We start from the raw sequence: 56979 nt of genomic DNA on the forward strand, positions 1-56979 counted from the left end.
TCGCCGACGCTGAAGCCGGGGCCAACGCCAACGGTGATGCCGGCAAGATGGCGGATATCCGGCACGACGGCGCGATCCTGCATGCGGGCGTCGACAAGGAGATGCACGGTCGCCATGGGAATAAGATCGAGCAAGCCAAGCCGCGTGACGGCCACGCAATCGCCGCTGCCCAGCAGCATCGCGGTTGCAAGCGTCGTTTCAGCGTATTTGGCTTTGACGCCATCGAGTTCGGCGCAATCTCCAAACAGGGCGTCGTGAAAGGCCATCTGCCGCCTGATCACGGGCGGGTGCGAATCGTGAGAAAGGACGGCGCTCCAGCCTGCGCGATAAAGATCGACGGCGATGGCCGAGGCGATCTCGTTCGTACCGAGGATCACCGCGAAGGCCGAGCGGAAGCTGCGGGGCGATTGAGGGGGACGCGGCATTATGGTCATGATGGACCCCATGGCAGGGACCGGAGACGCAGCCTTCTCGGCCACGCTCTCCGGCGCACCTCTATGCCGCTTGTTAGACCGGACGGTGCTCGTACTTGTTGCGGACCGGCAGCATGATGCCGAGCCCTTCCTCGTATGTGATCTCCGGGTAGCTCTCGTCGAAGGAGGCGGCGGCGTCGGCGATCGAATCGAGCTTGCCGGCGGTGTCCTTCTTCTTCAGCGTCTGCTTGTCGAGATAGAGCAGGTCGAGGATCTCGGCGTAAACGCCCGCTTCGTCGATCGGCAGGATGTAGAACGTGATGCCGTTATAAGACGCGCGGAACTTTTTCGAGATGTCGATATTGTTGCAGTACAGGAAGTACTTGCCCGAGGGCGTGAACGCATCGCCCAGCGCGTCGGCGACGTCCTTCAGATACTCGAAAGAATGCAGGTATGTGGTGAAGAACGAGAGGGTCGTTTCGCCTTCCTGCGAGACAGCCATCACCTGATCGATCTTCAGCTCCGGCGGACGTGCTTCGTCGGCGAGCTTCGGCGCAAACTTCAGCGCGATGTCGCCGCGAAAACCGAAGCGGCCAGCCTTGTGGGTCGGCGCCTTCAGAATCGGGTTCATCAAACGCCCTTCGGCTTCAAGCTTCGCGAATCCCGTGTTGGTGATGTCCGTCATTCTTATTTTTCCTCGTCGTTGCGGAGATGATCCGCGAGTTGATAAAGCCGTTCTTCCAGTTCCGAGCGGATCTGTTCGTCAGTCACCACCGCGTGCAAGGCTTCCCGCATGCACTGCATCCAGGCGTCGCGCTCGGTCGCGCCGATGGGCATGGTGGCGTGGCGCGAAGCCAGGCCGGACTGCCCGAGCGGTGTTGCGATTCCCGCAGGCCGGTTGAGCCACTCGCTGAAGTAGCGTTTCATGACGCCCTTCGTTTGCGCGAGGTCTTCCCGATGCAGGTCGCGAACCGCGCGTGCCTCTGGCAACGCGTCCATCCGCTTGAAAAACTCTTCGATGATACGGTCAACGGTTTGAGAACCGCCGATCTTGTTCAAATAAGTCATAGTCAGGCCCGTCTATGTGTGGCGGAGGATAAGCAACCTTCATACCAAATCAATTTGGCAGGAGCATGGGTCACTTTTCAATGACTTATGTCACTTGCCATGGAGACATGTCGCAAGAACGACAGCGCGTGTCAGACTTCACACACCGGAACCAGTCCTTGGTATGCGCGGAAAGAGCTGCACCTTCGGCTTCGTGCTGAGGCGGCCGAGCAGGATGTCGGTCTGTCGCCGGACGGCCTCGATGGTCAGCGGATGAGCAATGATCGCGTGCGCTCCCGCACCCACCCAGGTTTTGGCGTCGCCGCTGTCCTTCTCTTCCACGACTATGGCGACTTTGGCGCCGGGCAAGCGATAGGCGATATCCTGAAGAACGGACAGCCCCTGCGCCTTCACAAGAGCGGCATCGACGAGCAGCAGATCCGGCTTCCATTCCGCACCCTTCTCGAAGGCCGCCTCGATGTCGCGCAACTCGTGCGTCTCGTTCCCGTCGGTCAGCATGAATGTCAGGATCGCACTCGTCACCTCGTCGCCCGATACGACGAAGACGCGCTTGTTATCCGTTCGCGATGTGTCGACGCCGATACGCATCGTGTCTTCTCCCTGCTGATGGCCGATGACGATAATCTATCGCAATCCTGCAATTTCCGCGCCCGTTCGCTTTCGGTGCCTGTCCGTTTTCATACACGCAGGCGCGGCGTGTCGGCTTTGAAACACGTCCGCGGAGCCGCCTTTTGCGACATTCTAACGTTAAGTCCTTTTTAGAACGGTTCTTTCGGGATTGGCACGCCGCTTGCTCTTAATGGGCTGCGGGCGAGGAACTGCCAGATGCTCCGCCCTTTCGAGGAGCAAAAGCCCCGCACCTGAGCTGTTGGCGACGGCGCTCGTTGGGCGTTTCGATCACTGGCGATGAATACGCTTCCGGCCGACTGGCCGGTTGCGACACGTACGGACTGAAGGAGACTTGCAATGGCATTGCGCCAAATCGCATTCTACGGAAAGGGCGGTATCGGTAAATCGACTACCTCCCAAAACACGCTGGCGGCGCTCGCCGAGATGGGGAACAAGATCCTCATCGTCGGTTGCGATCCGAAAGCTGACTCGACCCGCCTCATCCTTCACGCAAAGGCCCAGGACACCATCCTGAGCCTTGCGGCTGAGCACGGCTCTGTCGAGGATCTCGAACTCGAAGACGTGATGAAGATCGGCTATCTCGGCATCAAGTGCACCGAGTCGGGCGGTCCGGAGCCAGGAGTTGGCTGCGCCGGTCGTGGCGTTATCACCGCCATCAACTTCCTTGAAGAGAACGGCGCATACGAAGACGTTGACTACGTCTCCTATGACGTGCTCGGCGACGTGGTGTGCGGCGGCTTCGCGATGCCAATTCGCGAAAACAAGGCGCAGGAAATTTACATCGTCATGTCGGGCGAGATGATGGCCATGTACGCGGCCAACAACATCTCGAAGGGCATTCTGAAGTACGCCAATGCTGGCGGCGTGCGGTTAGGCGGCCTCGTTTGCAACGAACGCAAGACCGACAAGGAATACGAGCTTGCGGAATCCCTCGCGGCAAAGCTCGGCACCAAGCTCATCCACTTCGTGCCGCGCGACAACATCGTGCAGCACGCCGAGCTGCGCCGCATGACCGTGATCGAATATGCCCCGGATTCGGGTCAGGCCGGTCACTATCGCACCCTCGCGAACAAGGTCCATGCAAACGCGGGCAACGGTGCTATCCCGACCCCGATCACCATGGACGAGCTTGAAGACCTGCTCATGGAACACGGCATCCTGGAACAGGTCGACGAGTCGATCGTCGGCAAGACGGCCGCCGAACTCGCGGCGTAACCCTCGGGCCGCAAGGCCCATTCGCTAAGCGTCCCCGTCAGCCCCTGCCAGAGGGCTGACGGTAGGAACGCAAAACCCAGTTTGAAAGGCTAGCGGCATGAGCCTGGGACTCGCAGAATCAGAAGATCTGAAGGCTAAGAACAAGGCACTTGTTGAAGAAGTGCTGAAGGTTTATCCGGACAAGACGGCAAAGCGTCGTGCGAAGCATCTTGGTGTTTACCAGAACGGCAAACCCGACTGCGGCGTGAAGTCCAACATCAAGTCGATCCCCGGCGTCATGACAATCCGCGGCTGCGCTTACGCAGGCTCGAAGGGCGTGGTGTGGGGTCCGATCAAGGACATGATTCATATCAGCCACGGCCCGGTGGGCTGCGGTCAGTATTCCTGGGGTTCGCGCCGCAACTATTACGTCGGCACGACGGGCATCGACAGCTTCGGCACGATGCAGTTTACTTCGGACTTCCAGGAAAATGACATCGTCTTCGGCGGCGACAAGAAGCTCTCCAAGCTGATGGACGAAGTTCAGGAGCTTTTCCCGCTCAATAAGGGCCTTTCGGTGCAGTCCGAATGTCCGATCGGTCTTATCGGCGACGACATCGAAGCTGTCTCGAAGAAGAAGTCGAAGGAATATGGCGGCAAGCCGATCGTTCCGGTCCGCTGCGAAGGATTCCGCGGCGTGTCTCAGTCGCTCGGTCACCATATCGCGAACGACGCGGTTCGGGACTGGGTCTTCGACAAGGCTGAAGGCAAGCCCGCGCGCTTCGAAGCCACGGAATACGACATCGCCATCCTCGCCGACTACAACATCGGCGGCGACGCCTGGGCCTCGCGCATTCTGCTCGAAGAAATGGGCCTCCGCGTTGTTGCGCAGTGGTCGGGCGACGGCACGATTGCCGAGCTTGAAGCCACGCCCCGCGCGAAGCTGAACGTGCTGCACTGCTACCGTTCGATGAACTATGTGGCGCGCCACATGGAAGAAAAGTACGGGGTGCCGTGGGTTGAGTACAACTTCTTTGGTCCGACGAAGATCCTTGAGTCGCTGCGCAAGATCGCCGCTCAGTTCGACGACAAGATCAAGGAAAACGCCGAGAAGGTCATCGCGAAGTACCAGCCGCTTATGGATGCGGTCGTCGCGAAGTATCGCCCGCGCCTCGAAGGCAAGAAGGTGATGCTGTACGTCGGCGGCCTGCGTCCTCGTCACGTCATCGGCGCTTACGAAGATCTCGGCATGGAAGTGGTCGGCACGGGCTACGAGTTCGCGCACAACGACGACTACCAGCGCACGACGCACTATATCAAGGACGGCACGCTCGTTTACGACGACGTCACTGCCTACGAGCTTGAGAAGTTCGTCGAAGCGATCAAGCCGGACCTCGTCGGCTCGGGCATCAAGGAAAAGTATGTCTTCCAGAAGATGGGCATTCCCTTCCGCCAGATGCACTCGTGGGACTACTCGGGTCCGTATCACGGCTACGACGGCTTCGCGATCTTCGCTCGCGACATGGATATGGCGATCAACTCGCCGGTCTGGAACCTGACAAAGGCGCCGTTCTAAGCCGGAACGAACGATTCACACGCGAAAGCGGTCCGCCCTCGCTGAGGGCGGAGACCGCGAACCGGAGCGGCTTGCCCGCGAGCTGAGAGATTCAAGGATCACACAATGGTTCAGAATGCAGAAAACGTCGTTGACCATTTCCAACTATTCCGTGGACCGGAATACCGGGAAATGTTCAAGAACAAGCGCGACAACTTCGAAAACGGCACTCCCGATGAGGAAGTGAATCGCGTTGCCGAATGGACGAAGACGGTTGAATACCAGGAGAAGAACTTCGCTCGCGAAGCTCTGACGATCAACCCGGCGAAGGCCTGCCAGCCTCTCGGCGCGGTGTTCGCGGCGGTCGGCTTCGAGGGCACGCTGCCCTTCGTCCACGGTTCGCAGGGCTGCGTGGCGTACTATCGCTCGCACTTCTCCCGCCACTTCAAGGAGCCGACCTCTGCGGTTTCCTCGTCGATGACGGAAGACGCGGCGGTGTTCGGCGGTCTTACCAACATGGTGGACGGCCTTTCCAACGCCTACAACATGTACAAGCCGAAGATGATCGCGGTTTCCACCACCTGCATGGCGGAAGTCATCGGCGACGACCTGAACGCCTTCATCAAGACGTCGCGCGAAAAAGGGTCCATCCCGATGGACTACGACGTGACGTTCGCTCATACGCCTGCGTTCGTCGGCAGCCACATCACCGGCTACGACAACACCATGAAGGGCGTGGTCGAATATTTCTGGGGCGGCAAGGCCGGTCTCGCGCCGAAGCTTGAGCGCACCCCGAACGAGTCGATCAACTTCTTCGGCGGCTTCGACGGCTACACGGTCGGAAACCTCCGCGAAGTGAAGCGCATCTTCGACCTGATCGGCGCCGATTACACCATCATCGGCGATAACAGCGATGTGTGGGATACGCCGGCTGATGGCGAATACCGCATGTATGACGGCGGCACGAAGCTTGAAGACGTCGCCAACGCGGTGAACGCCAAGGCCACGATCTCCATGCAGCAATACTGCACGGAAAAGACGCTCGACTACATCAAGACGTGGGGCCAGGAAACCGTTGCGCTCAATCATCCGATTGGCGTGGCTGGCACCGACAAGTTCCTGATGGAAGTTTCGCGCCTCACCGGCAAGCCGATCCCGGATGCGCTGAAGAAGGAGCGCGGCCGCCTCGTCGACGCGATCGCCGACTCGCACAACCACATCCACGGCAAGAAGTTCGCGATTTACGGCGATCCGGATCTCTGCCTTGGCGTCGCTGCGTTCCTGCTCGAACTCGGTGCGGAGCCGACCACGATCCTGTCCACCAACGGCGGCAAGTCGTGGGAAAAGAAGGTTCGCGAACTCCTCGCCTCCTCGCCCTACGGCAAGGATTGCGAAGTGTATGCGGGCAAGGATCTCTGGCACATGCGCTCGCTGCTCTTCACGCGCCCGGTCGATTTCCTCATCGGAAACACCTATGGCAAGTACCTTGAGCGCGACACCGGCACGCCGCTGATCCGTCTCGGCTTCCCGATCTTCGATCGCCACCATCTGCACCGCTACCCGGTGTGGGGCTATCAGGGCGCGCTGAACGTCCTCGTCTGGATCCTCGACAAGGTCTTCAGCGAGATGGACGCTCACTCGAACGTGGCCGGCAAGACCGACATCAGCTTCGACATCATCCGCTAAGCGATATGCGATGGCCCGCTTCCCGCGGGCCATCGCCGGAATACGCGGTTTCGGCCGCAAGCCTTCGGAGATTTGCATGAGCACGGTGGCGAACAAGATCCAGGACGTTTTCAACGAACCCGGCTGCGACATCAATCAGGGCAAATCCCAGAAGGAGCGCAAGAAGGGTTGCTCGAAAGCGTTGCAGCCCGGCGGAGCCGCTGGCGGATGCGCGTTTGACGGCGCAAAGATCGCGCTTCAGCCCATCACCGACGTCGCCCACCTCGTGCACGGCCCCATCGCCTGCGAGGGCAATTCCTGGGACAACAGACATTCCTCTTCATCGGGCTCGCAGCTCTACCGCATGAGCTTCACCACCGACATGAGCGAGCAGGATGTGATTTTCGGCGGCGAAAAGCGTCTCTGGAAATCCATCAAGGAAATCGTCGAGAAATACGCACCCCCTGCCGTCTTCGTGTACCAGACCTGCGTGCCCGCCATGATTGGCGACGACATCGACGCGGTCTGCAAGAAGGCGAGCGAGAAATTCGGCACGCCGTGCATTCCGGTGCAGGCCCCCGGCTTCGTCGGCTCGAAGAGCCTCGGCAACAAGCTCGGCGGCGAAGCGCTTCTCGATCACGTCATCGGCACGCAGGAGCCGGACTACACGACGCCCTACGACATCAACATCATCGGCGAATACAATCTCGTCGGCGAATTGTGGCAGGTGAAGCCGCTCCTCGACGAACTCGGCATCCGCATCCTCGCCTCCATCTCCGGCGACGCGAAATATCATGAAGTCGCCCGCTCGCACCGCGCCAAGGCCGCGATGATGGTGTGCAGCCGCGCCATGATCAACGTCGCGCGCAAGATGGAAGAGCGCTACGGCATTCCGTTCTTCGAGGGATCGTTCTACGGCATCGGCGACATGAGCGACACGCTCCGCCAGATGGCCGCGCTTCTCGTGAAGCAGGGCGCACCCGACGACATCCTCGCCCGCACCGAAGCGGTGATCGAGCGCGAGGAAAAGAAGGCCTGGGCCAGCATCGCGACCTTCCGTGAGCGGCTTCTCGGCAAGCGCGTTCTCCTCATCACGGGCGGCGTGAAAAGCTGGTCGATGGTCGCCGCACTTCAGGAAGGCGGCATGGAGATCGCTGGCACCAGCGTGAAGAAGTCCACGAAAGAGGACAAGGAAAAGATCAAGGAGATCATGGGCCAGGACGCGCACATGATCGAAGACATGAAGCCGCGCGAGATGTACGCGATGCTGAAGGAAGCGAAGGCCGACATCATGCTGTCGGGCGGCCGCTCCCAGTTCGTCGCGCTGAAGGCGAAGATGCCGTGGCTCGACATCAATCAGGAGCGCCACTACGCCTATGCGGGCTATGTCGGCATGGTGGAACTCGTCCGCCAGATCGACAAGGCGCTGTCCAATCCCGTCTGGCAGCAGGTCCGCACAGCCGCGCCGTGGGATGAGGTGAGTTGGGAGACGCGCGCCGATGAGGCGAACGCCGCCGAAGCCGCCGCGCTTGCGGCCAACGCCGAGGCGAAGGCCAAGGCGGACCGCGCGAAGATCCTCTGCAACTGCAACGGCGTCGAAACCGGCTTCGTCGAAGACATCATCCGCGCGAACAAGCTGACGCGCGCCGAGGATGTCGCCGCCTATGTGAAGATCGGCACCGGCTGCAAATCCTGCGCCCCGCATCTCGACGCGCTTCTCAAACGCATCAACGACACGGACGTCGTCCCCGCCAACACCAACAAGGCTGCGTGAGGACACAATGGCGCGCATTGAACTCTCGAAGAAAGCCTGCTCTGTCAATCCGCTGAAGATGAGCCAGCCCGTTGGCGGTGCGCTTGCCTTCCTCGGCCTCAACAAATGCATGCCGCTTCTGCACGGTAGCCAGGGCTGCACGTCATTCGGGCTTGTGCTGTTCGTGCGCCATTTCCGCGAGGCGATCCCGATGCAGACGACCGCCATGAGCGAGGTTTCGACCGTGCTCGGCGGCTTCGAGAACGTCGAACAGGCCATCGTCACCATCGCGACCCGCACGAAGCCGGAGGTCATCGGCATCTGCTCGACGGGCGTTACCGAGATCAAGGGCGACGACGTCGACGGCTTCCTGAAGCTCGTGCGGCAGAACCATCCCGAACTCGACCACGTCAAGCTCGTCTACGTCTCCACGCCCGACTTCGAGGGCGCGTTTGAGGACGGCTGGCGTAAGGCCGTCACGCGCATGGTGGAGCAGCTTGTCGATACGCCGCCGCCGGGCGTCGCGCGCGAGGCGAACCGCGTGAACATCCTGCCCGGCTCGCATCTGACGCCGGGCGACCTCGACGAACTGCGCGACATCTGCGAGGCTTTCGGCCTCGAACCGACCTTCCTGCCGGACCTGTCCGGCTCGCTCGACGGCCATATGCCCGAGGAATTCTCTCCGACCACCATCGGCGGCGCGAGCGTAAACGACATCGCACGCATGGGCCGCGCGGCCTTCACCATCGCCGTCGGTGAGCAGATGCGCGACGCCGCCGTTGCGCTCGAAGCGAAGACGGGCGTGCCGTTCCGCGTGTTCGACCGCCTGACCGGGCTCGCACCGAACGACGCGCTCATGGCGCTGCTGATGAAGATCAGCGGCCGCCCCGCGCCGAACAAGATCAAGCGCCAGCGCTCGCAGCTTCTCGACGCCATGCTCGACGGGCATTTCTCCTTCGGCGGCAAGACCGTCGCGGTTGGCGCGGAGCCGGACCTGCTCTTCAGCATCGCGAGCTTCCTAACCGAGATGGGCGCGACCGTGGGCGCGGCAGTCACTTCGACGCAATCGCCGATCCTTCACAAGGTGCCGGCTGAGGAAGTGCTCGTCGGAGACCTTGAGGATTTCGAGCACCGCGCGAAGGGCATGGACCTTCTCGTAACGCACAGCCACGGGCGACAGGCCTCGGAGCGCTTGCGTATACCGCTGTTCCGCTACGGCCTGCCGACCTTCGACCGGCTCGGCGCGGCGCATCGCGTCTCCGTCGGCTATCGCGGCACGCGTTCGCTGATCTTCGATATCGGGAACGTCTTCATGAGTGAAATTCACGAAGCGACGCCCGACACCTGGGCTGATAAGTTGGCATCGCACGGCGAGGGTAGCCATGATGATACGCAGACTGCGGCTCATTGATCCCGATGCCAGCGAAGAAAAGACGATCAAGGAAAGGCCGGGCGCTATGAAAGTAGCTTTTGCAACCCAAGACTTGAAGCGCGTGGATTCACATTTCGGGTGGTCGCCGAACATAGCGGTGTATGAGATTTCCGCCGAGGACTCGAAGCTCGCGGAAGTGTTCGTGTTCGAGCCGACCGGGCAGGACGGCAACGACGACAAGCTCGCGCCGAAGATCGAGGCGATCAAGGATTGCGCGATCCTCTACGTCACGTCGATCGGCGGCTCAGGCGCTGCGCGCGCGGTACAGGCGGGCCTGCATCCGATCAAGCTCCAGCAGCCGGAAGCCATCGAAGACCTCATCGCCAAGCTTCAGACCGTTCTGAAGGGCAACCCGCCCCCGTGGCTGCGCAAGGCGCTGCTCAAGGGCAAGGAACGCAAGCTCGATTTCGAAGACGAGGAGGAAGCGATTCATGGCTGACGCAGCGACGGTCGAAAAGGATCTCACGAAATCGGTGTTCTTCACCGAACTGGTGAAGCAGTGGCGCGCGCAGGACTCCTACGGCGCGTGGGACAAGAAGACTGATCTCGAATTGCTTGAGCCGTACATTCTCGACAAGGAGAAGCGCAAGCAGGTTCCGATCATGGGCGACCCCGATCCGGAGACGATCTGGCGGCTCGAAATCTTCTATAACGCCGTGGGCCTTTCGATCGAACGCGCGACCGGCATCATGGTCTCGCCCATCATGAAGATGCATCACGAGGGCTTCGGCCGCATGGTGCTGACCGCGGGCCGCCTTGTCGTCGTCAACAAGCATCTGCGCGACGTGCATCGCTTCGGCTTCGACAACTACGAGAAGCTCGTTTCGGACGGCGAGAAGCTCGTCGCGTCCGCCGTCGAGATGATCGAGAAGTTTCCCGAAGTGGCGAAGTACTGAGGAGACACGCGGCATGAGCACTATCGAAGAGTTGAAGGCGGAGCTGAAGAAGCTTTCGGCCAAGGCCACGCAGTCAAAGATGGACCTGCATGACCTTTCGGAAGAATTGCCGATCAACTGGCAGCAGATCATGGACGTGGCGCAGAAGGCTCATGACGCTTATGCGATCCTCGAAAAGAAGCGCGCGGAGCTGAAGCAGCTCGAAGCCGCGTAAGCAACAATACCGAAGCGGGCGCGCGTTACGCCCGCTTCAAAGCCGAAAGGCAAACAATCGCGGACAGGTTCGCAAGGCCGGCAGAAAGGCCGGTCCTGCGATTTGCCATGTCCAAATTCAAATTTAGAGCGCCTCTAATTCCAGTTCCAAGGCGCTCGGCGAAACTCTCTAGACTGAAGGAAAAGCGCACATGGCAAACTTGACACGCGACGGCCGCGAGTGGGACCCGCAATTTCTTATCGAAATCAATCCAGAAACCTGTATCGGCTGCGGCCGCTGCTTCAAGGTGTGCGACCGCAGTGTCATGACGCTGAAGGGCGTCACGGACGAAGGCGAACTCGTCACCCTCAACGGCGATGACGACGAGGATTGCGACGACGAATTCGAGCGCAAGATCATGGTCCTGTCGGACGCCGGCAACTGCATCGGTTGCAGCGCATGCCATCGCGTCTGCCCGCGCGCCTGCCAGACGTTCTCGACGACCCCGCCGGCGCTTTGATCCATGACCGGGCGGCGGCAGCGTCTTGACCGTCCGGCACATTCCTCACGATCAGGCATGCTCCTTGCATTGTAATATGCGAACCGGGCCGCGTCGTCTTCGCGACAACACGCCGGAAAGCGATGCGAGGAGTGCCCGCAAGACGCGGGTAAATCGACGATGTCAGTGCAGAATCCCTCCGAGAGCTTCACCGTTTCTTCCGCGCGGGACGTCTATTCCATGCTGATGGAGGCGAAAGCTCCGGCCGCCGATGCCTTCGATGCGCATGTGATTGCCTGTATTCTCGCGCTGTCCTTTGCGGAGGCGAAAGCCGAGCACATCCCGCTGCCGGACGCCGTCGGCCTCGATGGAGACGATCTGCTCGATCTTGTCGGTTCGAGCTTCCCGGATGCGCTCGCGTGGCTCGGGCGCGACATCGGCCACCGCGCCATCGTGCGCAGCCCCGATGAAATCTGCCTCCTCGATCTCCTGAAGAGCGGCGCCACGGGGCAAACCCCCTTCGCGCACCGGCTCGCCGCTCTCGTGGCGCGCCGCGCGCAGCGCCCGAATCACCTCTGGCAGGATCTCGGCCTTCGCCATCGCGGCGACCTTTCCGAGTTGATGAAGCGCCATTTCGCGCCGCTCGCCCGCCGCAACAAGCACGACATGAAGTGGAAGAAATTCCTCTATCGCATGATCTGCGCCGACGCCGCCTTTTCGCTTTGCACCGCGCCAAGTTGCGCGGAATGCGACGACTTCGAAACATGCTTCGGGGACGAGACGGGCGAGTCGCTCCTTGCGCGCGGCCGCCGCGCCGCCGATCTGCATGGCAGCCGTTCCGCCGCTTGATTTGGACGAGGGCGCTTACGACTTTAGTCTAAGTTGCGTCATACTCCCGATAAGGTCCGCGTGGAGAGTGTGTTCGACGCACATTGGCGTGGCGACAACCTCGAACGGGACGGAATATTAATGAGAATTGCCTTCTTCAGCGAACATGCCTTCCAGACGCCATTCCTGATCGAAGCGAACCGCGAGTACGGGCACGAACTTGTGTTCTTCAAGGAGCAGCTCTCGCGGCGCACCGCACAGCTCGCCGCAGGTTTCGTCGCAGTCTGCCCCTTCGTCACCGACAAGCTCGATGCCGAAACGCTTCGAATCCTGGCGGACGGCGGCACAAAGCTCATCGCGCTACGTTCAGCGGGCTTCAACAATCTAGACCTCGCCGCCGCCGAGAGGCTTGGGCTTTGCGTGATGCGTGTTCCGGCCTACGCGCCGACCGCCATCGCGGAGCATGCCGTGGCGCTGATGCTCGCGCTCAACCGGCGCATCAATCACGCCTATAACCGCGTGCGAGAGGGCAATTTCTCGCTCGACCACCTGGTAGGCTTCAATATGGAGGGCCGCACGGTCGGCATCGTCGGCACCGGCAAGATCGGCGAGTCACTCGCCCGCATCATGCACGGTTTCGGCTGCCACATCCTCGGCTACGACATCTATCAGAACCCGGCCTGCATCGCGCTTGGCATGAAATATGTCGACCTTCCGACATTGCTCTCGGAATCCGACATCGTCTCTCTGCATTGCCCGCTGACGCCCGAGACGAAGCATCTCATCAACGAGGAGACGCTGAAGCTCATGAAGCCGGGCTCGATGCTCATCAACACGGCGCGCGGCGGCCTCGTGAACGCGGAAGCCGTGATCGAAGCGCTGAAGCGCAAGGACGGCCTCGCCTATGTCGGCATGGACGTCTACGAGCGCGAGGAGGGGCTGTTCTTCTCGGATCACTCCTCGTCCATCATTCAGGACGACGTGTTCGAATTGCTCACCACCATGCGCAATGTGATCGTCACTGGGCATCAGGCGTTCCTCACGCGCGAGGCGCTGGCGGAAATCGCGCATACGACGCTCGGCAACGTGGCCGATTACGAGCTCGGCACGCCGAACCCGAAAAACGTGCTGAGCGCGGGTGTCGAAGGCCCCGGCGGCCCGCTGCATCAAAGCCCGCGCGAATAGTTTGCCGGGGCGGCCGGTTCACACCACCCGGATTCGGCCGCCCTGCCTTACCCGCCGATGCGCGGCTGCGTGCGATTGCGGAAGAACAACGTCAGCGCCATGCCGACGAAAAACCCGCCGATATGCGCCATGTAGGCGACGCCGCCCTGCTCGCCAGACTTGCCGAGTTCGCCCGCGAAGCTCAGAAGCTGCAGCCCGATCCAGAAGCCGATAGCGATGATCGACGGCACAAGGATGATGCCCGCCTGCGTCAGAAGCCGCACGCGCCCGCCCGGAAACATCACCACATACGCGCCGAGGACGCCGGCTATCGCGCCCGACGCGCCGAGGTTCGGCACGCTTGAGCCGGGGATCAGGAACGCCTGCGCCGCCATCGCCGCTATACCGGACAGCAGGTAGAAGATGATGAACGGCACATGGCCGAAATTGTCTTCCACATTGTCGCCGAAGGTCCAGAGATAGACCATGTTGCCGATGAGATGCATCCAGCCCCCATGCATGAACATGGAGGTCAGTATCGTCGCGGCCTCGGAGACCGGCGCGGCGAAGAATTCCTTTGGCGTGAACGCCCACTGCTTGATGAAAGGCTCACCCTGGCTCAGTTCGAGGCCGAAAACCGCGATGTTTATCAGGATCAGCGCATAGGTCACGAAAGGCGTGGAGGCATCGCCGGTTTCGTCGTCGCCGATGGGAAAAACCATGATGCGCGTCCTCTTCGCTCGCGGCAGATGCACGCTGATGCTCTGCCGTTCGATCAGTAAACGCACGAACGTGGCGCGAAGCTATCCGCGCGCCGATCAATTCGCGGCGAGGTTTTCGAGAGGGCCGAGTCGCATCAGTACGCTTCGGGGGGCGAAGCCACGGCGCGTGCTTTTTTGCCAAGCAGATAGACCCGAATGGCGGCCGAAAGGCCCGCCGGTCCGCGGGCCGCGTCGATCTCCGCGACGAGCGCTGCGACGGTGCGACCCTGCTCCTCGGCCGTTGCCTTGAGTTCCCGCCAGAACGCGTCCTCCAGCGTGATCGACGTGCGATGTCCGGCAATGGCGAGCGAGCGCTTTTTTGGCAACGCAAGCGCCGGGTCGAAAGCCGCATCCCCGGAGCCGGTTTCCGGGCCGCCGCCGGGGGCCGGCCCTGCGCCGCCGGTCCTTCTGCTATGCGCGATCACTTTCCGCATCGGCCCACCGGCTCAAGATCTGGCGGGCTCCGCCGCCTTATCGGACTTTCCTGCCGGACTATAACAAGAAGGCCGGGGAAATCCCGGCCTCCATACAGTCGCCGCTCGTCACACGCCCGGCTTGATCATCAGTTCCGGCTTCATCAGCGCGTTGAAGTCTTCCTCGGAGACATAGCCGAGCGCCAGCGCTTCCTCGCGCAGCGTTGTGCCATGCTTGTGCGCCGTCTTCGCGATCTTGGCGGCCTTGTCGTAGCCGATCTTCGGCGCGAGCGCGGTCACGAGCATGAGCGAGCGCTCAAGCAGGTCTTCGATGCGCGCGCGGTTCGCCACGATGCCAACGACGCAATGGTCGGTGAAGCTCACCGCCGCGTCGGAGATGAGCCGGATCGACTGCAACAGGTTGTAGATGATGACGGGCTTGTAGACGTTCAGCTCGAAGTGGCCCTGGCTGCCCGCAACCGTGATCGCGACGTTGTTGCCCATCACCTGCGCGCAAACCATCGTCAGCGCTTCGCACTGCGTCGGGTTCACCTTGCCCGGCATGATGGACGAGCCGGGTTCGTTCTCGGGAAGCGAGATTTCCGCGATGCCGGAGCGCGGGCCGGAACCCATCAGGCGGATGTCGTTCGCGATCTTGAACAGGCTCGTCGCGAGCACGTTAAGCGCGCCGGAAAGCTCCACCTCGGCGTCGTTCGACGCCAGCGCCTCGAACTTGTTCGGCGCGGTGACGAATGGCAGGCCCGTTTCCTTCTCCACTTCGTCGGCAAACTTCTCCGCGAAGCCGATGGGCGTGTTGAGGCCGGTGCCGACAGCGGTGCCGCCCTGCGCCAGCAGATAGAGGCGCGGCAGCGTAGCCTTCACGCGTTCGATGCCGAAGCGCAACTGCGCGGCGTAACCGGAGAATTCCTGCCCGAGCGTAACCGGCGTCGCGTCCTGAAGATGCGTGCGGCCGATCTTGATGATGTCCTTGAACTCCTCCGCCTTCGCCTCGATGGCGCTGGCCAGATGGTCGAGCGCGGGCAGCAGCGCCTTGTTAACCTCGACGGCGGCGGCGATACGCATCGCGGTCGGGAAGGTGTCGTTCGACGACTGCGAGCGGTTCACATGATCGTTCGGATGAACGGGCTTCTTCGAGCCTTTCTCGCCGCCGAGCATTTCAATCGCGCGGTTCGAGATCACCTCGTTCGCGTTCATGTTCGACTGCGTGCCGGAGCCGGTCTGCCAGACGACGAGCGGGAATTCCGCATCGAGCTTGCCCGCGATCACCTCTTCCGCCGCCGCGACGATCGCGTCATGCAGGGGCTGCTCCAGATTGCCGAGCGCGAGGTTCGTCTTCGCCGCCGCCTTCTTCACGATGCCGAGCGCGTGCACCAGCGGAATGGGCATGCGCTCGCCGCCGATCTTGAAATTGCCGAGGCTGCGCTGTGTCTGCGCGCCCCAATAGTGGTTGGCGGGCACATCGATGGGGCCGAAAGTGTCGGTTTCGGTGCGCGTGGCGGACGGGGAGACGTCTTCTGTCATGGCCGGTCTCTGCTGATTTGCGTGGAAAGGTTGAGGTTGATGGTTGGTCTATCATGCCCGCGCATCTTGCGCCAACCCGCGCCGTCTGTCGCAAAAACGCACGCTTGCGTTACAGCGGGAAGCGGCCCGACGCGACGAGCGGGCGGGAGGCGACCTTTCCCGCGTAGGGGTAAACCCACACCGCCAGCGCGCCGCCGCGATGAAGCCGCACCTCGATCGCTGTGCGATAGAACAGGTCGGGCTTGGTGCCGACGCCGCCGCAGCCCTCATAGGCGTCGAGTGCCGCAAGCACCGCCGGGCCGTTCAGCTGGAACACCTCGCCGAAAACGCGGGTCCGCGCCGCCTCGTCGAACACCGCGCCCGGAAACCGCCCGAGATTATAAAGCCGGCCCCGCGCGCATGCTTCGCCGACGAAACGCGCGCGCGTTTCGAGCAGCCGTGCATAGGGGCTGCGGCTCGCGCGCATCAACGTGCCGTAGACGAAGATATGCTTCGGCTCGGTATCCGGGCGGCTCGCCTCGCCCGCCCTGCGATCTCTGTCTTCTTTCAATGGCCCGTCCCTCACGGCTTGACGACGATCTTGCCCTTGATCGTCCGCGCATCCAGCGACTTGATTGCGTCCTTCGTCTCATCGAGGCTGAACATGCGGTCGATATGCGGGCGGATTTTGCCCTCCGCACACCAGTCGAGCAGCTTGGTCATCTGTGCCCGGAACGCGGCCGGGTCGGTGTCCACGTGGCGGCCGAAGAACACGCCGCAAATATCGCATCCCTTAAGCAGCACGAGGTTGAGCGGAATTTTCGGGATATCGCCCGCCGCGAAGCCGATCACCAGATAGCGCCCGCCCCACGCGATGCCGCGCAGCGCCGGCTCGGCATATGGCCCGCCGATGCAGTCATAGATGACGTCCGGCCCCTTGCCGCCGCGAATGGCTCGCACGGCTTCTTTCACGTCAGCGCCGGTGAGGTTCAGGAGATGCGCCGCGCCGCGATCCGCGCACAGCTTGAGCTTTTCGTCCGACGTGCCCGCCGCGATTACCTCCGCGCCGAGCGCCGCCGCCACCTCCACCGCCGCAAGCCCCGCGCCCCCCGTCGCGCCGAGCACGAGCACTGCGTCACCCGCCCGCACGTGTCCGCGATCTTCGAGGCCGTAAAGCGCCGTGCCGTATGCGATGGGAATGGACGCCGCCGCCTCGTCCGCGATGCCGTCCGGCACGACCACCGTGCGCTCGGCCGGTGCAATGGCCTGCTCGCGACAACCGCCATAGCCGATATAGGCGAGCACGCGCTGGCCTTGCGCGAAATCCTCGACGCCCGCACCCGTCGCGATCACGCGCCCCACCACCTCCCCGCCGGGCGAGAACGGCAGCGTCGGCTTCGTCTGATATTTTCCACGCGTGATCAGCGTATCGAAAAAATTAAGCGCAACCGTTGTAACTTGAATTGCGACCTCGCCCGGACCCGGTATCGCGTCGGGCAGGTCTGCCATCTCAAGTGCGTCCGGTCCTTCGAGAGACTTGCACAGCACAGCCTTCATCGCCTACCTCATCGCATGCCATTCCCCGAACGAAGCTATAGCATGCGCGGATATTTCGCTATCGGAGCCGAACGGATCTCGAAGCCGATGAACCTCGGCGCGTTGATGCGATCCGCCCATGGGCGCTAATTGAGAGAGTTTGCCCCGCCGTCGGTAAGAGGTCGATGGACGCACTTTCTGATGAAGAGGCTGCCCAAGGTCGCCGCCGAAATGGCGTTGCATCTGCTCGCCTACAATTTCACGCGGGTCATAATATCATCGGCATCAAACCGCTGATGGCGATCGCCGCCTGACTGGGGCGCAGTCACCGCTTTTTGCTGCCAGGAGGCAGGTAAAATCCTCCGATGTGGCATCAGGCTTGCCCAAAGCCCGCCCACGAAAAAAAATGCGCTCGAAACCGCCATTCTAATGAGTTCGCCACGACAAGATCCGTCCAAGACTCCTACCGAACGTTTTCACGCGGCCTGGAAGCCGAAGCTATTATTGCGACCGATTCATGGAGCGAGCCAAGAGTCACATGTCCCCTTGCTCGTATCACCGGAGGTTGGACAAGCGCCGAGATTTTTCATGCGATCGACAAATGGGCGAAGGGTGATGTCGAAGGAGTTACGGAAAACGAGGCGATTTTTACCCTCGCTGTTACCCCGACGCTTTACCTTGCCGGGGATCGAGGGAGTAACCTCTTGATTTAAATGGTGAGCCCAGATGGATTCGAACCATCGACCCTCTGATTAAAAGTCAGATGCTCTACCGGCTGAGCTATGGGCTCACTTAAGACAAGACGGCCGTGCGGAAAACGTCCGCGCGCGCCTTAGGACCATAGGTGCGCGGGCGCTCCCGGTCAATAGCAGATCGCCCGTTCCCCTCGGCAAATGCGGTGCGCGAGGCGGCTCTATTCGCCGTCACTGGCTCCCCGTTTTCTGCGCGCGCTCTCAACGGCGCTACTTCCCACCGAAAGCCGCAAGCGCCGCCTTCAACTCCGCATGCTCCGCCGCCGCACTCGCCACGGGCACGCCCGCAGAGATTGCATCCCAAGCCTGACGCAGGCTAGCCGCCCCGCCCTGCGGCCCCATCGGGTGGCCGAACACGCCGCGCCCCGGTACGAAGCCGAAATCCACGGTGCCGAGCTTGCGATACACGCCTTCGAGCGTCGCCGCGCTGTCGCTGCCGCCGGGCACGGGAAGCGCGGGCTTGATCGACCCCATCGGTTCGAGGCAGGCGCGCACGCAGTCGAGCACCTCGCTTTCGGGCATCATCATGCGCGCGCCGAAACCTGGCATGATGACCACGTCGAAGCCCGCGAGCCGTTGCAAGCGCGTGAACACGCGACTGTGCACGCCGTATTGCGGCAGGCGCGCGAAGGCGGCGATGAACGGGAAATGCGCGATTAGCGGCACGCGCGCGTGCTTGCGCAGCATGCGGACGCCGGAGAGGCCGACCGGCAGGGCGTTCACGAGCAGCGTGTTCGCGCCGCGCGCAACTGCGAGGTCGTGCAGATCCACGAGCCGGTCCACCTCGTCGGTGATGTTGGCGAGATACATCTTGGGCACGCCGGTCTCTCGCTCGGCCTTCTCGCGCGCCGCACCAAGCAGCGCTGCCCGGTCGGCGAGCGGACACCAGTCCACATCAGCCAGCATCTCGTCGTCTTTTGCGATGTCGAGGCCGCCAAGCCACGCCTGATAGGCGAGTTCCGCGAATGGCTCGGGCGGTAGCCCGATGTTCGGCTTGATGACGCCGAAGAAGATCGGGCGCCCGAACGCCTGCAATTTCTCGCGCAGCCCCGCGATGCCGAATTGCGGCCCCTGAAACGCCGCGAGATAGCTCGCCGGAAAGCGGATGTCTTCAAGCCGGATCAGCGGAATGCCGGGCGAGAAGAACACGCCCTCGCCGAGCACGGCGGAGATGAGGTTCGGGATCTTCGGGCCGAAATTGCCGTGCGGATGCGCGATGGTGGCGCGGCAGGCGAAAACGTCGCCCTTCGGTGCGTGCTCGATCTGGACGGAAAAGCCGCTGGGGCGCGGCGTCGCGTCAAGCTCGAGCACCTTCGCGGCGAAGCGCGGGCGGAAGTCCTCGTCCACCCCGACGCGCCGCCATTGCGCGGTCGATTGCTCGGAGCACAGATGCGCCGCCGCCTCGCGCGGGTCGCCCGCACATTCGAAGGTGAAGTCGAGTTCGATATAGGCTTCCGCGTCAAGCTCGCCGCGACGCGCGTAAAAGCCCTGAATGTCGTCCGGCGTCACGCCGCATCTCCCATGAATTGCAGGTGGATCGTGCGCTTCTCGCGCGGGCCGTCGAGTTCGACGAAGAAGATCGACTGCCACTGCCCGAAGACGAGCGCGCCGTCAGCCACCGGCACCGTTTCCGTCTCGGTCATGAACAGGCCGAGGAGATGCGAATGCGCGTTGTCGCGGCCGTCGACAGCGACATCGTTGTGGCGGTAGTTGCCGTCGCGCGCCACGAACCGCTTGAGGAACGTAATCATGTCGAGCTGAAGCTGCGGCTCGCTCTCGTTCACGTTCACGCGCGCGGTCGTGTGCAACGAGGTGATCGAGACGATGCCGCTCCTTGCGCCGATGGCAGCGACCCATTTGCGGATCTCGTCGGTGATGTCGATAAACTCGATCGGGTCGATCGTTGAGAGTTCGATCCGGTGCGTCAGGATTTTCATGAAGCCTCGCGGGACGGGTGCGCGCGGATGTTAGCTCGCGCGCACGTGCGAGGCAACGTGCCAAGGAAGCGCGACGGAACACATCGGGGTGTGCGGGATTCTCAATCGAGGCGGCAGAACCGGTGACCGCCAGCACGAGAGGGTGTCATGCACAGAGCGATCCTGTTGGCGGCGTTTGGCCTGGGCGCGGTGGCGGTCGCGGCCGTTGTCGCCGGCCCGGCCATGAGCCGCGTGGAGCAGCCCGACTTTCGCATCGAAAAGCAGGACGGCGACGTCGAAGTGCGCGCCTACGGCCCGTTGATCGCAGCGGAAGCGGAGGTCAAAGGCCAGCGCCGGGAAGCCATAAACGAAGGTTTCCGGCTGATCGCGGCTTACATTTTCGGCGCCAACCAGCCCAAGGCGAAGATCGAAATGACGGCCCCGGTTGAGCAGCAGAAGCAGAAGATTGCCATGACCGCGCCGGTTACGCAGCAAGGCGGCGGCGCGCGCGGCGAGGGGGGGGAGAGCTGGACCGTGCGCTTCATCATGCCGAAAGCATGGACGATGGAGACGCTGCCCACGCCGTCCGATTCGCGCGTGCGGCTGGAGCCGATCCCGCCGCGACGTTTTCTCGCGATCCGGTTTTCGGGCTTCGCGGGTGACGACGCCATCCGGGAGAGGACCGACGAACTTCGCCGCTATGCGGAGACGCATGGCCTCGCGATCAAGGGCGAGCCGGTGCTGGCGTTTTACGATCCGCCGTGGACGCTGCCCTTCATGCGCCGCAACGAGGTGATGTTCGAACTTGCTGATGGGACGACCGGGTAGACGAGGAAGCTTCTCCGCGCCCGCCCTGGGCGATAGGGGTTGGCCGGGCCGAGGGTCGATGTGCGAGATCCTCAAGGGATCAATGAAGGGCTCGTCACGCGTGCGCCGATTAGGGCGAGCCGGGAGTTAGCCGAGTGGTAAGGCACTGCGGGCTGCCGCGCTTGGGCGGACAGGGTTGAAGAGCGGATCGAGGAGTTGGAAAGCGACTTGGCCCGCCACGCGTGCGCCGACCAGGGGCCTCCCCGATTGGCGGCGTCGGATTTGCAAGACAATTGTCCGCCACCATGAAGGCGCGCCGCATTCCAAACGCCAAATCGAAAAAAGGGCGGTTACCCGACCCTTGTTCATTTGAAGTGGTGTGATGCGATGGACGACCGTGGCAACGCGTCAAATCTCAATCCGATCCGATCTTGAAGCTGTCCACCACCGATCGGATCGCGATGGAATCCGATCGGAACTGGGCCGCTAAGCCCGCTCGTCCACGATGATCGCCGAGGACGTGCCGAGCGCCGCAACGACCGCGCCCACGATGCCGCTGGCATTCAGTCCCGCTGCCTCGTACATCGCTTCCGGCTTGCCGTGGTCGATATACGTGTCGGGAAGGGTCAGTGGGCGCACCTTGAGGCCATGATCGAGCAGGCCGTCGCGCGCGAGGAATTCCAGCACCTGCGAGCCGAACCCGCCGCATGAGCCTTCCTCGACGGTGACGAGCACCTCGTGGTGGCGCGCAAGCTGGCGGATGAGATCGAGGTCGAGCGGCTTTGCGAAGCGCGCATCGGCGACCGTGGTCGACAGACCCATCGCGGCGAGCTTGTCCGCAGCCTTCAGGCTTTCGTGCAGGCGTGTGCCGAGCGAGAGGATCGCAACCGTCGAGCCTTCGCGCACCACGCGGCCCTTGCCGAGCGGCAACACCGAGCCTTGCGCCGGCATTTCGACGCCGTAGCCTTCGCCGCGCGGATAGCGGATCGCGCTCGGACGGTCGTTTATGGCGACGGAGGTCGTGACCATGTGCTTGAGTTCCGCCTCGTCCGACGGCGCCATGACCACGAAGTCGGGCAGGCAGCAGAGGAAGGCGAGGTCGAACGTGCCCGCATGCGTCGCGCCATCGGCGCCGACGAGGCCCGCGCGGTCGAGCGCGAAGCGCACAGGCAGATGCTGCACGGAAACGTCGTGGATAAGCTGGTCGTAGCCGCGCTGAAGGAAGGTGGAGTAGATCGCGCAGAACGGCTTCATCCCTTCGGTCGCCATGCCCGCCGCGAAAGTCACGGCGTGCTGTTCGGCGATGCCTACGTCGAACGTGCGCTCGGGGAACTCGCTCTCGAACAGGTCGAGGCCGGTGCCGCCCGGCATGGCGGCGGAGATCGCCACGATGGTATCGTCCTTGCGCGCCTCATCGAGCAGGCTCTGGGCGAAAACCTTCGTGTAGCTCGGCGCGCTCGCCTTCACCTTGTCCTGAGCGCCGGTGATGACGTTGAACTTCGTCACGCCGTGATACTTGTCTGGCGCCTTCTCGGCTGGCTCGTAGCCCTTGCCCTTCTGCGTCACACAATGGATCAGCACGGGCCCCTTATGCGCGGAGTCGCGGACGTTGCGCAGTACAGGCAGCAGAATGTCGAGGTCGTGGCCGTCGATCGGGCCGACATAATAGATGCCGAGTTCCTCGAACAGCGAGCCGCCCGTGAACAGGTGGCGCGTGAATTCCTCGGCACGGGCCGCGCGGCGCTCCCAGATCTTCGGCAGGCGCTGGGCCATGTTCTTGGCGATGTCGCGCACCTTGAGGAAGGTTTCGGACGAGTGCATCCGCGCGAGGTAGTTCGACAGCGCGCCGACCGGCGGCGCAATCGACATGTCGTTGTCGTTCAGGATGATGATGAGCCGCGCGTCCATCGCGCCCGCGTTGTTCATGGCTTCATAGGCCATGCCCGCGCTCATGGAGCCGTCGCCGATGACGGCGATGACGTTGCGGCCGCCATCTTCGCCCTTCAGGTCGCTCGCAACCGCCATGCCGAGACCGGCCGAGATGGAGGTGGAGGAATGCCCGGCGCCGAAGGGATCGTATTCGCTTTCGGAGCGCTTGGTGAAGCCCGAGAGGCCGCCCGGCTGGCGAAGCGTGCGGATGCGGTCGCGGCGGCCGGTCAGGATCTTGTGCGGATAGGCTTGATGACCGACGTCCCAGATGACGCGATCATGCGGCGTATCGAATAGATAATGAATAGCAACCGTAAGCTCGACAACACCAAGTCCAGCGCCCAGATGTCCGCCCGTCACGGAAACAGCGTCAATCAACTCAGTGCGGAGTTCGTCTGCGACCTGCTGAAGTTGATCGGCTTCCAGTTGACGAAGGTCTTGGGGAAACTTGATCTTGTCAAGGAGCGGGGTACGGTTGCTGATTGTCACTTAAACACTTCCTTCAGAGTCCTCGGCGGGTAACGTATGCCGTTTGGGACGTAAAGCCACGCAATTTTTCGTCGCAATCATGGAAGCTGGCGCCACATTTGCTCCGATGCAACACGGCAACGGAATTGCGCATCCATTATGCCGGGGTGCATTTTGCTCATTTCTTTAAATGAGGGCAGCTCACGCGAAAAATTTGCCAGCTGAGGCCAACCATAGCGAAAAGCTGTTTTCAGACCAGCCTAATGTCTCTGCGGCATTAAACCTCGGAATCCAAAGGCGTCGTGCCGGTGGGCTGGCCCTGCGCGCCAAGCGTGATGCGCTCCACCTTCATCTCGGCGCGTCTCAGAAGCTGGTCGCAGTGAGCGCGCAACGCCTCACCTCGTTCGTAGATGTCGATCGATTGCTCGAGTTCGACATCGCCGCGCTCAAGACGGGTCACGATCTGTTCAAGTTCCTTCAAGGCCGCCTCGAAGCTCATCGCCTTGATGTCTGCGAAGGCGGGGCGGGGTGCCGCTGTCTGAGCCGAAGCCGGATCACCTGGCATTGCTATTCCTCAAAACGATTCCAGCAGTATCTTGACATGCGCCGCCGCCGACTGGCCGAGCGCCGAGAGATCGTATCCCCCTTCCAGAACCGAAACGACCCGTCCGCCGCACCGTTCCCGCGCCACATCCACAAGTTTGCGCGTTACCCAGGCGTAATCGGGCTCCGAGAGGTTCAGGTTCGCGAGCGGATCGCTTCGATGCGCGTCGAAGCCCGCCGAAATGATGACGAGGTCGGGAGAGAACCGGCGCAGCGACGGCAACACGACGGACTCGAACGCCTCGCGGAATTCATCGCTGCCGTCGCCGGCGCGAAGCGGCGCGTTGCAGATATTTTCCGCCTCGCCGCGCTCGGTGATGCCGCCCGTACCCGGAAACAGCGGCATCTGGTGCGTCGAGGCATAGAACATGTCGGCATGGTTCCAGAAGATCGCCTGCGTGCCATTGCCGTGATGGACGTCGAAATCGACCACCGCGACGCGCTCGGCCCCATGCACGGCCTTCGCATGGAAAGCCGCCACCGCCGCGTTGTTGAAAAGGCAGAACCCCATCGCCTTGGCAATTTCGGCGTGATGGCCAGGCGGTCGTGCGAGGCAAAACGCGTTCGTGGCGCGCTTCTGCATCACCTCGTCCACCGCATACACTGCCGCGCCCGCCGAGCGAAGCGCCGCCTCCCAGCTTCCCGGCGAAAGCATCGTGTCGCCGTCATCGAGCGGCACGAGTTCCGTTTTCGGCTGATGCGTTTCGAGGAAATCGAAATAGGCGCGCGGATGGCAACGCACGATCTGCTCGGGCGTGGCAAGCGGTGCCTCGACCGTCAAGAGATCCTGAAAGGAGGGATGCGAAAGCGCGCGCTCGATGGCGCGGATGCGATCGGGTCGCTCCGGGTGCCACTCCCCCGTGTCGTGATGGAGGAACGAGCTATGCGTGACGAGAAGAGTGGACATGGGCTTCGGCTTAACCGGGTTTCTTGCCGACCAGCGCCTTCAGCGAGACAGGTGGCACGCTGTCTTCGGGGATAAAGAAGTCTGGCGCAAGGTCTTCGCTTGGGTCGATACGATAATGATCGAATTCTCGCCTGCCGTTCTCCCACAACAGTGTGTCATCGATGCAGAATTTTCCGGTGAACTCGCGTGAGGGCTTCGTCAGCATGAGATAGGCAGCATCGGCGAGAATGTCAGCCTTGCGGCTGGCGCGGATGAGGCTATCCCCGCCGAGAAGATTGGCCACGGCGGCGGTGGCGATGGTGGTTCGCGGCCATAGCGCGTTGACGGCGATCCCATCGCGCTTCAGTTCCTCGGCAAGACCCAGCACGTAAAGGCTCATGTTGTACTTGGCGACGGTGTAGGCCACGTGGCCGCCGAACCAGCGCGGGTTCAGGTCGAGCGGCGGCGACAGCATCAGGATGTGCGGGTTCTCGGCCTGCTTCAGATAGGGAAGGGCGGTCTTCGAGACGAGAAACGTCCCGCGCCCGTTGATCTGATGCATGAGGTCGTAGCGCTTCATGTCCGTCTGCTCGGTGGGCGTCAGGCTGATGGCGCTTGCGTTGTTGATGACGATGTCGATGCCGCCGAAATGTTGCGCGGCCTGATCGATGGCGGCCTGCACCTGATCTTCATGACGGATGTCGCACTGGATCGGCAGCGCCTTGCCGCCCGCCTGCTCGATCTCGGCGGCGGCGGTGAAGATCGTGCCGGGCAGCTTCGGATGCGGATCGGAGGTCTTGGCCGCGATGGCGATGTTCGCGCCGTCCTTCGCCGCGCGAAGCGCAATCGCGAGGCCGATGCCGCGGCTGCCTCCGGTGATGAAGAGGGTTTTCCTGGTGAGCGTTCCCATAACCACTGCCCCTGCTTAGCGTTCTTGTATCATCTTTTTTATTGGTCCGCCCCGTTTAGGCGGTCTTCGCGAAGACAATTATCTGGCCTTCCGGCCCGGTCACCGTGCGCTTTTCTGTAGAAACGCCATAAACGCCTGTCTGGCCTCGTCCGATCGCACGCGCTCAAGAAAAAGCGCACCTTCCTCCTGCATGCGTGCCTTGAGCGGAGCTGGATCGCCGCGAAGCAGGCGCTTTGCCATGCGCACGGCCTCGCGCGGCTTCTTCGCGATTGCTTCGGCGGATGCGCGCACGGCGGCTTCAAGCTCTTCCGATGCGACGATGTGATTGACGATGCCCGCCTCTTTCGCTCGCTCCGCGCCGAACGGCGCGCTTGCGACGAGCAGTTCAAAAGCGCGCGCGTGTCCCATGGTGCGCGGACCGAGCAGGCTCGACCCCGCCTCGGGAAGAAGGCCGAGATCGGTGAACGGTGTGTGGAATGTTGCCCGCTCGCTCGCAAAGACGAGATCGCAATGGAACATCAGCGTCGTGCCGATGCCGATGGCGGGGCCGTCCACGGCTGCGAGGAGCGGCTTGTCGTGTTCGGCGAGCGCTTCGATCAGCGAGTAGGCGGCGAGCATGCCGCCGCCCTGCGATGCGGCGAGGAAATCGGCCATGTCGTTGCCCGCGCAGAAGATGCCGGGGTGGCCGAGCACGAGTGTCGCGCCGATGTCCGCGTCCTCGCGCGCCGCCTTGAGCGCGTCGCCGAGTGCGGCATACATCGCTGCCGTGAGCGCATTTTTCTTTTCCGGGCGGTTCAAGCGGACGATCTGCACCGCGCCTTCGCGTGCGACAGTCACATGCTCTGCCATCGGACTAGTGCTCTGGCGCATACGTTTGATCCACCTTGCTGCATCCTCTCAGGCAAACGTATGCGCCTCAAGAGCACTATCAAGACATTGAACCTTAGTGCAGTTTATGACAGCAGGCACGTTATTGGGTGCATGCAGCAACGTTTATCAAGTGTCTGCTGTCACTACACTAGCGCTCCCCAAGCACTGCGCCGCCGCGCTCTACCGTTTCGTGTGCGTGGGTGACAGCATGTTTCAATCCACTTGTTTCGCCCATCAGACTTTCGGCGAAGTGCCGCGCTTCGAGGACGACAGCCTCCGCGTTGCGGCCATAGCTCTCGCCGCCCCGCGTTGCAGCAAGCGCGCCCTTGGCGAGTAGCGCGCCACCCGCCGCGAAGCCGAACAGTCGCTGGAACGGCGTCGCGCCGGCAAGCGCGGCGGCCCGGTTCTCCGCGAGTTGCCGCGTCAGCCAGCCGCCCGTTTCTTCGAGCGCGGTGATGCTCTCCCAGAGACATTCGCCCGTGTGGCCCAGCCCGTCGTCGTTAGATGAGGCAACCTCGCGCGCGGTTTCTTTCAATCCGGCGAGGAATTCGCGGAAGGTTTCGCCCCCCGCGAGCGGCAGTTTGCGCGTGACGAGGTCGATGGCCTGAATGCCGTTCGTGCCTTCGTAGATCGGCGCGATGCGGGCGTCGCGGTAGTGCTGCGCCGCGCCGGTCTCCTCGATGAAGCCCATGCCGCCATGCACCTGAATGCCTTCTGACGCCGTTTCGACGCCGAAATCCGTGGAAACGGCTTTCGCGATGGGCGTCAGCAGCGCCGCTTCGTTCGCCGCGCGCTTCCTCTCGCTCGCGTCCGCCGCACGGTGGCTGATGTCGATGGCAACCGAGGTCGTGTAGGCGATGGCGCGGGCTGCGGAGGTCTTCGACTTCATGTTGAGCAGCATGCGCACGACGTCCGGGTGCTCGATGATGGCGACGGACGCATCCGCCGCGCCGCCGCTCTCGGGCGCGCCCTGCCTGCGGTCGCGCGCATAGTCGAGCGCCTGCTGGAACGCGCGCTCGCCGATGCCGACACCCTGGATGCCGACGCCGAGCCGGGCCTCGTTCATCATCGTGAACATGGCTTTCAGGCCGCCATTCGGCTCACCGACGAGCCAGCCCGTAGCGCCGCCCCGATCGCCGAAATTCATGACGCAGGTGGGGCTGCCGTGGATGCCGAGCTTGTGTTCGAGTTTCGCGGCCATGACATCGTTGCGCTCGCCAAGCGATCCGTCCGCGTTCGGGATGAACTTCGGCACGACGAAAAGGGAGATGCCCTTGGTGCCGAAAGGCGCGTCCGGCATGCGCGCGAGCACGAGATGGATAATATTATCCGTCATTGGATGCTCGCCATAGGTGATGAAGATCTTCGTGCCGGTGAGCTTGTAGGTGCCGTCGCCGACGGGTGTGGCGCGCGTCTTGAGAAAGCGCAGATCGGACCCCGCCTGCGGCTCCGTGAGCTGCATCGAGCCGGTCCACTCGCCCGAGATAAGCTTTGGCAAATATTGCGTCTGAAGGGGTTCGGAGCCGTGGGCGATGAGCGCGTGAACGCCCGCCTGCGTCAGCAGCGGATTGAGGCCGAATGCCATGTTCGCGCCGTGCCACATCTCGGCGACGGCCATGCCGAGCGAGACAGGCAAGCCTTGGCCGCCGTGCTCCTTCGGCGCGGTGAAGCTGCCCCAGCCCGCCTCGACCCATTTCCGGTAGGCTTCAGTGAAACCTTCGGGCATCACGACCTTGCCATCGACGAGCCGCGCGCCCTGCGTGTCGCCCGCGCGGTTGATCGGCGCAAGTTCCTCGTTCGCGAACCGCGCGGCCTCTTCGAGAATGGCCCGCGCCGTGTCCATGTCGAGGTCTTCGAAAAGGCCGCCATCGATCAGCCGGGAGAAGCCCGCGATGTGGTCGAGCGTGAATGCGATGTCCGCGACAGGGACGCGATAAGTCATGGCTCCTCCAGGCTGGAAAGTCGGGGTCGGCACGCCCATTCGTTTTTGCTGTTTTCCGCAGGGCGCAAGATGAATACCTTAATCTGAAACGTACTCCCGTTAAACAGAATTGCTCCAGAACAAGGTAACACTGATGATCGAGAACGCCGATGGAACGGCGATCGAGAGGGCCGCGCACATCCTGCGTTCGGGGGGCCTCGTGGCCTTCCCCACGGAGACGGTTTACGGCCTCGGCGCGGACGCGACCAACGGTGTGGCAGTCGCGCGCATCTTCGAGGCAAAGGGCCGCCCGCGCTTCAATCCGCTGATCGTGCATGTGCCGGACGCCGACGCCGCACGGCGCTTCGCGGTGTTCGACGCTGAAGCCGACGCGTTGGCCGCGCGCTTCTGGCCGGGGCCGCTGACGCTGGTGCTGCCGTTGAGGCGCGATGTCGAACAGCCGTTGAGCGATCTCGTGACGGCGGGGCTCGATACGGTGGCGATTCGCGTGCCGCATCATCCGGTGGCGCGCGCGCTCCTCGAAGCGGCGGGCGTGCCCGTTGCCGCGCCGAGTGCAAATATCTCCGGGCGCATCAGCCCGACTCGCGCGGCTCACGTCGCCGAAGACATTGGCGCGCGCGTGAACATGATCCTCGACGGCGGCGCGGCGGACGCGGGCCTCGAATCGACCATCGTCGCGCTGAAGCCGCGCCCGACGATGCTGCGGCCCGGTGCCGTCGCGCGAGAGGATGTGGAAGCCGCGCTCGGTGCGCCGCTCGCGGATCGCGGCGAGGGGGACGGCGTCACCGCGCCGGGGCAGCTCGCGAGCCATTACGCGCCGAATGCGAGCGTGCGCCTCCATGCGTCCGAGGCTCGGCCGGGGGAAACCCTGCTGGGGTTTGGCCCTGCCGCGCCGAAAAACGCGATGAACCTCAGCCGCGCGGGCGATCTCCGTGAAGCTGCCGCGAACCTTTTCGCCTGCCTGCGCGCACTCGACGCCGAGAAGCCCGGGCGCATCGCAGTCATGCCGATCCCCGACAAAGGGCTGGGCGAGGCGATCAACGATCGTCTTCGCCGTGCCGCCGCCACGAAACCCACAACCAGTTCGGGTGATTAGAATATTGCCGTTCGAAAGCGGAGTTATTGAGAAATATTTTTCGGATGTTGCGGGCGCGGCCCCTCAAAAGAACCCGTCGCCTCCGCTCAAGGCCGCTCCAAAAGAGGCCCCAAAAAAGCTTTAGCAATATTAGAGTGTTAGCGAAAATGGCCGGACGACGTGCCTTTCGAGGCATCCCCCAAAAACATCTGCGGCAAATATTTTGGGGCCGAATGCAATTTTTCTCTTGAATTGGGGGGCAATGCGATGCAAATACCCCCCCTGTTCACATCTGGACATCTACTGGTTGGGGAGGACGCCATCATGGCATTCCATGACGCCCTCTTCCAATTGGGGATGGACTTGGATCGAGGTTCAAGCACCGCCCAAACGGAAGAAAAGCATGCCCTTGTCGTCACGCATACGGACGGCGAGGATCGTAAAGACTATTTCTGTGAGCGCAACGGCGTGAGATTCGCCGGAACGCACCTCTTGGTCGACGTGCTGAATGGCACTCGGCTGGACGATATCGACCACATCGAACAAACCTTCAGGCGGTGCATCGAGGTGTCGGGAGCTACGCTCCTGCATATCCACCTGCATCATTTTACGCCCAATGGCGGCGTGTCTGGGGTGGCGGTGCTGTCCGAATCGCATATTTCGATCCACAGTTGGCCGGAATACGGCTATGCGGCACTTGATCTTTTCATGTGCGGCCATGCCAAGCCCCAATTGGCGGTCGAAGTGATCCGGGAAGCGTTCGAACCGGACGAGATCATCGTCAAGGAGATCCTGCGCGGCCAGGAAGCTGCCACGCAGATGAAACTCGCCGCGTAAGCGCGGCCGCGGAGCCTCGCCTCGTGCGAGGCAATTCCGCCTTCCAGGCGCCCCGCACGACGGGGCGTTTCCTTTTTCCGCAACGAACCGTTGCCACACATCTGTGACCGCGCTTTCCGGCGCGGTCCACAAGTCGATGCGTCGCGCCAGTTGTAGCGCGCGCATCGCCAGTCTATTTTCCAGAGCAAACGAGGGGCGGGAGCGATTGTCGATGCCTGAGACTTTGCTTTATCTGGAAGACTTTCACATCGGAAGGCGGTTCGCCGCAGGGCCAATCCCGGTGTCCGAGGAGGCGATCATCGCCTTCGCGAAAGAATTCGATCCGCAGCCGTTCCACACGGACCCGGAAGCGGCGAAGCATAGCATTTTTAAAGGCCTGGCCGCCAGCGGATGGCACACGCTGGGCCTGACGATGCGCCTGCTGGTCGAGAATGGTCCGGCGATGGCGGGCGGCTGGGTAGGCTTCGGCGCGGAGGTTTCGTGGACGAGGCCGGTGCGTCCCGGCGACGAACTGTCCGTTGAATGCGAAGTGATCGACGTCACGCCCTCGGCTTCGAAGCCGAACCAGGCGATCATCACCTTCCGCATGGAAACGACAAATCAGAAAAGTGAAACCGTTCAGGTTCTGACGACCAAGAACCTGGCTTTCAAGCGCGGGTACGCGCCGGGAGACAAGACATGACGCGCTGGGTCGAAGAAACACTACATCCGAATTTTCGCTGTGCGCTCAAGGCGGATCGCGTGCTGTACGAGAACCAGACAGAGCACCAGCATCTGATCATCTTCGACAACGAGACTTTCGGGCGCGTCATGATGCTCGATGGCGTCGTGCAACTCAGCACGACGGATGAATTCATCTATCACGAGATGATGTCCCATGTGCCGCTGTTCTCGCTCGGCGCGGAGCGTGCGAAGCGCGTGCTCATCATTGGCGGCGGCGACGGCGGCGTCATGCGCGAGGTGCTGAAGCACAAGAGCGTGGAGCGCTGCGTGCTGGTCGACATCGACCGCACTGTGGTCGACCTGTCGAAGGAGCACCTGCCCGAAGTGTCGCAAGGCGCGTTCGACGATCCGCGCGCGGAGGTGATCATCGCCGACGGCGTGAAGTATGTTGCGGAGACGGACGAGCGCTTCGACGCCATCATCGTGGACTCGACCGAGCCGGTCGGCCCTGCGGCCGTGCTGTTCACGCGCGGGTTTTTCGAGGGGTGCGCGCGGGCGCTGAACAAGCCGGGCGTGCTCATCACGCAGAACGGCCTGCCATTCATGCACCCGGACCATCTGCGCGGCACGATGGAACTGTTCAGCACGATCTTCGCCGACCGTGCGACGTATCTCGTGGACCAGCCGACCTATTTCGGCGGGCCGTTCGCGCTGGCCTGGGCTTCGAACGACACGAGCCTGCGCGACACGCCGCTGGAGGAGATCGCGAAGCGGCATGCGGCTTCGGGGATTCCCACGCGATACTACACGCCGGACGTTCACAAGGCGGCGTTCGCGCTTCCGGGGTATGTGGCGAAGCTTTCGGTGTAAGGCATGCCTCGAGCGGCGGTTCTCGTAACGGGAACCGTCAGAGCGCAGGTGGGGCTTCATTTGGACCGAGCAGGCTAGGCGCAACCTGTTCGGTAAATTGGCGGTCGAATTTACATTTTGATAGGGGCCGACCGCGCCGCGAGCAGAAAGCTCGCACCCCACTATGTGGAATAGCCCTCGGCTTCGAGGAGGCGATGGTGAGCGCGCCTTCAAAAACGAATGCGGGAGCTTTACCGCATTGCCGCGCGCTGCCAGCAACAGCGCCGTTACCCCACCTGCAACACGCCCGGCAGCGTCTTCAGCGTGGCGAGCTGGCGCGCGGTAATCGAAAAATTATCGCCAAGCTTGAACTCCACGGCCTTCTGCGCCTCGGGGATTTGCACCACGAGATTGACCTGAATGCCGCCCTCGCGCCCGAGATGCTTCACGAGTTCGGCCACCTGCAAGCGCTCTGTCGCGGTGATGGACACCTGCTTCGTAATCTTGCCGAGCACCTCGTCGAGCGCCTGAACGGCCTGCACGCGCACCTTGATCGCCTCGCCGTCGGCCTCGCCCTCCACATGGACGAGCACATTCTTGCCCGCTTCGAGCTTGTCGCCCGCGACGTTCAGCGTGTCGGAGAAGATGACGGCCTCGAACTGCCCCGTCGGATCGGAAAAGCCCGCGAACGCGAAGCGGTTGCCGGACTTGGCCTTGCGGTCCTGCCGGTAGGTGACGGTGGCCGCGAGGCGCGATTCGGCGCGGCCATGCGCCTGCACGCGCGCCGAAAAGTCGCTCCATTTCAGCACATTCATGCGCGCGAGTTGGTCGGTGAAGTCGTCGAGCGGGTGCCCTGAAAGATAGAAGCCCGCCGCGCCAAGCTCGTTTTCGAGCGTTTCGACGAGGCTCCATTCCGGCGCATCCGCGAGGTCGAGGCGCGGTGCGGGGCTGCCCGCGATCCCGCCCCCGAACATGTCCTCTTGACCGCGCGCGCGGTCCTCGGCGGCCTTCGAGCCGAACTCCACCAGCCTGTCGAGGTTCTTCGCCACCTTCGCGCGGTTCGTCTCCATGTCCTCGAATGCGCCCGCCGCGTTAAGCGTCTCGATGCCGCGCTTGTTCAACGCCTTCGGGTTGATGCGAAGCATGAAGTCGGCGAGATCGCGATAAGGCTTGTCGCCACGTGCCTCCACGATATGCGCTGCGGCTGCGTGCCCCATATTCTTGAGGGCTGCAAGGGCGTAGCGAATGGCATTGTCGCCCTCGGGCTCAAACTCGACCGCCGACTTGTTGACCGAGGGCGGCAGTATCGCGAGGCCATTGCGCTTCGCTTCACGCGTGAAGGCGTAGAGCTTGTCGGTATTCGCCATGTCGAGGGTCATCGACGCCGCGATGAATTCCTGCGCGTGGTTCGCCTTCAGGTAGGCCGTCTGATAGGCGATCAGCGCATAAGCCGCTGCGTGGCTCTTGTTGAAGCCGTAGCCTGCGAACTTCGCCACAAGCTCGAAGATGTAGCGCGCGCGGGCTTCTGGAATGTCCTTCTCAAGCGCACCCTTCACGAAGCGCGCGCCCTGCGCGTCCATCTCCGCCTTGATTTTCTTGCCCATGGCGCGGCGGAGCAGGTCGGCTTCGCCGAGGCTGTAGCCCGACAGCACCTGCGCGAGCTGCATCACCTGTTCCTGATAGATGATGACGCCGTAGGTTTCTTCGAGGATCGGCTTCGCGAGCGGATGCAGATAGTCCGGCACCTCAATGCCGTGCTTGCGGTTGACGTATGTCTCGATGTTGTCCATCGGGCCGGGGCGATACAGCGCTACCATGGCGATGATGTCGCCGAAGCGGTCTGGCTTCAGCTTGCGCAGCGCCTCCCGCATGCCCGTACTTTCGAGCTGGAACACGCCGCCCGTGTCGCCCTTCGCCAGCATTTCGTAAGTGGGCCGGTCGTCGAGCGGCAGATGACCGAGGTCGATGGGCCTGCCCGCCTTTTCGAGCAGCGCGCACGCCTTCTGCAGAACGGTCAGCGTCTTCAGGCCGAGGAAGTCGAACTTCACAAGGCCCGCCTGCTCCACCCACTTCATGTTGAACTGGGTGACGAGCATGTCGGATTTCGGATCGCGGTAGAGCGGCACAAGCTCCACGAGGTCACGGTCGCCGATCACCACACCCGCCGCGTGCGTCGAAGCGTGACGATACAGCCCTTCGAGCTTCTGCGCCGTGTCGAGAAGCTGCGCCACGATCTCTTCGCGGTCGCGCGCCTCCTGAAGCTGCGGCTCGCCCTCGATCGCTTCCGCGAGCGTCACCGGGTTCGCCGGATTGTTCGGCACGAGCTTGCAGAGGCGGTCCACCTGCCCGTAGGGCATTTGCAGCACGCGCCCCACGTCGCGCAGCACCGCGCGCGCCTGAAGCTTACCGTAGGTAATGATCTGCGCGACGCGGTTCGAGCCATATTTCGCGCGCACGTACTGGATCACCTCGTCGCGACGATCCTGGCAGAAGTCGATGTCGAAGTCTGGCATCGACACGCGTTCCGGGTTGAGGAAGCGCTCGAACAGCAGACCGAAGCGGATCGGGTCGAGGTCGGTGATGGTGAGCGACCACGCGACGACCGAGCCAGCGCCCGAGCCGCGCCCTGGTCCCACCGGAATGCCCTGCGCCTTCGCCCATTTGATGAAGTCCGACACGATCAGGAAGTATCCGGGGAACTTCATGCGCGTGATGACGTCGAGTTCGAATTCGAGACGCTTGAAATATTCGTCTTTGCTGGCGGCGTGGAAATGGGCCGGGATCGTTGCGAGCCTGTGTTCCAGTCCAGCGATTGCCTGCCGACGAAGCTCCGCCGCTTCAGCCTCGTGCGTGTCCTCGCTGCCGGCCACGAATTGCGGCAGGATCGGCTTGCGCGGGCGCGGGCGGAACGCGCAGCGCTGCGCGATCTCGATGGTGTTCGCGACCGCCTCGGGCAAATCCGCAAACAGCTTCACCATGTCGGCTTGCGGCTTCAGCCAATGATCGGGCGAGAGGCGGCGGCGGTCGTCTTCGGCAACGTAGCGACCCTCGGCGATGCAAAGCAGCGCGTCATGCGCCTCGAAGACGGCGCGCTTCGGGAAATAGGCTTCGTTGGTGGCGACGAGCGGCACGCCATTATCGTAGGCCCAGCGCAGAAGCTGCGGCTCCACCGCGCGCTCGCGGGCAAGCCCGTGGCGCTGGATTTCGACATAGAAGCGGTTGCCGAACGCCTCCGCCAGCGTGGCGAGGCGCGCTTCGGCTATGGCGGCGTTTCCGGCAGCGAAGGCGCGATCCGCCGGCCCGTCCGGCCCGCCCGAAAGCGCGATCAGGCCGCCCGCGTGCTCCACCAGAAACTCGACCTCGACATGCGGGTTCGAGCCGTCGCCCGAGTCGAGAAACGCCCGGCTCGACAACCGCATCAGGTTGCCATAGCCCTCCGCGTCCTTCGCCAGAAGCACGATCGTTCCCGAATGCGCGTCGGGCCGCTGGCCTGGGCGCGGCGTCTCGTCGGCGGGTGCGGGGAACGCAAGCGTCAAGGCACAGCCGATGATCGGCTGGATGCCCTCGCCCGACAGGTATTCGGAGAATTCGAGCGCGCCGAACAAATTGTTGCGGTCGGTGATGGCGAGCGCGGGTTGGCCATCGGCGGCGGCGGCCTTGATGAGCGCCTTGACCGGCAACGCGCCTTCAAGCAGCGAATAGGCGGAATGAACGTGGAGGTGGATGAAGCCCGGTTTCGTCATAAGCTCGCCTCCCTCCCGCTTCTGCGCGACCACTCCGCGCTCAATCAGTCAGAGCGGAACTGTACCCCGCGCACGGTGCGGAGTCGAAAATGGAAATGAAGAGCGTGGGGGAAAAGCTGTGAACGCCGAGAGGGCGATACCGCGCGCCGCCTCCTGGCGCTCCGGCGCATACGTTTGGTGCGGTTACGCGCGCTCAATCACCCCGTCGAGATTCGCCGCATTGTTTATCGCAGCCCGATGTCGCGGCGATAGAACCCCTCGGGCCAGTCGATGGCCGCCGCCGCAGCATAGGCGCGCGCGCGTGCCTCCGTCGCATCGCGGCCCAGCGCGCTCACATTCAGCACGCGCCCGCCATTGGCCAGAACCACGCCGTCCGCGCCGCGTTTCGTTCCGGCATGGAACACGGTCACGCCCGGAAGCGCGCCCGCTGCGTTCAGCCCACGAATGACGCTGCCCTTCTCGTAATCGCCGGGATAGCCTTCCGCCGCCAGCACCACAGTGATCGCGGTTTCGTCGCTCCACTCGGGCGCCACGCCAGAAAGATCGCCTTTGGCTGCCGCGTATAGGATCGGCAGAAGGTCGGACTTCAGGCGAAGCATCAGCACCTGACATTCAGGGTCGCCGAAGCGCACATTGTATTCGATGAGTTTCGGACCATCGGCGGTAATCATCAGCCCGGCATAGAGCACGCCCTGAAACGGCGTTCCGCGCGCGGCCATGGCGTCGAGCGTCGGCGTCACGATCTCGCGCATCACGCATTCTGAAAGCGCGGGCGTCATCTGCGGCGCGGGCGAAATGACGCCCATGCCGCCGGTATTCGGGCCCTCGTCGCCGTCGAACGCGCGCTTGTGGTCCTTGCCGCTCCCGAACGGCACGGCTCGCGTACCGTCGCAGATCGCAAAGAAGCTCGCTTCCTCGCCGATGAGCTTTTCCTCGATCACGACGGAGGAACCGCCCTCGCCAAACGCGCCATCGAAACAGGACGCCACGGCGGCTTCAGCCTCGGCAAGCGTCTCGCACACGGTCACGCCCTTGCCGGCTGCGAGGCCGTCCGCCTTCACGACGAGCGGCGCACCCTTTGCTCGCGCGTAGGCCATCGCTTCCTCGCGGCTCACGAAATGGCCGTAGGCGGCGGTAGGAATGGCGCGCTCGTCGCAGACGGCCTTCGTGAAGGACTTCGACGCCTCAAGCTGCGCGGCGGCGGCCGATGGGCCAAAAACCGCAAGCCCGGCGGCGCGGAGATAATCCGCAAGACCTGCCACCAGCGGCGCTTCGGGGCCGACAACCACGAGGTCGATTGCCGCCTCGCGGCAGAATTCGGCCACCTGCGCGAAATCGTCAGGGTTGGTCGGCCCGGGGGCCGCAATTTGCGCGATGCCCGCATTGCCGGGCGAGCAATAAAAGGTGCCAAGCGCCGGGCTCTGCGTGAGCTTCCAAGCGAGCGCATGTTCGCGACCACCGCCGCCGATGAGAAGAACGTTCATGCATGCTTCTTAGCAAGAAACCACCGCGCGTTGACACCGAAAAACCGCGTTATCAAAGGGATTGAGCGCGAATGCGTTCGAGTTCTTCTGTAAATATAGTTGAAAACATCGACAGCATAAGGCCACGCTCAAGAAGCTTAAAGCCAGCCGAAGATATAGCCAAGTATGATAAGCGGAATCGGCAGCCCTATTGCCCAAAGCATAACACCCTTCATCGTCTTACTCCTGTTGTTGGAAACGCCAGTAGAACACGGCGCGATGAGGCCCGTTCCTGTTTCGGACGCAGGAACTTCACGGGCTCTTGAGCGTTCGTGAAGGACCATCCATCAAAACGGAGAACCCGACCATGAAGTGTATTACCACGGCGGCGGCAGTGCTGTTGCTCGCGACGGCGGCTCAGGCTGAGCAGGCTTCCCCGCAGGTGCAGCAATCCTCGCCCCCCGGCAACGCGGGGTCCAGCCTCGGAACGCGCGGTCCCGGCGATCCCGGCGCGATGCGCGCAGAAGAGTCGAACCGCGCCAGCCGCGATCGAACGGCGCAGACGACGCAGGGCCAGATGGGCACACAGGGCACACAGGGCCAGAAAGGCACAGAGGGCCAGATGCGAGATAGCGATCGCATGGGCTCGTCCGAGCGCTTCCGTCAGACGCAAGGCCCCGATCAATGGCTTGTCGCCAATCTCTGGAACAAGAATGTCTATAATTCCAGTGGCGAGTCCATTGGCAACCTGAACGACCTCGTGATCGATAAGGACGGTCGCATTGCCGCAGTCGTGGTCGGTGTCGGAGGCTTTCTCGGCCTCGGCGAGAAGAACGTCGCGGTGGACTACAATCATCTCAAACAAAACGGCGGCATCTCACCGGATCGCGTCACTCTCAACATGAGCAAGGAAGACCTCAGCAACGCGCCGAGCTTCCAGCGCCATGGGTCGAGCAGCGGAGGCATCATGGGCGGCAACACCAGTCGCTAATATCGACTTGGGAGAGGGCCTTGCGCCCTCTCTTTCACGGCGTTAGCCCGCAAGCAAAAGGAAGGAAACCCGTCATGCCAACTGCAAAAAACCTGAACGAATTGTTCTACGCGACGCTACAGGACATCTATCACGGCGAAAAGCAGATCCTTAAAGCGCTTCCCAGAATGGCGAAACACGCCACCACGCCCGAACTGAAAAAGGCTTTCCAGCTTCACGTCGATCAGACGGAAGGCCAGGTCGAGCGGCTCCAGCAGGTGTTTGAAATGCTCGACAAGTCGGCCCGCGGCAAGACCTGCGAGGCTATCGAAGGCTTGGTCGAGGAGGGCAAGGAAGTCATGAGCGAGACGGAGCCGGGCGAGGTGATGGACGCCGGTCTGATCGCGGCCGCCCAAGCCGTCGAGCATTACGAAATTGCGCGATACGGCACCTTGTGTGCGTGGGCGCAGCAGCTTGGCATGCCCGAGGCCGCGAAGCTTCTCCAGCAGACGCTGAAAGAGGAGAAGGAAACGGATGCTCTTCTGAACAAGATGGCGATGGGCGGGATCAACAGAAGCGCAGCCTGAAGCCAAGCCCGAGCTAAATTTTGTCGCAAGGCGGGTTCTGCCATGGACCCGCCTTACTTTTTGTGGAGGTGGCGCGTAGCGGGCAGAAAGCGCGTTCGGCGGCGGAGACGGCAGTGTACGGATTTTGGACAGACGTAGGGGCGGCGGAGTGCGCGGCGTTTGCAATCCGGGGGACCGCATGACCGAAGCTCCGCGACAAGGCACGAACTGGCCCGATCTTTCGGGCCGCGTCGGCGAAGCAGGCCACGTTCTACCCGTGCGCGTCTATTTCGAGGACACCGATTTCTCCGGCAGCTGCTACCACGCGACCTACCTGCGTTGGTGCGAGCGCGGGCGCTCCGATTTCCTGCGCCTTCTCGGCGTGCATCATAACAAACTGGCGGATGGATCGCTGACGGGCGAGCCCTCGGTGTTCGCCGTGCGTCGCCTCAAGGCTGAATTTCTGCGCGCCGCCCGCATCGACGAGGAACTTGAGGTGCACACGGACTACGGCACCTTCACCAAGGCGACGATCATCCTCACGCAGCATATCCTGCGCGGCGGCGAGCGTGTGTTCGAGCTTGAGGTGCAATGCGTGCTGCTGTCGCTGTCGGGGCGCGTGCTACGCCTGCCGCCCGCGCTGGCGGCGCAGCTGACGCGTTAATGCGAAAAAAAAGCCCCGCGGATGCGGGGCTCTCCAGCGACGTAAAGTTGGGCTGCCGTCAGGCCGCCGCGTCCGCGAATTCCGGGATCTGATCGAAATTCATGTAGCGGTAGACGTCGCCCGAGGCTTTGTTCACGGCTTCGACATGCTCCATGTATTCCGCCATGGTCGGGATGCGGCCGAGCAACGCGCCGACTGCCGCCAGTTCCGCCGACGAGAGATAAACCCGCGTGTCGATGCCGAGCCGGTTCGGGAAGTTGCGCGTCGAGGTCGAAAGCGCCGTCGAGCCTTTGCGGATCTGCGCCTGATTGCCCATGCAGAGCGAGCAGCCGGGCATTTCCATGCGCGCGCCCGACTTGCCGAGCACGGAATAATAGCCCTCTTCCGTCAGGATGCGCGCGTCCATCTTGGTCGGCGGCGCGATCCACAGCCGCGTCGGGATGTCGGACTTGCCGGCGAGGATCTTGCCCGCCGCGCGGAAGTGGCCGATGTTCGTCATGCAGGAGCCGATGAACACCTCGTCGATCTTGTCGCCCGCCACTTCGGACAGCGTCTTCACGTCGTCCGGGTCATTCGGGCAGGCGAGGATCGGCTCCTTGATGTCGGCAAGGTCGATCTCGAACACGGCGGCATAGTCCGCGTCGGCGGCCGGCTCGATCAGGCTCGGCGCGGCGATCCACGCTTCCATCGCGGCGATGCGGCGCGCGAGGCTCCTCGCGTCCTCATAGCCGTTCGCGATCATCCACCGCATGAGCGCGATGTTCGAGCGCATATATTCGATGATCGGCTCCTTGTTGAGCCGCACGGTACATGCCGCCGCCGAGCGCTCAGCCGACGCGTCGGAGAGTTCGAACGCTTGCTCCACCTTCAAATCAGGCAGTCCCTCGATTTCGAGGATGCGGCCGTTGAAGACGTTCTTCTTGCCCTTTTTCTCGACGGTGAGCGCGCCCGCCTTGATCGCCGCGAGCGGGATCGCGTTCACGAGGTCGCGCAACGTGATGCCTGGCTGCATCTTGCCCTTGAAGCGCACGAGCACGCTTTCCGGCATGTCGAGCGGCATGACGCCGGTCGCCGCCGCAAACGCCACGAGGCCGGATCCCGCCGGGAACGAGATGCCGATGGGGAAGCGCGTGTGGCTGTCGCCGCCGGTGCCGACCGTGTCGGGCAGAAGCAGGCGGTTCAGCCACGAATGGATGACGCCGTCGCCGGGGCGCAGGGATACGCCGCCGCGCGTGGCAATGAAGCCCGGCAGGTCGCGATGCGTCGTCACATCGACCGGCTTCGGATAGGCCGCCGTGTGGCAGAAGGACTGCATCACGAGATCGGCGGAGAAGCCGAGGCAGGCGAGGTCCTTCAACTCGTCGCGCGTCATCGGGCCGGTGGTGTCCTGGCTGCCGACGGTCGTCATCTTCGGCTCGCAATACGTGCCTGGACGAATGCCGGTGCCTTCCGGCAGTCCGCAGGCGCGGCCGACGATCTTCTGCGCGAGCGTATAACCCTTGCCGGTGTCGTGCGGCACGGCGGGCAGGCGGAACAGCGTCGAGGCCGGAAGCCCCAGCGCCTCGCGCGCCTTCGCGGTCAGCCCGCGCCCGATGATGAGCGGGATGCGGCCGCCCGCGCGCACCTCGTCGAAGATCACCTCGGACTTCACCTTGAATTCCGCGATGACTTCGCCGTTCTTAAGCGCCTTGCCCTCGTAGGGGCGAAGCTCGACCACGTCGCCCATGTCCATCTTCGAGGCGTCGAGTTCGATCGGCAGCGCGCCTGCGTCTTCCATGGTGTTGTAGAAGATCGGCGCGATCTTGGAGCCGAGGCAGACGCCACCGAAGCGCTTGTTCGGCACGTAGGGGATGTCTTCGCCCGTGAACCAGAGAACCGAGTTCGTCGCCGATTTGCGCGAGGAGCCGGTGCCGACCACGTCGCCGACATAAGCGACGGGGTTGCCCTTGGCGACCAGCGCTTCGAGCTGCTTCACCGGGCCGCGTGCGCCGGGTTCGTCCGGCTCGATGCCTGGGCGCGCGTTCTTCAGCATGGCGAGTGCGTGGAGCGGGATGTCGGGGCGCGTGGACGCGTCGGGCGCGGGCGACAGATCGTCCGTGTTGGTTTCGCCGTTCACCTTGAACACGGTGACGGTGAGCGAGGCTGGCACTTCGGGGCGCGCCGTGAACCATTCGGCATCGGCCCAGCTTTGCATGATGGCCTTCGCGTTGGCGTTGCCGCGTTCGGCGCGCTCCTTCACGTCATGGAAATAGTCGAACACGAGCAGCGTCTTTTTCAGAGCGTCGGCGGCGACCGCGCCGACTTCGGCATCGTCGAGAAGTTCGATCAGCGGCTTGACGTTGAAGCCGCCGAGCATGGTTCCGAGAAGCTCCGTGGCCCGCGCCCGCGAAATGAGCGCGTTCGCTTCGTCGCCCGTCGCGACGGCGGAGAGAAATGCCGCCTTCACCTTCGCCGCGTCGTCCACGCCCGCCGGGACGCGATACGTGATGAGATCGAGGAGAAACGCCTCCTCGCCCGCAGGCGGGTTGCGCAACAGCGCGACGAGGTCTTCCGTCTGCTGGCGACTGAGCGGCAGAGCGGGAATGCCGAGCGCGGCGCGTTCGGCGGCGTGGGCACGGTAAGCTTCAAGCATGGTGTAGTCCTTGGAGGTCGGCGGCGGCGCATTGTCTTTGTGAGCCAAGCGGCGTCATGAGGCAAGCAACACTGGAATTGTTTCAGGGAAGCCGAACCTCGCCTTCCCTGAAACTCGCGTGAAAACAGACGGACTGCGCAGTTTCGTGGTGCCGCTTCTTAACGGAGACTCTCCAGCGCCGCGTTGAGCGTCGCGCTTGGCCGCATGGCGGCGGAGGCCTTCGCGAAGTCCGGGCGGTAATAGCCACCGATTTCCACGGGGTGTCCCTGCGCCGCAGCGAGTTCGGCCACGATCTGCGCTTCGTTCTCTGTCAGCGTCTTCGCGAGCGGCGCGAACAGCGCTTGCAACGCCGCGTCCTTCGTCTGCGCGGCGAGCGCCTGCGCCCAATACATCGCGAGGTAGAAGTGGCTGCCGCGATTGTCGATGCCGCCGATTCTGCGCGCCGGACCCTTGTCGTTCTCAAGCACCTTCGCGGTGGCCTGATCGAGCGTTTCGGCCAGCACCTCCGCCTTTTCGTTTCTGTAGGTCTGGCCGAGATGTTCGAGCGAGACGCCGAGCGCGAGATATTCGCCGAGCGAATCCCAGCGCAGATAGCCGTCTTCCTGGAACTGCTGGATGTGCCGGGGAGCCGAACCGCCCGCGCCGGTCTCGAACAGCCCGCCGCCGTCCATCAGCGGCACGATGGAGAGCATCTTCGCGCTCGTGCCGAGTTCGAGGATCGGGAACAGGTCGGTGAGGTAGTCGCGCAGCACGTTGCCGGTGACGGAAATCGTGTCCTTGCCCTTGCGGATGCGGGCAAGCGTAAAGCGCATCGCGTCGTCGGGCGACAGGATACGGATGTCGAGGCCCGCTACGTTGTGGTCCTTGAGGTAATGCTGCACCTTCGCGATGACCTGCGCGTCGTGACCGCGCTTCGGGTCGAGCCAGAAGATTGCGGGCAGGCCGCTCGCGCGGGCGCGGTTGACGGCCAGCTTCACCCAGTCCTGAATGGGCGCGTCCTTCGCCTGACACATGCGGAAGATGTCGCCGTGCTGCACTTCCTGTTCGAGGATGACGTTGCCGTCCTCGTCGATGGCGCGCACCTTTCCGTGGCCTTCCACGATCTCGAAGGTCTTGTCGTGGCTGCCGTATTCCTCTGCCTGCTGCGCCATGAGGCCGATATTCGACACGCTGCCCATGGTCTTCGGATCGAACTGGCCGTGCACTTTACAGTCGTCGATCATAACCTGATAGATCGTCGCGTAACAGCGATCGGGGATCATCGCGAGCGTGTCGGCAGTCTTGCCTTCCACGTCCCACATCTTGCCGCCTTCGCGGATCATCGCGGGCATGGACGCGTCCACGATAACGTCACTCGGCACATGCAGATTGGTGATGCCCTTGTCGGAGTTCACCATCGCGAGTTGCGGGCGCTTCGCATAGACGGCCTTGATGTCGGCCTCGATCTCGGCGCGCTTGTCTTCGGGGAGCTTGCCGAGCTTGGCGTAAAGGTCGCCGAGGCCGTTGTTCGGGTTTACGCCGATGTCCTTGAAGGTTTCGGCGTGCTTCTCGAACACGTCCTTGAAATAGACCGACACGGCGTGACCAAACATGATCGGATCGGACACCTTCATCATCGTCGCCTTGAGATGCAGCGACAGCAGCACACCCTCGGCCTTCGCGGCCTCGATGGCATCCGCGTAGAACGCGCGCAACGCGTCGCGGCTGATGAAGGCGGCGTCAAGGATCTCACCCGCTTTATAGCGCACCTTCTTCTTCAGGACATGCGTGTGTCCGTCCTCGCCGAAGAACTCGATCATGAAGCTGCCATCGGCGGTCATGGTGATGGACTTCTCGCTGCCGTAGAAGTCGCCGCCCGCCATATGCGCGACGTTCGTCTTCGAGCTGGCCTTCCACGCGCCCATCTTGTGCGGATGGTTCTTCGCGTATTGCTTCACCGACGGAGCGGAGCGGCGATCCGAATTGCCTTCGCGCAGCACCGGGTTCACGGCCGAGCCGAGCACCTTAGCATAGCGCGCCTTGATTTCCCGCTCGGCGTCGGTCTTTGGCTCTTCGGGATAATCGGGCAGATCGTACCCCTTCCCCTGAAGCTCCTTGATCGCGGCCTTGAGCTGCGGCAGCGAGGCCGAGATGTTCGGCAGCTTGATGATGTTCGCCTCGGGCCTCTTGGCGAGCGCGCCGAGTTCAGCGAGCGCGTCCGGCTGGCGCTGTTCCGGCTTGAGCGTATCCGCGAAGGTCGCGATGAGGCGGCCCGCGAGCGAGATGTCCTTCTCGACGACCGAAACACCGGCTGTCTTCGTGAACGCCTGAACGATGGGCAGGAGCGAATAGCTCGCTAGCGCCGGGGATTCATCGGTCTTGGTCCAGACGATGCTCGGTGCTTCTTTGGTCATGCTGTCAACCTCAGTCAATGGTTCCGGCCAAGCTTAGCCGCTCCGCAGCCGAATATCACGGAACAAACCCGTGGGGCTGTGGCGGAAAAGCCGAAAAGTCATCTCGCCGCATGGACGTTTCCGAAAGACGATGGCGGTTCGCCGCCATTCTTCTTGTGGCATTCGGTAGCGCGGCCGCTCATTCCGGGGGCAATGAATCGCCGCGTTTCGACCGAATGTAACATGATGTTGTCGCCCGCGACGATGTGAAATCGCGCATGGAAAACACGCCCGGCGGGTCGCATTCTTGGCCTCAAGCGCTGGCACACGGAAGACAAATGCTTGTGAGGCTCGTAAGCCGCATGCGACGTTGCGTCCGATGCCCGTCCCGCTTCCGACGTGTCGGAAATCCGACAAACGGCATCTTCGACCCACTTCATATTTGACATTTATCAAGCATCGCAGCCACTTGTCGCGTTGGCACGGGCGTTGCTACTGCCTTGAGCGAATGCAGGTTACAGCAGAAAGGCTCCGCCGCATGATCTACCTAACGGAAGCCGCAGCAAACGCCGTTCGTACCGCCATAAAGGGCGCGAACACGCCCATCGAAGGGTTGCGCCTCGCCGTGGACGCGGGGGGATGCGCGGGCTTCAAATACCTGATGGGGCTCGTGGCCGACCCGAACCCCGAGGACATCGTCGTCGAAGAGCGCGGCGTGAAAGTCTTCGTGGATCGCGACAGTGTCCAGATGCTCGAAGGCACCACCGTGGACTTCGTGATCGGCCTGCAAAGCTCGGGCTTCACCTTCGATAATCCGCAAGCGACGGCGAGCTGTTCTTGCGGCAAATCGTTCGGCTGACAAAAGGAATTAATCAATGTTCGAAGTCATGGAACGCGCCGAAACTGTTGTGTGCGACGCTCCGGTCGAAACGGCCGAAGAAACGAAACTGCGCATCATCCGCGAAACCATCGAAGAACTGCGTCCGCATCTAAAGCGTGACGGCGGCGATTGCGAACTGCTTGAGGTCGAGGGCAACTTCGTGAAGGTGCGGATGACGGGCGCTTGCGTCGGCTGTCAGCTTGCGTCAGTCACTGTGCACGGCATTCAGGCCAAGATCATCGCGAAGCTCGGCTATCCGGTGCGGCTCATCCCCGCGATGGGCGGCCACTAGCTTTAGAAAGAAGGGGCAAATGCATCCGGTCTATCTGGACAACAACGCCACCACGCGGCTCGATCCGGCCGTTCTGGCGGAGATGCTCCCCTTCTTCACCCAGCATTTTGGCAACGCGTCGTCGATCCACGGCTTCGGCAAGGAAGTGGGCGCGGCCATCCATCAGGCGCGCGACCAGGTGCGGGCGCTGATCGGCGCGTCGCAAAGCCACGAGATCGTCTTTACTTCGGGCGGTACCGAGTCCGACAACACGGCGCTTCTGTCGGCGCTCGAAACGCAGACCGGCCGCAACGAGATCGTGACCTCCGCCGTGGAGCACCCGGCGATCCTCGCGCTCGTGCAGCATCTCCAGCGCCATCGCGGCATTACGGTGCATGTCATCGGCGTGGACGGCAAGGGTCGCCTCGACATCGACGCCTATCGCGCCGCGCTCGGACCGAAGACCGCCATCACCTCGATCATGTGGGCGAACAACGAAACCGGCACGATCTTCCCGGTGGCGGAGCTTGCGCGACTTGCGCATGAGGTAGGCGCGCTGTTCCACACCGACGCGGTTCAGGCTGTCGGGCGCATCCCGATCGACGTCAAGGCCGCCGATATCGACATGCTGTCGCTCTCGTCGCACAAGTTTCACGGCCCGAAAGGGATCGGCGCACTATATATAAAGAAGGGCGTGCCCTTCCATCAGCTCGTTCGCGGCGGCAAACAGGAGCGCGGACGCCGCGCGGGCACCGAGAATGCGCCCGGCATCGTCGGGCTCGGCAAGGCCGCTGAACTCGCGCTGAGGCGCCTGCAAGGCGGCGGCTGCGAGCGCGTGCGACAGATTCGCGACGCTTTCGAGGCTGCGTCACTCGGTCGCATAGGGGGCGCGTTTATTGCCGGCGACATCGAGAACCGGCTTCCGAATACGTCGAATATCGTGTTTGACCGCGCCGAGGGTGAAGTGATCCTGCTGGAACTGGATAAGGCTGGTATTGCAGCGTCCTCCGGTTCCGCTTGTGCTGCGGGTTCGACAGAGCCATCTCATGTTCTGCGGGCCATGAAGGTGCCCTATGCCGCCGCTTTGGGGGCGATACGCTTCTCGTTCGCACATACCAGCACAGATGAGGATTTGGGGCGTGTTCTTGCCAAACTGCCCGCGATAGTGGAAAAAGCGCGTGAAGCCTCTGGCTTCGCTGCGACGATGGGCGAGATGGCGCAAGCTGGGCTTGGCGCCGGGGTTCGATAGGGGAGGGTGCGGTGTATCTGCCGGAAGAAGTGCGGGTTACGGACAGCAGGGAAGCGACATGCCGGGTCGAAGCGAAGCTTCGCGATGCGGGCCTGCGCCCGACGCGGCAGCGGATCGATCTCGCCAAGCTCCTGTTCAAGGAAAAAGACCGCCACGTGACGGCGGAGGAACTCCACGCCGAAGCTGTCTCCAACAAGATGGCCGTTTCGCTCGCCACCGTCTACAACACGCTGAAGCAGCTCACCGAATGCGGGCTGCTGCGTGAAGTCGCGATCGAGGGCTCGAAGAACTACTTCCACACCAAGATTTCGGACCATCAGCACTTCTATTACGAGGAAGAAGGCCGCCTCGTCGACCTTGAGCCCGAGAACGAAGTCACGGTGACGGTGCCGAAGTTGCCGGAAGGCATGAAGGTCGCTCGTATCGACGTGCTGATCCGGCTGGTGAAAGCGCGCTAATTTTGTGCGGCTAAGGCGTGGGCGCGTTCGGACGCGCGGCACTCCACGAGCGACGCTCGAATTGTGCCGCTCCGAGCACTCGTTGCGAGGTGGGTGGGCGCTCGTCGGGAACTCCACCGGCTCTTGCAATTTTATCCGCCGCCCCCTATACAAAGCGCATCTCACACGCGGGGATTATGTCAGGGCCGTTACGCGGCCCTTTTTGGCATTCCGGTGATGGCATCGCCATCCACAGCCCCGCGGAGGCTTAACCGGACGAAGGACATACCATGACGCTTCCCCAATTCACGATGCGCCAGCTCCTCGAAGCTGGCGTGCATTTCGGTCACCAGACGCACCGCTGGAACCCGAAGATGTCGGACTACCTGTTCGGCACGCGCAACAAGATCCACATCATCGACCTGTCGAAGACAGTGCCGCTGCTGCATCAGGCGGTCGTCACGGCGAGCGACGTGGTGGCCCAGGGCGGGCGCATCCTGTTCGTCGGCACCAAGCGGCAGGCGTCGGACGCCGTCGCGGACGCGGCGAAGCGCAGCGCGCAATATTACGTCAATCACCGCTGGCTCGGCGGCATGCTGACCAACTGGAAGACGATCACGAATTCGATCAAGCGCCTTCGCTATCTCGACGACCTCGTGTCGGGCGAAGGTCAGGGCTTCACCAAGAAAGAGCTTCTGAACCTGACGCGCGAGCGCGACAAGCTTGAGCAGGAACTCGGCGGCATCAAGGACATGGGCGGCGTGCCGGACCTCCTGTTCGTGATCGACACGAACAAGGAATCCATCGCGATCCAGGAAGCGAAGAAGCTCAAGATCCCGGTCATCGCCATCATCGACTCGAACTCGAACCCGGACGGCGTCAACTATCCGATCCCGGGCAACGACGACGCGGGCCGCGCGATCACGCTTTATTGCGATCTGATTTCGCGCGCGGCGATCGACGGCATTGAGCGCGCTCAGGGCGTGTCCGGCATCGACATCGGCGAGGCGGAAGAAATCGCTGAAGTCGCGCTTGAGGAAGTTCCGGAAGCGCCTGCGACGAACGGCAAGGATGAGGCGCCTGTCGTCGTCGCCACGAAGGAAGGCGACGCGGAAACCACGCTTGAAGGTCTGGCCGAGCCGCAGGGCGAGAAAGACGACCTCAACAAGATACGCGGTATCACCAAGACGCACGAGAAGAAGCTCAACGAGCGCGGCATCTTCCATTTCTGGCAGGTCGCGGCGTTCACGCAGGACAATCTGGACGAAATCGACCGTCTGCTGCACGGCAACGGCCAGATCGCCAAGGGCGACTGGGTCGATCAGGCGCGCGAGCTGACAAGCTAGGACGATCAAGGCGGAGCGCGCGCGAGCGCGCTCCAGCTCAACGAGATGAGGTAGAGAATGGCTGCTATTACTGCCGGCATGGTGAAGGATCTTCGCGAGAAGACCGGCGCAGGTATGATGGACTGCAAGACGGCGCTTTCGGAATCGAACGGCGACATGGAAGCTGCCGTCGACTGGCTTCGTGCGAAAGGTCTGTCCAAGGCCGCGAAGAAGGCGGACCGCGTGGCTGCCGAGGGTCTGATCGGCGTGTCATCCGAAGCCAAGTCCGGGGCGGTAGTCGAAGTCAATTCGGAAACCGACTTCGTGGCGCGCAATCCCCAATTCCAGAAGGTCGTGGCCGAAGTTGCAAAGCTCGCGCTGAAGGCTGGCGGTGACGTCGAGAAGCTCGCCGCTGCCGCATATCCGGGCAAGACGGCGTCCGTCACCGACCACCTCAAGGAACTCGTGGCGACCATCGGCGAAAATATTTCGCTGCGCCGCACGGCAGCGCTGTCGGTGAGCGACGGCATCGTGGCAACCTACGTTCACAATCAGGCGGCTCCGGGCCTCGGCAAGATCGGCGTGCTCGTTGCGCTCGAATCGACGGGCAGCGCAGAGAAGCTCGCTGAGATCGGCCGTCAGATCGCGATGCACGTCGCGGCGACGAACCCGCTCGCGCTGAAGGACGAAGAAGTAAATCCGGAAGTGGTGGAGCGCGAACGCGCGATCTTCACCGAGCAGGCAAGGGAAAGCGGCAAGCCCGAGAAGGTCATCGCGCAGATGATCGAAGGCCGTATCCGGAAGTTCTATCAAGAGGTCGTCCTCCTGAAGCAGGCTTTCGTGATCAATCCCGATCTCACGGTCGAGAAGGCGGTGAAGGAAGCCGAGAAGGAAGCCGGGGCGCCGATCACGGTTACGGGCTTCGTTCGCTTCGAACTCGGCGAGGGTATTGTCACCGAGAAGGGCGACTTCGCGGCGGAAGTGGCGGCGGCCGCTGGAAATCAATAACGGCAGACCGATATAACGGGCGGCAGCTTCGCCGTCCGTCCTCCCGCAGCCGCAAGGAAAAGCCATGGCGCACCTTCCTTTTACCCGCCCGCTCATCAAGATTTCGGGCGAGGCGCTTATGGGCAGCGGACAATACGGCATCGACCCGCAGGCGCTCGACGCCATCGCGCGCGACATCGCCGATCTGGCGAACAGCGGCAAGCGCATCGCGCTTGTGGTCGGCGGCGGGAACATCTATCGCGGGCTCGCGGGCTCTGCGAAAGGCATGGACCGCGTGAAGGCCGACTTCATGGGCATGCTTGCGACCGTCATGAACGGCGTGGCGTTGCAACAGACGCTCGTTCGCATAGGCCAGCCCGCGACGATCTACTCCGGGCTTCCGGTGCCGACAATCTGCGCCACATTCTCGCGCGATGCCGCCGTCGAAGATCTGGAGGCAGGCAAGGTCGTCGTGCTCGCGGGAGGCACGGGCAACCCGTTCTTCACGACCGACACCACGGCCGCGCTCCGCGCAGCCGAACTCGGTTGCGATTCGCTGCTTAAGGCGACGCAGGTGGATGGCATTTATTCCGCCGACCCGAAGAAGGATCCGCGCGCCGAACGCTATGACCGGCTGACATTCTCGGACGTTTTGGCCCAGGATCTCAGGGTGATGGACGCCGCGGCGATCGCGCTTGCCCGCGACAATGCGATTCCCGTCGTGGTATTCTCGCTTCACGAACAAGGCGCAATCGGCAAGGTGATGCGCGGTGAGGCCCTTTGCAGCGTTGTCGGAACCGACGCGGACGCATAAATCAGGGCCTAAAGAAACACAGCCTCAAGACTCGAAGGGGATGGAGATGGCTACCGGCAATTTCGACATCAAGGAAATCGAGAAGCGCATGAAGAGCTCGGTCGCTTCGCTGAAAAGCGAATTCGGCGGGCTTCGCACGGGGCGCGCGAGCGCGACGCTGCTCGATCCGATCATGGTTCAGACGTCTTACGGCGCAAAGATGCCGATCCAGCAGGTGGCTGCGGTCAACGCGCCGGAACCGCGCCTCATCACGGTGCAGGTGTGGGACAAGAGCAATCTTCACGGCGTCGAAAAGGCGATCCGCGAGTCCAGCCTCGGCCTCAATCCCGTCATTGATGGGCTGACGCTGCGACTGCCGATCCCGGAACTGAACCAGGAGCGTCGCCAGGAACTTGTGAAGATCGCGAAGAAATATGCCGAGGCGACGCGCGTCGCCGTGCGCAATGTGCGTAAGGACGGCATGGATCAGATCAAGAAGCTCGAAAAAGACGGCAAGATCAGCGAAGACGAGAGCGGCAAGACCTCCACCAAGGTGCAGGATCTCACCGACAAGACCATCAAGGAAATCGACGCATTGCTCGCCACGAAAGAGCATGAAATCATGCAGGTCTAGCTTTGGTCCCTTCAAGCCCGGCGCAGGGTCGAGCGCGTAGCCTCGGTACCGCCAGACGGAGCCGGGAACGAGGCGCAAGAGCCCGCCGGGTTCAGCGGCAAATTGCCTCGGTAATCATGGGTGCTCGAAGTGAGATTGCGTGAACAGGCTCTGGCCGACGGAAATGAGCGCCCTTGTCCGAAGCACATCGCCATCATCATGGATGGCAACGGCCGCTGGGCGGCGCAGCGCGGGCTACCGCGCTCCGAAGGCCATCGCAGAGGGGTCGAGAGCACGCGCGAATGCGTCCGCGCCGCGGCTGAGCTAGGAATTTCCTATCTGACGCTGTTCAGTTTCTCGTCGGAGAACTGGAAGCGGCCGCCGCTGGAAGTGACCTATCTCATGGGGCTTCTGCGCCGGTTCATTCGCCGCGACCTCGCGGAAATCCACCAGAACAACATCAAGGTGCGCGTCATCGGCTCCGAGGAGGGCGTGCCGCGCGACCTCTTCGCCATGTTTCGCGACGCCATGGCGCTGACGGCCGGCAACACCGGTATGGAACTCATCATCGCCTTCAATTATGGCGCGCGCGATGAGATCGTACGTGCGGCGAAGCGTCTCGCGGAGCAGGCGAAGGCGGGCGAAATCGATCCCGCCGATATCACGCAGGAGATGTTCGCCAAACAGTTCGATACCGCCGGGATTCCCGATCCCGATCTCCTCATCCGAACGAGCGGCGAGCAGCGGATTTCCAACTTCCTCCTGTGGCAGTGTGCCTACTCCGAGTTTTTATTCGTTGATAATTTCTGGCCGGACTTTACAAGACAGACTTTAGAAAGCGCGATCGCGTCTTACCAGCAGCGTGAACGCCGTTTCGGCGGCCTTGCAGGATAGCGCCCCTCGCGCACCTCGCAGCCGCCAGAACGGGCGAAGGATAATGGTCAAACCTCTCAGTTCAGAGCTGGTTCTCAGGATCAATTCGGCCTTGGTCATGGTCGTCCTGACCTTGGCGCTGACCTATGCCGGCACAACGACATTCGCGGGGCTGATTTTATTCGCCGCCGCGTTGATGAGCTGGGAATGGGGTCGCGTCGTGCGCGGTTCCAACATAGACCGGATCTTCGTCATCCAGACGGTCGCCATCATCGCCGCGGGCTACGCCACACTGATGGGGGAGCGCGTGCTCGCCATCGCTCTGATCGTCCTGGCAACCTGGCTCGTCTTTCGCCTGCACAAGAATAGCGAACTCACGAGCGATCCATGGTGGTCGGCGGCGGGCGTCTATTACGCGGGCTTCCCCGCCATCGCGCTCATCGCGATCCGGCAAGACCCGGACTACGGGTTTCATGCCATCATCTACCTGTTTCTCGTCGTATGGTCGGCGGACACCGGCGCTTTCTTCGTGGGCAAGCTCCTTGGCGGCCCGAAGCTCGCGCCCAGCATCTCGCCCAACAAGACTTGGTCAGGCTTCATAGGCGGCGCAGCGACGGCGGGCCTTGCGGGTGTGCTGTTCGCGCTCTGGTTCGAGCATACGTCCGTTGAAATCATGGCCGGGCTCAGCGTTCTGCTCGCGATCGTCTCGATGGGCGGCGATCTCGGCGAATCGTTCATCAAACGCGCCTTTGGCGTAAAGAATTCGAGCGGGCTGATCCCCGGGCATGGCGGCGTTCTCGACCGCCTGGACGGACTTGTTTTCGCGGCGATGGGCGCTGGCCTCATCGCGGCGGCGGCCGATCCGCTGAAGCCCGGGCGCGCGCTGTTGATCTGGTGAGGCATCAATGACCAAGAACGGGCAGGCACACGAATTGAATGGGGCGGGTTACCGAAAGCGCGTAAGCGTGCTGGGTGCGACCGGCACCATCGGCGACAGCACCTGCGATCTCCTCGCACAAAACCCCGACCGGTTCGAGGTCGTGGCGCTGTCGGCGAACCGCAACGCGAAAAAGCTCGCGAGCCTTGCCGTGCAGTTCAAGGCGAAATTCGCGGCAGTCGCCGACGAAAGCGCGGGCGCTGAACTGCGCGACCTGCTCGCCGGGACGGGGATCGAATGCGGCGCGGGCAAGTCGGCGGTGGTCGATGCCGGTGCTCGCGATGCCGATGTCGTGATGGCGTCCATCGTCGGCTATGCGGGCCTGGCGCCCACGCTGGCGGCTCTGAAGCAGGGCCGGACGGTGGCGCTCGCCAATAAGGAATGTCTCGTCTGCGCCGGCGCTTATTTCATGAACGAGCGCGAGCGCTACGGCACGACGCTGCTGCCGGTCGATTCGGAACATTCGGCCGTGTTTCAGTCGCTTGAGCAGGAAGGGCGCTACGTCGAGAAGATCGTGCTCACCGCTTCGGGTGGTCCGTTCCGCACATGGACGAAGGAGCAGATCGCGGCGGCGCGCGTCGAGGATGCGTTGAAGCATCCGAATTGGACGATGGGGCAGAAAATTACCATCGACAGCGCCACGCTCATGAACAAGGGCCTCGAAATCATCGAGGCGTTCCACCTCTTCAAGGTGCGCGCCGACCAACTCGATGCCGTGGTGCATCCGCAGTCGATCATCCACGCGCTCGTCTATTACACCGACGGCTCGGTGATCGCGCAGGCGAGCGTGCCCGATATGCGCACGCCCATCGCGCTGAGCCTTGCCTGGCCGGAGCGGCTCAAGGCGGAAACCATCAAGCGGCTCGACCTTGCCGAGGCTGCCACGCTCACCTTCGAGAAGCCCGACGAGACGCGCTTCCCCGCGCTCCGCCTCGCAAAGGAAGTGCTGAAGTCCGGAGGCAACACGCCGACCGTGCTCAACGCGGCGAACGAGGTGGCGGTGGAAGCCTTCCTGAATCGCCAGATTTCCTTCCCCGGCATCGCCGAGGCAGTCGAACGCACGCTCGACATGGCGACGTCCGCGCTCGCCGGCGTGCTGCCGGATAGTCTCGACGCCGTCACCCATATCGACGAGCGCGCCCGTGATATCGCCAAATCGGCGCTCAGCTCCGCTCGTCCCGCCGTCACGATCGCGGAAGCGGCGGCTCCGCGTATTTAAGCACCCCGTCGAACGCCTTATATTGCTTCTGTTCAAGCCGCAGGTTGCGGCAAGCTTCAGAAGCGATAAGGCATCCCTCGCGTCGCTTTTCGCCTCCTCGCTGTAAGGTTCCCAATGATTCTCTCGGATTTATCCTCGGCGTTCGGGCAGTTCTTCCTCTGGACGGTGCCGTTCCTCCTTGTGCTCGGCGTTGTGGTCATCATCCACGAGCTGGGCCATTTCCTCGCGGCGCGCGCGCTCGGCGTGAAGGTGGAAACCTTTTCGGTCGGCTTCGGCCCTGAAATCGCGGGCTTCGTGGACCGAAGCGGCATTCGCTGGCGGCTCGCCTGGGTTCCGCTCGGCGGCTACGTGAAGTTCAAGGGCGATGAAAACGCGTCTAGCGTCGCCTCCGCCGAGGAGATCGCGAAGCTGACGCCAGAAGAGCGCAAGGGCAATTTCCACACAGCCGACCTCTGGCGCCGCACGCTGATCGTGCTCGCCGGACCGTTCGCGAACTTCGCGCTCGGCATCGCGATCTTCGCCGGTCTCGCGCTGGCGAACGGCATCAGTTATCAGGAAGCGCGAATCGTTTGCGTCGAGCCGAACACGCCTGCCGCGAAAGCGGGCCTCGAAGCGGGGGACAAGATCCTGTCCATCGGCGGACGGCCGGTCAAAAGTTTCGAGGATTTCAGCTATTATGTGAAGCTGAACGCGCGCTCCACGCTTGATATCGAGGTCGATCGCGGTGGCCGTGTCATGGCCCTCACCGCAGTGCCGGAACTTACCGAAAACGAATGTATCGGGCGACTTGGCGTGATGGGCGGATCGAGGCGGGAGAACGCCCGAATCGAAAGCGTCGGCCTTTCGCAGTCCGTCGGGATCGGCGTGGAACGCACCTGGCGCATCATCGAAGGGCCGTTCCAGTTTTTTGGACAACTTTTCAAGGGTAACGCCTGCGCGAGCACGCTCGGCGGTCCGGTGAAGATCGCGGAGGTCGCGAAGACCTTCGCTTCCGACGGATTCGTCAACCTTATCCCGTTGATTGCGTTCATTTCCATCAGCGTGGGGCTCTTCAACTTGTTCCCGATCCCGGTTTTGGACGGGGGCCACCTTTTGTTCTATGGCGCGGAAGCCATACTCGGCCGCCCATTAAGCCAGCGGGCGCAGGAAATCGGTTTTCAGTTTGGATTCACTTTGCTTATCATGTTAATGATTTTCGTGACGTGGAATAACATAGCCGACATCACACGCGGCCCAACGCCTGCACCGCAGGTGGAAAGCGTGTGCCGTCGTTAGCGTCTCTGAGGGGAAGTGAGTGGTCTGCCGTTTTGGTGCCGGGGGGCAACAGACGGTTCGTAAACAGACTGATTGGTGGGGGACAAGCCACCGTGGCGTCACAAATTGCTAGTCTCTAGCAAATTGAACTGCTGTGGTGGGGATCCGGCGTAATAGGGGCAACAAAACAGATGCTTCGCTCGAGCATAATCCGTGGGGTCTGCATGACCCTCGTACTACTCGCGGCCGCGATGACGGTGACCGTCACGGCCGGCGCGATCTATTCAACGGAAGTGTTCGCCCAGGGAGGTGGCGTCGTTCGCGACATAAAAGTCGTGGGCAACCGCCGCATCGAGCCGGAAACCGTCAAATCCTACCTGACCTTCACGGCAGGGCAGCGCTATGACGCTTACAAGGCCGACGAGAGCCTGCGCGCGCTTTTCGCTACTGGTCTTTTCCAGGATGTCCGTATCACCCCTCAGGGGGGCTCGGTTGTTATCGCGGTTGTTGAAAACCCGCTGATCAACCGCGTCGCCTTCGAGGGAAACACCGAGGTCAAGAGCGATACGCTCTCCGCGGAAGTGCAGCTCAAGGCTCGCACAATGTACACGCGGGCCAAGGTTCAGGCGGATGTTCAGCGCGTGCTCGACGTCTATCGTCGCCAAGGCTACTACGCCACCCAAGTTGACGCGCAGATCATCGAACTCGACAACAACCGTATCGACCTCGTTTTCGAAATCCGCGAAGGGCCGGAAACGAAGGTTGTCGGCATCAACTTCATCGGCAATCAGTCGTTCTCGGACACGGAGCTGCGTGGCGTCATCACAACCACCGAATCGAGCTTCCTCGACTTCCTGAAGCCGACCTCCGTTTACGACCCGGACCGTTTCAACCTCGATCGCGAACTTCTCCGCCGCTACTACCTCAAGAACGGCTATGCAGATATGCGCGTGATGTCGGCGGTTGCGGATGTTGATCAGGAGGGCAAAGGCTTCTTCCTGACCTTCACCATCGACGAGGGGCCGCAATATTTCTTCGGCGGTGTGGACGTCGAGTCGACGCTTCCGGCATTCGCTGCAGAAACAGTTCGCGGCAATCTTCTGACAAAGCCGGGCGACGTTTACAACGCCGAGCTGGTTGATCGTACCGCAGAGCGTTTGACGGTGTCGGTTGCCGAGCAGGGCTTCGCCTTCGGGCAGGTTCGTCCGCGCATCGACCGCGATCCGGTGAACCGCACAATCTCCGTGACCTATGTCGTGGAACAGGGTCCGCGCCTATACATCGAGCGCATCAACGTCGTCGGCAACTATCGCACCGAGGATTACGTCATCCGGCGTGAGTTCCGCGTGGCGGAAGGCGACGCTTACAACAAGATCATGGTCGATCAGGCTCGTCTGCGCCTTCTCGCTCTTGGGTTCTTCAAGGACGTAAAGGTCAACAGAGAGCCGGGTTCCGCCCCCGATCGTGTCGTGCTGTCGGTCGTGGTGGAAGAGCAGTCCACCGGCGAGCTTTCCTTCGCCGCGGGTTACTCCTCGGCCGAAGGTCTCCTTGGCGAAGTGTCCTATACCGAGCGTAATCTCCTCGGCACCGGTCAATATCTCCAGGTCAAGGTTACGGGCAGCCAGGTCAGCGGCGGCGCTGAAGTGAGCTGGACAGAGCCTCGCTTCCTCGACCGCAACCTCTCGTTCGGCCTCGACGCCTTC

At 62.6% G+C, this 56979-nt stretch carries 54 protein-coding genes, 1 tRNA gene and 1 pseudogene (2 of these 56 cut by a window edge); 34 read left to right on the top strand and 22 right to left on the bottom strand.

Annotation, left to right across the window (positions count from 1 at the left end):
• From RVAN_RS09790 to RVAN_RS09805, 4 genes are all read right to left on the bottom strand, one after another.
• Window positions 1–434, bottom strand: partial view of a xanthine dehydrogenase gene (locus tag RVAN_RS09790; protein WP_245257972.1) — the start only. Its footprint begins 451 nt before the window's first position; the window shows 434 of its 885 coding nt (coding positions 1–434); the start codon lies at window positions 432–434; its stop codon lies beyond the left edge, outside the window.
• Between the two features lie 73 nt (window positions 435–507).
• Window positions 508–1098 carry a hypothetical protein gene (locus RVAN_RS09795; protein ID WP_013419572.1) on the bottom strand — a complete coding sequence of 197 codons (591 nt, stop codon included), beginning with the start codon at window positions 1096–1098 and terminating at the stop codon, window positions 508–510.
• 2 nt (window positions 1099–1100) lie between these two features.
• Window positions 1101–1481, bottom strand: coding sequence for a group II truncated hemoglobin (locus tag RVAN_RS09800; RefSeq protein WP_013419573.1), 381 nt, complete (start codon window positions 1479–1481; stop codon window positions 1101–1103).
• A 138-nt stretch (window positions 1482–1619) separates the two neighbouring features.
• Window positions 1620–2069 carry a response regulator gene (locus tag RVAN_RS09805; protein ID WP_013419574.1) on the bottom strand — a complete coding sequence of 150 codons (450 nt, stop codon included), beginning with the start codon at window positions 2067–2069 and terminating at the stop codon, window positions 1620–1622.
• Between the two features lie 378 nt (window positions 2070–2447).
• Here RVAN_RS09805 and nifH point away from each other — a divergent pair, with 378 nt between their 5' ends.
• From nifH to RVAN_RS09860, 11 genes are all read left to right on the top strand, one after another.
• Window positions 2448–3326, top strand: coding sequence for a nitrogenase iron protein (gene nifH, locus RVAN_RS09810; protein WP_013419575.1), 879 nt, complete (start codon window positions 2448–2450; stop codon window positions 3324–3326).
• 97 nt (window positions 3327–3423) lie between these two features.
• Window positions 3424–4881, top strand: coding sequence for a nitrogenase molybdenum-iron protein alpha chain (gene nifD / locus RVAN_RS09815; RefSeq protein WP_013419576.1), 1458 nt, complete (start codon window positions 3424–3426; stop codon window positions 4879–4881).
• A gap of 105 nt (window positions 4882–4986) precedes the next feature.
• Window positions 4987–6546, top strand: a complete 1560-nt coding sequence (gene nifK / locus RVAN_RS09820) for a nitrogenase molybdenum-iron protein subunit beta (RefSeq protein WP_013419577.1) — start codon at window positions 4987–4989, stop codon at window positions 6544–6546.
• A gap of 76 nt (window positions 6547–6622) precedes the next feature.
• Entirely contained in the window at window positions 6623–8299 is a 1677-nt protein-coding gene (gene nifE, locus RVAN_RS09825; RefSeq protein WP_013419578.1) for a nitrogenase iron-molybdenum cofactor biosynthesis protein NifE, read from the top strand.
• Between the two features lie 7 nt (window positions 8300–8306).
• Entirely contained in the window at window positions 8307–9689 is a 1383-nt protein-coding gene (nifN, locus tag RVAN_RS09830; protein WP_013419579.1) for a nitrogenase iron-molybdenum cofactor biosynthesis protein NifN, read from the top strand.
• A 46-nt stretch (window positions 9690–9735) separates the two neighbouring features.
• Entirely contained in the window at window positions 9736–10149 is a 414-nt protein-coding gene (gene nifX / locus RVAN_RS09835) for a nitrogen fixation protein NifX (protein WP_041788849.1), read from the top strand.
• The gene (locus RVAN_RS09840; protein WP_013419581.1) at window positions 10142–10606 is read left to right on the top strand and encodes a NifX-associated nitrogen fixation protein; all 465 of its coding nucleotides are present in this window, start codon (window positions 10142–10144) and stop codon (window positions 10604–10606) included. The genes nifX and RVAN_RS09840 overlap by 8 nt, the downstream gene beginning before the upstream one ends.
• A gap of 13 nt (window positions 10607–10619) precedes the next feature.
• Window positions 10620–10820: a CCE_0567 family metalloprotein gene (locus tag RVAN_RS09845; protein ID WP_013419582.1), complete on the top strand. Its 201-nt coding sequence runs from the start codon at window positions 10620–10622 to the stop codon at window positions 10818–10820.
• A 190-nt stretch (window positions 10821–11010) separates the two neighbouring features.
• Window positions 11011–11319, top strand: a complete 309-nt coding sequence (gene fdxB, locus RVAN_RS09850; RefSeq protein WP_013419583.1) for a ferredoxin III, nif-specific — start codon at window positions 11011–11013, stop codon at window positions 11317–11319.
• A gap of 159 nt (window positions 11320–11478) precedes the next feature.
• Window positions 11479–12147, top strand: coding sequence for a nitrogen fixation protein NifQ (locus tag RVAN_RS09855; RefSeq protein WP_013419584.1), 669 nt, complete (start codon window positions 11479–11481; stop codon window positions 12145–12147).
• Between the two features lie 120 nt (window positions 12148–12267).
• Window positions 12268–13311 (top strand): 2-hydroxyacid dehydrogenase, encoded by a 1044-nt coding sequence (locus tag RVAN_RS09860; RefSeq protein WP_013419585.1) that lies wholly within the window; start codon window positions 12268–12270, stop codon window positions 13309–13311.
• A 47-nt stretch (window positions 13312–13358) separates the two neighbouring features.
• Here RVAN_RS09860 and RVAN_RS09865 read toward each other — a convergent pair whose 3' ends face one another.
• The 5 genes from RVAN_RS09865 to RVAN_RS09885 form a co-directional block, all read right to left on the bottom strand.
• Window positions 13359–14012, bottom strand: coding sequence for a rhomboid family intramembrane serine protease (locus RVAN_RS09865; protein ID WP_013419586.1), 654 nt, complete (start codon window positions 14010–14012; stop codon window positions 13359–13361).
• A gap of 134 nt (window positions 14013–14146) precedes the next feature.
• Window positions 14147–14485: a ribbon-helix-helix domain-containing protein gene (locus RVAN_RS09870; RefSeq protein WP_013419587.1), complete on the bottom strand. Its 339-nt coding sequence runs from the start codon at window positions 14483–14485 to the stop codon at window positions 14147–14149.
• A 108-nt stretch (window positions 14486–14593) separates the two neighbouring features.
• Entirely contained in the window at window positions 14594–16006 is a 1413-nt protein-coding gene (gene fumC, locus RVAN_RS09875; protein ID WP_013419588.1) for a class II fumarate hydratase, read from the bottom strand.
• Between the two features lie 109 nt (window positions 16007–16115).
• Window positions 16116–16556 carry a gamma-glutamylcyclotransferase family protein gene (locus tag RVAN_RS09880; RefSeq protein WP_013419589.1) on the bottom strand — a complete coding sequence of 147 codons (441 nt, stop codon included), beginning with the start codon at window positions 16554–16556 and terminating at the stop codon, window positions 16116–16118.
• Between the two features lie 11 nt (window positions 16557–16567).
• The gene (locus RVAN_RS09885; protein WP_013419590.1) at window positions 16568–17542 is read right to left on the bottom strand and encodes an NADPH:quinone oxidoreductase family protein; all 975 of its coding nucleotides are present in this window, start codon (window positions 17540–17542) and stop codon (window positions 16568–16570) included.
• Between the two features lie 42 nt (window positions 17543–17584).
• Here RVAN_RS09885 and RVAN_RS20830 point away from each other — a divergent pair.
• Both RVAN_RS20830 and RVAN_RS21010 read left to right on the top strand, forming a co-directional pair.
• A pseudogene (locus RVAN_RS20830) lies at window positions 17585–17662 on the top strand (RNA methyltransferase); the annotation flags it as partial.
• A 44-nt stretch (window positions 17663–17706) separates the two neighbouring features.
• Window positions 17707–17835, top strand: a complete 129-nt coding sequence (locus tag RVAN_RS21010; RefSeq protein WP_280642094.1) for a hypothetical protein — start codon at window positions 17707–17709, stop codon at window positions 17833–17835.
• A gap of 400 nt (window positions 17836–18235) precedes the next feature.
• On the opposite strand, the gene RVAN_RS09890 is transcribed toward RVAN_RS21010, so the two are convergent.
• The 3 genes from RVAN_RS09890 to RVAN_RS09900 form a co-directional block, all read right to left on the bottom strand.
• Window positions 18236–18311 (bottom strand) — tRNA-Lys (locus tag RVAN_RS09890).
• 172 nt (window positions 18312–18483) lie between these two features.
• Window positions 18484–19782: a RuBisCO large subunit C-terminal-like domain-containing protein gene (locus RVAN_RS09895; RefSeq protein WP_013419591.1), complete on the bottom strand. Its 1299-nt coding sequence runs from the start codon at window positions 19780–19782 to the stop codon at window positions 18484–18486.
• Window positions 19779–20210 carry a secondary thiamine-phosphate synthase enzyme YjbQ gene (locus tag RVAN_RS09900; RefSeq protein WP_013419592.1) on the bottom strand — a complete coding sequence of 144 codons (432 nt, stop codon included), beginning with the start codon at window positions 20208–20210 and terminating at the stop codon, window positions 19779–19781. The genes RVAN_RS09895 and RVAN_RS09900 overlap by 4 nt, the downstream gene beginning before the upstream one ends.
• 147 nt (window positions 20211–20357) lie before the next feature.
• Here RVAN_RS09900 and RVAN_RS09905 point away from each other — a divergent pair, with 147 nt between their 5' ends.
• Window positions 20358–21017, top strand: coding sequence for an SOUL family heme-binding protein (locus tag RVAN_RS09905; protein ID WP_013419593.1), 660 nt, complete (start codon window positions 20358–20360; stop codon window positions 21015–21017).
• 465 nt (window positions 21018–21482) lie between these two features.
• Here RVAN_RS09905 and dxs read toward each other — a convergent pair whose 3' ends face one another.
• From dxs to RVAN_RS09935, 6 genes are all read right to left on the bottom strand, one after another.
• Window positions 21483–23414: a 1-deoxy-D-xylulose-5-phosphate synthase gene (gene dxs / locus RVAN_RS09910; RefSeq protein ID WP_013419594.1), complete on the bottom strand. Its 1932-nt coding sequence runs from the start codon at window positions 23412–23414 to the stop codon at window positions 21483–21485.
• Window positions 23415–23670: 256 nt separating this feature from the next.
• On the bottom strand, window positions 23671–23958 hold the full coding sequence (locus RVAN_RS09915) for an exodeoxyribonuclease VII small subunit (protein WP_013419595.1): 288 nt from the start codon (window positions 23956–23958) through the stop codon (window positions 23671–23673).
• A 9-nt stretch (window positions 23959–23967) separates the two neighbouring features.
• Complete coding sequence (locus RVAN_RS09920) at window positions 23968–24903, bottom strand: histone deacetylase family protein (RefSeq protein WP_013419596.1); 936 nt, start codon at window positions 24901–24903, stop codon at window positions 23968–23970.
• Window positions 24904–24913: 10 nt separating this feature from the next.
• Entirely contained in the window at window positions 24914–25792 is an 879-nt protein-coding gene (locus RVAN_RS09925; protein WP_013419597.1) for an SDR family oxidoreductase, read from the bottom strand.
• 99 nt (window positions 25793–25891) lie between these two features.
• On the bottom strand, window positions 25892–26641 hold the full coding sequence (locus RVAN_RS09930) for a crotonase/enoyl-CoA hydratase family protein (protein WP_041787452.1): 750 nt from the start codon (window positions 26639–26641) through the stop codon (window positions 25892–25894).
• Between the two features lie 169 nt (window positions 26642–26810).
• The gene (locus tag RVAN_RS09935) at window positions 26811–28604 is read right to left on the bottom strand and encodes an acyl-CoA dehydrogenase (protein ID WP_013419599.1); all 1794 of its coding nucleotides are present in this window, start codon (window positions 28602–28604) and stop codon (window positions 26811–26813) included.
• A gap of 133 nt (window positions 28605–28737) precedes the next feature.
• Here RVAN_RS09935 and RVAN_RS09940 point away from each other — a divergent pair, with 133 nt between their 5' ends.
• The 4 genes from RVAN_RS09940 to speE all read left to right on the top strand — a co-directional run bounded on the left by RVAN_RS09940 (window position 28738) and on the right by speE (window position 32049).
• Complete coding sequence (locus RVAN_RS09940) at window positions 28738–29700, top strand: L-threonylcarbamoyladenylate synthase (protein ID WP_013419600.1); 963 nt, start codon at window positions 28738–28740, stop codon at window positions 29698–29700.
• Window positions 29701–30003: 303 nt separating this feature from the next.
• Window positions 30004–30516, top strand: coding sequence for an adenosylmethionine decarboxylase (gene speD / locus RVAN_RS09945; RefSeq protein ID WP_013419601.1), 513 nt, complete (start codon window positions 30004–30006; stop codon window positions 30514–30516).
• 103 nt (window positions 30517–30619) lie between these two features.
• Window positions 30620–31198 (top strand): MaoC family dehydratase, encoded by a 579-nt coding sequence (locus tag RVAN_RS09950; protein WP_342410969.1) that lies wholly within the window; start codon window positions 30620–30622, stop codon window positions 31196–31198.
• Window positions 31195–32049 (top strand): polyamine aminopropyltransferase, encoded by an 855-nt coding sequence (gene speE / locus RVAN_RS09955; RefSeq protein WP_013419603.1) that lies wholly within the window; start codon window positions 31195–31197, stop codon window positions 32047–32049. The genes RVAN_RS09950 and speE overlap by 4 nt, the downstream gene beginning before the upstream one ends.
• A gap of 266 nt (window positions 32050–32315) precedes the next feature.
• Here the strand turns inward: speE and dnaE are convergent, their stop codons facing one another.
• Both dnaE and purD read right to left on the bottom strand, forming a co-directional pair.
• The gene (gene dnaE / locus RVAN_RS09960; protein WP_013419604.1) at window positions 32316–35771 is read right to left on the bottom strand and encodes a DNA polymerase III subunit alpha; all 3456 of its coding nucleotides are present in this window, start codon (window positions 35769–35771) and stop codon (window positions 32316–32318) included.
• A gap of 224 nt (window positions 35772–35995) precedes the next feature.
• Window positions 35996–37255, bottom strand: coding sequence for a phosphoribosylamine--glycine ligase (purD, locus tag RVAN_RS09965; protein ID WP_013419605.1), 1260 nt, complete (start codon window positions 37253–37255; stop codon window positions 35996–35998).
• A 346-nt stretch (window positions 37256–37601) separates the two neighbouring features.
• Between purD and RVAN_RS18990 the strand changes: the two genes are divergently transcribed.
• From RVAN_RS18990 to RVAN_RS09980, 3 genes are all read left to right on the top strand, one after another.
• A complete protein-coding gene (locus tag RVAN_RS18990; RefSeq protein ID WP_013419606.1) occupies window positions 37602–38225 on the top strand; it encodes a PRC-barrel domain-containing protein in 624 nt (207 codons plus the stop codon).
• 74 nt (window positions 38226–38299) lie between these two features.
• Window positions 38300–38791, top strand: coding sequence for a ferritin-like domain-containing protein (locus tag RVAN_RS09975; protein ID WP_013419607.1), 492 nt, complete (start codon window positions 38300–38302; stop codon window positions 38789–38791).
• 178 nt (window positions 38792–38969) lie between these two features.
• Window positions 38970–39434 (top strand): YbgC/FadM family acyl-CoA thioesterase, encoded by a 465-nt coding sequence (locus RVAN_RS09980; protein WP_041787453.1) that lies wholly within the window; start codon window positions 38970–38972, stop codon window positions 39432–39434.
• 58 nt (window positions 39435–39492) lie between these two features.
• Here RVAN_RS09980 and acnB read toward each other — a convergent pair whose 3' ends face one another.
• Together acnB and RVAN_RS09990 are read right to left on the bottom strand one after the other, a co-directional pair.
• Complete coding sequence (gene acnB, locus RVAN_RS09985; RefSeq protein ID WP_210160431.1) at window positions 39493–42114, bottom strand: bifunctional aconitate hydratase 2/2-methylisocitrate dehydratase; 2622 nt, start codon at window positions 42112–42114, stop codon at window positions 39493–39495.
• 110 nt (window positions 42115–42224) lie between these two features.
• The gene (locus tag RVAN_RS09990; protein WP_013419610.1) at window positions 42225–44459 is read right to left on the bottom strand and encodes an NADP-dependent isocitrate dehydrogenase; all 2235 of its coding nucleotides are present in this window, start codon (window positions 44457–44459) and stop codon (window positions 42225–42227) included.
• 517 nt (window positions 44460–44976) lie between these two features.
• Between RVAN_RS09990 and RVAN_RS10000 the strand changes: the two genes are divergently transcribed.
• From RVAN_RS10000 to bamA, 13 genes are all read left to right on the top strand, one after another.
• On the top strand, window positions 44977–45297 hold the full coding sequence (locus RVAN_RS10000; protein ID WP_013419612.1) for a HesB/IscA family protein: 321 nt from the start codon (window positions 44977–44979) through the stop codon (window positions 45295–45297).
• A 16-nt stretch (window positions 45298–45313) separates the two neighbouring features.
• Window positions 45314–45610: a NifU family protein gene (locus RVAN_RS10005; protein ID WP_013419613.1), complete on the top strand. Its 297-nt coding sequence runs from the start codon at window positions 45314–45316 to the stop codon at window positions 45608–45610.
• A 19-nt stretch (window positions 45611–45629) separates the two neighbouring features.
• Window positions 45630–46838, top strand: a complete 1209-nt coding sequence (gene nifS / locus RVAN_RS10010) for a cysteine desulfurase NifS (RefSeq protein WP_013419614.1) — start codon at window positions 45630–45632, stop codon at window positions 46836–46838.
• Window positions 46839–46849: 11 nt separating this feature from the next.
• Window positions 46850–47296 carry an iron response transcriptional regulator IrrA gene (irrA, locus tag RVAN_RS10015; protein WP_013419615.1) on the top strand — a complete coding sequence of 149 codons (447 nt, stop codon included), beginning with the start codon at window positions 46850–46852 and terminating at the stop codon, window positions 47294–47296.
• Window positions 47297–47565: 269 nt separating this feature from the next.
• Window positions 47566–48621 carry a 30S ribosomal protein S2 gene (locus RVAN_RS10020; protein ID WP_013419616.1) on the top strand — a complete coding sequence of 352 codons (1056 nt, stop codon included), beginning with the start codon at window positions 47566–47568 and terminating at the stop codon, window positions 48619–48621.
• Window positions 48622–48678: 57 nt separating this feature from the next.
• The gene (gene tsf, locus RVAN_RS10025) at window positions 48679–49608 is read left to right on the top strand and encodes a translation elongation factor Ts (RefSeq protein ID WP_013419617.1); all 930 of its coding nucleotides are present in this window, start codon (window positions 48679–48681) and stop codon (window positions 49606–49608) included.
• A 64-nt stretch (window positions 49609–49672) separates the two neighbouring features.
• Window positions 49673–50401 (top strand): UMP kinase, encoded by a 729-nt coding sequence (pyrH, locus tag RVAN_RS10030; RefSeq protein ID WP_013419618.1) that lies wholly within the window; start codon window positions 49673–49675, stop codon window positions 50399–50401.
• A gap of 46 nt (window positions 50402–50447) precedes the next feature.
• Complete coding sequence (gene frr, locus RVAN_RS10035; RefSeq protein ID WP_013419619.1) at window positions 50448–51014, top strand: ribosome recycling factor; 567 nt, start codon at window positions 50448–50450, stop codon at window positions 51012–51014.
• Between the two features lie 198 nt (window positions 51015–51212).
• Entirely contained in the window at window positions 51213–51887 is a 675-nt protein-coding gene (locus RVAN_RS10040) for an isoprenyl transferase (protein ID WP_155942562.1), read from the top strand.
• Between the two features lie 43 nt (window positions 51888–51930).
• Window positions 51931–52764: a phosphatidate cytidylyltransferase gene (locus tag RVAN_RS10045; protein ID WP_013419621.1), complete on the top strand. Its 834-nt coding sequence runs from the start codon at window positions 51931–51933 to the stop codon at window positions 52762–52764.
• 7 nt (window positions 52765–52771) lie between these two features.
• A complete protein-coding gene (dxr, locus tag RVAN_RS10050; protein WP_013419622.1) occupies window positions 52772–54022 on the top strand; it encodes a 1-deoxy-D-xylulose-5-phosphate reductoisomerase in 1251 nt (416 codons plus the stop codon).
• Between the two features lie 114 nt (window positions 54023–54136).
• Window positions 54137–55297 carry an RIP metalloprotease RseP gene (rseP, locus tag RVAN_RS10055; protein WP_013419623.1) on the top strand — a complete coding sequence of 387 codons (1161 nt, stop codon included), beginning with the start codon at window positions 54137–54139 and terminating at the stop codon, window positions 55295–55297.
• 203 nt (window positions 55298–55500) lie between these two features.
• On the top strand, window positions 55501–56979 hold the 5' portion of the coding sequence (bamA, locus tag RVAN_RS10060) for an outer membrane protein assembly factor BamA (protein ID WP_013419624.1). 876 nt of this gene lie beyond the right edge of the window; the window shows 1479 of its 2355 coding nt (coding positions 1–1479); it begins with the start codon at window positions 55501–55503; its stop codon lies beyond the right edge, outside the window.

This window comes from Rhodomicrobium vannielii ATCC 17100 (assembly GCF_000166055.1).
GTDB classification, from domain to species: domain Bacteria; phylum Pseudomonadota; class Alphaproteobacteria; order Rhizobiales; family Rhodomicrobiaceae; genus Rhodomicrobium; species Rhodomicrobium vannielii.

Bases quoted from the DNA above. Each gene is read 5' to 3' on its own strand.
- RVAN_RS09990 (WP_013419610.1), bottom strand. From the start codon at position 44,459: ATGACCAAAGAAGCACCGAGCATCGTCTGGACCAAGACCGATGAATCC.
- pyrH (WP_013419618.1), top strand. From the start codon at position 49,673: ATGGCGCACCTTCCTTTTACCCGCCCGCTCATCAAGATTTCGGGCGAG.
- nifS (WP_013419614.1), top strand. From the start codon at position 45,630: ATGCATCCGGTCTATCTGGACAACAACGCCACCACGCGGCTCGATCCG.
- RVAN_RS18990 (WP_013419606.1), top strand. From the start codon at position 37,602: ATGAAGTGTATTACCACGGCGGCGGCAGTGCTGTTGCTCGCGACGGCG.
- RVAN_RS09935 (WP_013419599.1), bottom strand. From the start codon at position 28,604: ATGACTTATCGCGTCCCTGTCGCGGACATCGCATTCACGCTCGACCAC.
- RVAN_RS09840 (WP_013419581.1), top strand. From the start codon at position 10,142: ATGGCTGACGCAGCGACGGTCGAAAAGGATCTCACGAAATCGGTGTTC.
- RVAN_RS09980 (WP_041787453.1), top strand. From the start codon at position 38,970: ATGACCGAAGCTCCGCGACAAGGCACGAACTGGCCCGATCTTTCGGGC.
- dxr (WP_013419622.1), top strand. From the start codon at position 52,772: ATGACCAAGAACGGGCAGGCACACGAATTGAATGGGGCGGGTTACCGA.
- nifX (WP_041788849.1), top strand. From the start codon at position 9,736: ATGAAAGTAGCTTTTGCAACCCAAGACTTGAAGCGCGTGGATTCACAT.
- dnaE (WP_013419604.1), bottom strand. From the start codon at position 35,771: ATGACGAAACCGGGCTTCATCCACCTCCACGTTCATTCCGCCTATTCG.
- RVAN_RS09905 (WP_013419593.1), top strand. From the start codon at position 20,358: ATGCACAGAGCGATCCTGTTGGCGGCGTTTGGCCTGGGCGCGGTGGCG.
- RVAN_RS10020 (WP_013419616.1), top strand. From the start codon at position 47,566: ATGACGCTTCCCCAATTCACGATGCGCCAGCTCCTCGAAGCTGGCGTG.
- RVAN_RS09915 (WP_013419595.1), bottom strand. From the start codon at position 23,958: ATGCCAGGTGATCCGGCTTCGGCTCAGACAGCGGCACCCCGCCCCGCC.
- RVAN_RS10040 (WP_155942562.1), top strand. From the start codon at position 51,213: ATGGATGGCAACGGCCGCTGGGCGGCGCAGCGCGGGCTACCGCGCTCC.
- purD (WP_013419605.1), bottom strand. From the start codon at position 37,255: ATGAACGTTCTTCTCATCGGCGGCGGTGGTCGCGAACATGCGCTCGCT.
- rseP (WP_013419623.1), top strand. From the start codon at position 54,137: ATGATTCTCTCGGATTTATCCTCGGCGTTCGGGCAGTTCTTCCTCTGG.
- RVAN_RS21010 (WP_280642094.1), top strand. From the start codon at position 17,707: ATGGACGCACTTTCTGATGAAGAGGCTGCCCAAGGTCGCCGCCGAAAT.
- nifN (WP_013419579.1), top strand. From the start codon at position 8,307: ATGGCGCGCATTGAACTCTCGAAGAAAGCCTGCTCTGTCAATCCGCTG.
- RVAN_RS09975 (WP_013419607.1), top strand. From the start codon at position 38,300: ATGCCAACTGCAAAAAACCTGAACGAATTGTTCTACGCGACGCTACAG.
- tsf (WP_013419617.1), top strand. From the start codon at position 48,679: ATGGCTGCTATTACTGCCGGCATGGTGAAGGATCTTCGCGAGAAGACC.
- RVAN_RS09860 (WP_013419585.1), top strand. From the start codon at position 12,268: ATGAGAATTGCCTTCTTCAGCGAACATGCCTTCCAGACGCCATTCCTG.
- RVAN_RS09795 (WP_013419572.1), bottom strand. From the start codon at position 1,098: ATGACGGACATCACCAACACGGGATTCGCGAAGCTTGAAGCCGAAGGG.
- RVAN_RS09930 (WP_041787452.1), bottom strand. From the start codon at position 26,641: ATGGCAGAGCATGTGACTGTCGCACGCGAAGGCGCGGTGCAGATCGTC.
- nifE (WP_013419578.1), top strand. From the start codon at position 6,623: ATGAGCACGGTGGCGAACAAGATCCAGGACGTTTTCAACGAACCCGGC.
- RVAN_RS09870 (WP_013419587.1), bottom strand. From the start codon at position 14,485: ATGCGGAAAGTGATCGCGCATAGCAGAAGGACCGGCGGCGCAGGGCCG.
- RVAN_RS09865 (WP_013419586.1), bottom strand. From the start codon at position 14,012: ATGGTTTTTCCCATCGGCGACGACGAAACCGGCGATGCCTCCACGCCT.
- speE (WP_013419603.1), top strand. From the start codon at position 31,195: ATGACGCGCTGGGTCGAAGAAACACTACATCCGAATTTTCGCTGTGCG.
- RVAN_RS10000 (WP_013419612.1), top strand. From the start codon at position 44,977: ATGATCTACCTAACGGAAGCCGCAGCAAACGCCGTTCGTACCGCCATA.
- RVAN_RS09800 (WP_013419573.1), bottom strand. From the start codon at position 1,481: ATGACTTATTTGAACAAGATCGGCGGTTCTCAAACCGTTGACCGTATC.
- RVAN_RS09885 (WP_013419590.1), bottom strand. From the start codon at position 17,542: ATGAAGGCTGTGCTGTGCAAGTCTCTCGAAGGACCGGACGCACTTGAG.
- RVAN_RS09940 (WP_013419600.1), top strand. From the start codon at position 28,738: ATGATCGAGAACGCCGATGGAACGGCGATCGAGAGGGCCGCGCACATC.
- nifK (WP_013419577.1), top strand. From the start codon at position 4,987: ATGGTTCAGAATGCAGAAAACGTCGTTGACCATTTCCAACTATTCCGT.
- nifH (WP_013419575.1), top strand. From the start codon at position 2,448: ATGGCATTGCGCCAAATCGCATTCTACGGAAAGGGCGGTATCGGTAAA.
- RVAN_RS09845 (WP_013419582.1), top strand. From the start codon at position 10,620: ATGAGCACTATCGAAGAGTTGAAGGCGGAGCTGAAGAAGCTTTCGGCC.
- RVAN_RS09900 (WP_013419592.1), bottom strand. From the start codon at position 20,210: ATGAAAATCCTGACGCACCGGATCGAACTCTCAACGATCGACCCGATC.
- frr (WP_013419619.1), top strand. From the start codon at position 50,448: ATGGCTACCGGCAATTTCGACATCAAGGAAATCGAGAAGCGCATGAAG.
- RVAN_RS09925 (WP_013419597.1), bottom strand. From the start codon at position 25,792: ATGGGAACGCTCACCAGGAAAACCCTCTTCATCACCGGAGGCAGCCGC.
- RVAN_RS10005 (WP_013419613.1), top strand. From the start codon at position 45,314: ATGTTCGAAGTCATGGAACGCGCCGAAACTGTTGTGTGCGACGCTCCG.
- RVAN_RS09805 (WP_013419574.1), bottom strand. From the start codon at position 2,069: ATGCGTATCGGCGTCGACACATCGCGAACGGATAACAAGCGCGTCTTC.
- speD (WP_013419601.1), top strand. From the start codon at position 30,004: ATGGCATTCCATGACGCCCTCTTCCAATTGGGGATGGACTTGGATCGA.
- fdxB (WP_013419583.1), top strand. From the start codon at position 11,011: ATGGCAAACTTGACACGCGACGGCCGCGAGTGGGACCCGCAATTTCTT.
- RVAN_RS09920 (WP_013419596.1), bottom strand. From the start codon at position 24,903: ATGTCCACTCTTCTCGTCACGCATAGCTCGTTCCTCCATCACGACACG.
- RVAN_RS09855 (WP_013419584.1), top strand. From the start codon at position 11,479: ATGTCAGTGCAGAATCCCTCCGAGAGCTTCACCGTTTCTTCCGCGCGG.
- fumC (WP_013419588.1), bottom strand. From the start codon at position 16,006: ATGACAGAAGACGTCTCCCCGTCCGCCACGCGCACCGAAACCGACACT.
- RVAN_RS10045 (WP_013419621.1), top strand. From the start codon at position 51,931: ATGGTCAAACCTCTCAGTTCAGAGCTGGTTCTCAGGATCAATTCGGCC.
- nifD (WP_013419576.1), top strand. From the start codon at position 3,424: ATGAGCCTGGGACTCGCAGAATCAGAAGATCTGAAGGCTAAGAACAAG.